Source organism: Providencia rettgeri, from assembly GCF_023205015.1.
GTDB classification, from domain to species: Bacteria; Pseudomonadota; Gammaproteobacteria; order Enterobacterales; family Enterobacteriaceae; genus Providencia; species Providencia rettgeri_E.
In genome coordinates, this window is sequence record NZ_CP096258.1 from 57,672 (window position 1) to 115,342 (window position 57,671).

47 protein-coding genes, 2 tRNA genes, 3 rRNA genes and 1 pseudogene (2 of these 53 cut by a window edge) are annotated in these 57,671 nt (G+C 42.1%); 19 read left to right on the plus strand and 34 right to left on the minus strand.

Annotation, left to right across the window (positions count from 1 at the left end; all coding sequences use genetic code 11):
- The 18 genes from M0M83_RS00220 to asnC form a co-directional block, all read right to left on the minus strand.
- A protein-coding gene (locus M0M83_RS00220) for an AAA family ATPase (RefSeq protein ID WP_248467317.1) crosses the window boundary here: on the minus strand, nt 1–767 show its beginning. The gene continues 898 nt to the left of window position 1, outside the view; only the first 767 of its 1,665 coding nucleotides appear in the window; the start codon lies at nt 765–767; its stop codon lies beyond the left edge, outside the window.
- Between the two features lie 2 nt (nt 768–769).
- Nucleotides 770–2,857 carry a DDE-type integrase/transposase/recombinase gene (locus M0M83_RS00225; RefSeq protein ID WP_248467318.1) on the minus strand — a complete coding sequence of 696 codons (2,088 nt, stop codon included), beginning with the start codon at nt 2,855–2,857 and terminating at the stop codon, nt 770–772.
- Nucleotides 2,841–3,668: a heteromeric transposase endonuclease subunit TnsA gene (locus tag M0M83_RS00230; RefSeq protein ID WP_000533779.1), complete on the minus strand. Its 828-nt coding sequence runs from the start codon at nt 3,666–3,668 to the stop codon at nt 2,841–2,843. The genes M0M83_RS00225 and M0M83_RS00230 overlap by 17 nt, the downstream gene beginning before the upstream one ends.
- A 158-nt stretch (nt 3,669–3,826) precedes the next feature.
- The gene (gene glmS / locus M0M83_RS00235) at nt 3,827–5,659 is read right to left on the minus strand and encodes a glutamine--fructose-6-phosphate transaminase (isomerizing) (RefSeq protein ID WP_213914571.1); all 1,833 of its coding nucleotides are present in this window, start codon (nt 5,657–5,659) and stop codon (nt 3,827–3,829) included.
- A 207-nt stretch (nt 5,660–5,866) separates the two neighbouring features.
- Complete coding sequence (gene glmU / locus M0M83_RS00240; RefSeq protein WP_248467319.1) at nt 5,867–7,237, minus strand: bifunctional UDP-N-acetylglucosamine diphosphorylase/glucosamine-1-phosphate N-acetyltransferase GlmU; 1,371 nt, start codon at nt 7,235–7,237, stop codon at nt 5,867–5,869.
- A gap of 126 nt (nt 7,238–7,363) precedes the next feature.
- Nucleotides 7,364–7,789: a F0F1 ATP synthase subunit epsilon gene (locus tag M0M83_RS00245; protein ID WP_004906291.1), complete on the minus strand. Its 426-nt coding sequence runs from the start codon at nt 7,787–7,789 to the stop codon at nt 7,364–7,366.
- Nucleotides 7,790–7,810: 21 nt separating this feature from the next.
- Nucleotides 7,811–9,193 (minus strand): F0F1 ATP synthase subunit beta, encoded by a 1,383-nt coding sequence (gene atpD, locus M0M83_RS00250; protein ID WP_004906293.1) that lies wholly within the window; start codon nt 9,191–9,193, stop codon nt 7,811–7,813.
- 34 nt (nt 9,194–9,227) lie between these two features.
- The gene (atpG, locus tag M0M83_RS00255; RefSeq protein ID WP_125893829.1) at nt 9,228–10,091 is read right to left on the minus strand and encodes a F0F1 ATP synthase subunit gamma; all 864 of its coding nucleotides are present in this window, start codon (nt 10,089–10,091) and stop codon (nt 9,228–9,230) included.
- 51 nt (nt 10,092–10,142) lie between these two features.
- The gene (gene atpA, locus M0M83_RS00260) at nt 10,143–11,684 is read right to left on the minus strand and encodes a F0F1 ATP synthase subunit alpha (protein WP_004906297.1); all 1,542 of its coding nucleotides are present in this window, start codon (nt 11,682–11,684) and stop codon (nt 10,143–10,145) included.
- A gap of 14 nt (nt 11,685–11,698) precedes the next feature.
- Nucleotides 11,699–12,232 carry a F0F1 ATP synthase subunit delta gene (gene atpH / locus M0M83_RS00265; RefSeq protein WP_125893831.1) on the minus strand — a complete coding sequence of 178 codons (534 nt, stop codon included), beginning with the start codon at nt 12,230–12,232 and terminating at the stop codon, nt 11,699–11,701.
- A gap of 12 nt (nt 12,233–12,244) precedes the next feature.
- On the minus strand, nt 12,245–12,715 hold the full coding sequence (gene atpF, locus M0M83_RS00270; RefSeq protein WP_042846802.1) for a F0F1 ATP synthase subunit B: 471 nt from the start codon (nt 12,713–12,715) through the stop codon (nt 12,245–12,247).
- A gap of 58 nt (nt 12,716–12,773) precedes the next feature.
- Nucleotides 12,774–13,013 carry a F0F1 ATP synthase subunit C gene (atpE, locus tag M0M83_RS00275; protein ID WP_004093904.1) on the minus strand — a complete coding sequence of 80 codons (240 nt, stop codon included), beginning with the start codon at nt 13,011–13,013 and terminating at the stop codon, nt 12,774–12,776.
- 48 nt (nt 13,014–13,061) lie between these two features.
- Nucleotides 13,062–13,880, minus strand: coding sequence for a F0F1 ATP synthase subunit A (gene atpB / locus M0M83_RS00280; protein WP_042846803.1), 819 nt, complete (start codon nt 13,878–13,880; stop codon nt 13,062–13,064).
- Nucleotides 13,881–13,913: 33 nt separating this feature from the next.
- The gene (gene atpI / locus M0M83_RS00285; RefSeq protein WP_125893832.1) at nt 13,914–14,291 is read right to left on the minus strand and encodes a F0F1 ATP synthase subunit I; all 378 of its coding nucleotides are present in this window, start codon (nt 14,289–14,291) and stop codon (nt 13,914–13,916) included.
- A 599-nt stretch (nt 14,292–14,890) separates the two neighbouring features.
- Nucleotides 14,891–15,511, minus strand: coding sequence for a 16S rRNA (guanine(527)-N(7))-methyltransferase RsmG (gene rsmG / locus M0M83_RS00290; RefSeq protein WP_213914572.1), 621 nt, complete (start codon nt 15,509–15,511; stop codon nt 14,891–14,893).
- 1 nt (nt 15,512) lies between these two features.
- Complete coding sequence (mnmG, locus tag M0M83_RS00295; RefSeq protein WP_213914573.1) at nt 15,513–17,402, minus strand: tRNA uridine-5-carboxymethylaminomethyl(34) synthesis enzyme MnmG; 1,890 nt, start codon at nt 17,400–17,402, stop codon at nt 15,513–15,515.
- A 377-nt stretch (nt 17,403–17,779) separates the two neighbouring features.
- On the minus strand, nt 17,780–18,220 hold the full coding sequence (gene mioC / locus M0M83_RS00300) for an FMN-binding protein MioC (RefSeq protein ID WP_213914574.1): 441 nt from the start codon (nt 18,218–18,220) through the stop codon (nt 17,780–17,782).
- A 91-nt stretch (nt 18,221–18,311) separates the two neighbouring features.
- Nucleotides 18,312–18,773 carry a transcriptional regulator AsnC gene (gene asnC / locus M0M83_RS00305; RefSeq protein WP_125893840.1) on the minus strand — a complete coding sequence of 154 codons (462 nt, stop codon included), beginning with the start codon at nt 18,771–18,773 and terminating at the stop codon, nt 18,312–18,314.
- 161 nt (nt 18,774–18,934) lie between these two features.
- Between asnC and asnA the strand changes: the two genes are divergently transcribed.
- Complete coding sequence (gene asnA, locus M0M83_RS00310) at nt 18,935–19,927, plus strand: aspartate--ammonia ligase (protein WP_213914575.1); 993 nt, start codon at nt 18,935–18,937, stop codon at nt 19,925–19,927.
- Here the strand turns inward: asnA and viaA are convergent, their stop codons facing one another.
- Both viaA and ravA read right to left on the minus strand, forming a co-directional pair.
- Nucleotides 19,928–21,385, minus strand: a complete 1,458-nt coding sequence (viaA, locus tag M0M83_RS00315; RefSeq protein ID WP_125893844.1) for an ATPase RavA stimulator ViaA — start codon at nt 21,383–21,385, stop codon at nt 19,928–19,930.
- Nucleotides 21,386–21,387: 2 nt separating this feature from the next.
- On the minus strand, nt 21,388–22,905 hold the full coding sequence (gene ravA / locus M0M83_RS00320) for an ATPase RavA (protein WP_213914576.1): 1,518 nt from the start codon (nt 22,903–22,905) through the stop codon (nt 21,388–21,390).
- Between the two features lie 281 nt (nt 22,906–23,186).
- Here ravA and rbsD point away from each other — a divergent pair, with 281 nt between their 5' ends.
- The 6 genes from rbsD to rbsR all read left to right on the plus strand — a co-directional run bounded on the left by rbsD (nt 23,187) and on the right by rbsR (nt 29,008).
- A complete protein-coding gene (gene rbsD / locus M0M83_RS00325; protein ID WP_213914577.1) occupies nt 23,187–23,606 on the plus strand; it encodes a D-ribose pyranase in 420 nt (139 codons plus the stop codon).
- A 7-nt stretch (nt 23,607–23,613) separates the two neighbouring features.
- Complete coding sequence (rbsA, locus tag M0M83_RS00330; RefSeq protein WP_213914578.1) at nt 23,614–25,128, plus strand: ribose ABC transporter ATP-binding protein RbsA; 1,515 nt, start codon at nt 23,614–23,616, stop codon at nt 25,126–25,128.
- On the plus strand, nt 25,125–26,087 hold the full coding sequence (gene rbsC, locus M0M83_RS00335) for a ribose ABC transporter permease (protein ID WP_125893853.1): 963 nt from the start codon (nt 25,125–25,127) through the stop codon (nt 26,085–26,087). The genes rbsA and rbsC overlap by 4 nt, the downstream gene beginning before the upstream one ends.
- 18 nt (nt 26,088–26,105) lie before the next feature.
- Complete coding sequence (gene rbsB, locus M0M83_RS00340; protein WP_102140435.1) at nt 26,106–26,996, plus strand: ribose ABC transporter substrate-binding protein RbsB; 891 nt, start codon at nt 26,106–26,108, stop codon at nt 26,994–26,996.
- 77 nt (nt 26,997–27,073) lie between these two features.
- Entirely contained in the window at nt 27,074–28,003 is a 930-nt protein-coding gene (gene rbsK / locus M0M83_RS00345) for a ribokinase (protein ID WP_125893857.1), read from the plus strand.
- Nucleotides 28,004–28,006: 3 nt separating this feature from the next.
- Nucleotides 28,007–29,008: a ribose operon transcriptional repressor RbsR gene (rbsR, locus tag M0M83_RS00350; RefSeq protein WP_369463360.1), complete on the plus strand. Its 1,002-nt coding sequence runs from the start codon at nt 28,007–28,009 to the stop codon at nt 29,006–29,008.
- Here rbsR and mdtD read toward each other — a convergent pair.
- Complete coding sequence (mdtD, locus tag M0M83_RS00355) at nt 29,005–30,408, minus strand: multidrug transporter subunit MdtD (protein WP_248467320.1); 1,404 nt, start codon at nt 30,406–30,408, stop codon at nt 29,005–29,007. The two genes, rbsR and mdtD, sit on opposite strands and share 4 nt — an antisense overlap.
- Nucleotides 30,409–30,456: 48 nt before the next feature.
- Complete coding sequence (locus tag M0M83_RS00360; RefSeq protein ID WP_213914579.1) at nt 30,457–31,155, minus strand: FadR/GntR family transcriptional regulator; 699 nt, start codon at nt 31,153–31,155, stop codon at nt 30,457–30,459.
- Between the two features lie 532 nt (nt 31,156–31,687).
- Between M0M83_RS00360 and M0M83_RS00365 the strand changes: the two genes are divergently transcribed.
- The 6 genes from M0M83_RS00365 (at nt 31,688) to M0M83_RS00390 (ending at nt 39,028) form a co-directional block, all read left to right on the plus strand.
- Nucleotides 31,688–33,227: ribosomal RNA gene (locus M0M83_RS00365) — 16S ribosomal RNA — on the plus strand.
- 65 nt (nt 33,228–33,292) lie between these two features.
- Nucleotides 33,293–33,369, plus strand: a tRNA-Ile gene (locus M0M83_RS00370).
- Between the two features lie 134 nt (nt 33,370–33,503).
- Nucleotides 33,504–33,579 (plus strand) — tRNA-Ala (locus M0M83_RS00375).
- 315 nt (nt 33,580–33,894) lie between these two features.
- Nucleotides 33,895–36,803: ribosomal RNA gene (locus M0M83_RS00380) — 23S ribosomal RNA — on the plus strand.
- 142 nt (nt 36,804–36,945) lie between these two features.
- Nucleotides 36,946–37,061, plus strand: a 5S ribosomal RNA gene (rrf, locus tag M0M83_RS00385).
- Together the 16S, 23S and 5S rRNA genes with 2 tRNA genes alongside form the textbook arrangement of a ribosomal RNA operon.
- A 1,538-nt stretch (nt 37,062–38,599) precedes the next feature.
- Nucleotides 38,600–39,028 carry a hypothetical protein gene (locus M0M83_RS00390; protein ID WP_213914395.1) on the plus strand — a complete coding sequence of 143 codons (429 nt, stop codon included), beginning with the start codon at nt 38,600–38,602 and terminating at the stop codon, nt 39,026–39,028.
- Between the two features lie 113 nt (nt 39,029–39,141).
- Here M0M83_RS00390 and M0M83_RS00395 read toward each other — a convergent pair.
- The 7 genes and pseudogenes from M0M83_RS00395 to acs form a co-directional block, all read right to left on the minus strand.
- Nucleotides 39,142–39,624, minus strand: a pseudogene (locus M0M83_RS00395) (3-deoxy-7-phosphoheptulonate synthase).
- Nucleotides 39,625–39,780: 156 nt separating this feature from the next.
- Complete coding sequence (locus tag M0M83_RS00400) at nt 39,781–40,176, minus strand: cupin domain-containing protein (protein ID WP_125894582.1); 396 nt, start codon at nt 40,174–40,176, stop codon at nt 39,781–39,783.
- A 33-nt stretch (nt 40,177–40,209) separates the two neighbouring features.
- Nucleotides 40,210–40,737: a prephenate dehydratase domain-containing protein gene (locus M0M83_RS21625; protein WP_125894584.1), complete on the minus strand. Its 528-nt coding sequence runs from the start codon at nt 40,735–40,737 to the stop codon at nt 40,210–40,212.
- 18 nt (nt 40,738–40,755) lie between these two features.
- The gene (locus M0M83_RS00410; RefSeq protein WP_213914391.1) at nt 40,756–41,454 is read right to left on the minus strand and encodes an RraA family protein; all 699 of its coding nucleotides are present in this window, start codon (nt 41,452–41,454) and stop codon (nt 40,756–40,758) included.
- A 219-nt stretch (nt 41,455–41,673) separates the two neighbouring features.
- Nucleotides 41,674–43,323, minus strand: a complete 1,650-nt coding sequence (gene actP / locus M0M83_RS00415) for a cation/acetate symporter ActP (protein WP_213914390.1) — start codon at nt 43,321–43,323, stop codon at nt 41,674–41,676.
- Nucleotides 43,320–43,631, minus strand: coding sequence for a DUF485 domain-containing protein (locus tag M0M83_RS00420; protein WP_125894590.1), 312 nt, complete (start codon nt 43,629–43,631; stop codon nt 43,320–43,322). The genes actP and M0M83_RS00420 overlap by 4 nt, the downstream gene beginning before the upstream one ends.
- Nucleotides 43,632–43,760: 129 nt before the next feature.
- On the minus strand, nt 43,761–45,716 hold the full coding sequence (acs, locus tag M0M83_RS00425; RefSeq protein WP_125894592.1) for an acetate--CoA ligase: 1,956 nt from the start codon (nt 45,714–45,716) through the stop codon (nt 43,761–43,763).
- 417 nt (nt 45,717–46,133) lie between these two features.
- Between acs and sodA the strand changes: the two genes are divergently transcribed.
- Both sodA and yiiM read left to right on the plus strand, forming a co-directional pair.
- Nucleotides 46,134–46,760, plus strand: coding sequence for a superoxide dismutase [Mn] (sodA, locus tag M0M83_RS00430; protein ID WP_125894685.1), 627 nt, complete (start codon nt 46,134–46,136; stop codon nt 46,758–46,760).
- Nucleotides 46,761–46,898: 138 nt separating this feature from the next.
- Nucleotides 46,899–47,576: a 6-hydroxyaminopurine reductase gene (yiiM, locus tag M0M83_RS00435; protein ID WP_125894594.1), complete on the plus strand. Its 678-nt coding sequence runs from the start codon at nt 46,899–46,901 to the stop codon at nt 47,574–47,576.
- Nucleotides 47,577–47,641: 65 nt separating this feature from the next.
- On the opposite strand, the gene M0M83_RS00440 is transcribed toward yiiM, so the two are convergent.
- Complete coding sequence (locus tag M0M83_RS00440) at nt 47,642–49,261, minus strand: ABC transporter ATP-binding protein (protein WP_248467321.1); 1,620 nt, start codon at nt 49,259–49,261, stop codon at nt 47,642–47,644.
- 7 nt (nt 49,262–49,268) lie between these two features.
- Nucleotides 49,269–50,954 carry an ABC transporter ATP-binding protein gene (locus M0M83_RS00445; protein WP_248467322.1) on the minus strand — a complete coding sequence of 562 codons (1,686 nt, stop codon included), beginning with the start codon at nt 50,952–50,954 and terminating at the stop codon, nt 49,269–49,271.
- A gap of 187 nt (nt 50,955–51,141) precedes the next feature.
- On the opposite strand from M0M83_RS00445, the gene M0M83_RS00450 reads away from it, so the two are divergent.
- A complete protein-coding gene (locus M0M83_RS00450) occupies nt 51,142–52,047 on the plus strand; it encodes a LysR substrate-binding domain-containing protein (protein WP_213914387.1) in 906 nt (301 codons plus the stop codon).
- Nucleotides 52,048–52,091: 44 nt separating this feature from the next.
- Here the strand turns inward: M0M83_RS00450 and M0M83_RS00455 are convergent, their stop codons facing one another.
- A complete protein-coding gene (locus M0M83_RS00455; protein WP_125894602.1) occupies nt 52,092–52,967 on the minus strand; it encodes a pirin family protein in 876 nt (291 codons plus the stop codon).
- 266 nt (nt 52,968–53,233) lie between these two features.
- Here M0M83_RS00455 and M0M83_RS00460 point away from each other — a divergent pair, with 266 nt between their 5' ends.
- From M0M83_RS00460 to M0M83_RS00470, 3 genes are all read left to right on the plus strand, one after another.
- Entirely contained in the window at nt 53,234–53,911 is a 678-nt protein-coding gene (locus M0M83_RS00460) for a hydrolase (RefSeq protein WP_102140131.1), read from the plus strand.
- 100 nt (nt 53,912–54,011) lie between these two features.
- Nucleotides 54,012–54,578 carry a YceI family protein gene (locus tag M0M83_RS00465; protein ID WP_125894606.1) on the plus strand — a complete coding sequence of 189 codons (567 nt, stop codon included), beginning with the start codon at nt 54,012–54,014 and terminating at the stop codon, nt 54,576–54,578.
- A gap of 36 nt (nt 54,579–54,614) precedes the next feature.
- Nucleotides 54,615–55,820, plus strand: coding sequence for a lactate oxidase (locus M0M83_RS00470; RefSeq protein ID WP_248467323.1), 1,206 nt, complete (start codon nt 54,615–54,617; stop codon nt 55,818–55,820).
- Between the two features lie 74 nt (nt 55,821–55,894).
- Here M0M83_RS00470 and M0M83_RS00475 read toward each other — a convergent pair whose 3' ends face one another.
- Both M0M83_RS00475 and trpS read right to left on the minus strand, forming a co-directional pair.
- A complete protein-coding gene (locus tag M0M83_RS00475) occupies nt 55,895–56,632 on the minus strand; it encodes a 3-oxoacyl-ACP reductase family protein (RefSeq protein WP_248467325.1) in 738 nt (245 codons plus the stop codon).
- Nucleotides 56,633–56,798: 166 nt separating this feature from the next.
- Nucleotides 56,799–57,671 carry the 3' portion of a tryptophan--tRNA ligase gene (gene trpS, locus M0M83_RS00480; protein ID WP_125894610.1) on the minus strand. The gene runs 171 nt beyond the window's last position, so only the last 873 of its 1,044 coding nucleotides appear in the window; its start codon lies off the right edge, out of view; it ends in the stop codon at nt 56,799–56,801.

Here is a 57,671-nt window from a genome sequence, read left to right on the forward strand (position 1 = left end):
ACCATGGTGACAAAGAAATTCAACATTTCTTGCGAGCCACCTGACTTTGACCGGCTAAGATGCTGAATTTCATCAATCACCAACAATCCCAGCGCATGCGTGTTGGCAATTTGGGCCATTAACGCCAACATAGTTTCGATACCATGTCGCTTAAGGCCATATCTTTTCTCGTAATTTGCCCCCAGCGCCTTATCGAGTGCCCGGAAAAAATTCAGGCAAATCTCTTTGAGTGAGCCATTATGTGAACAGTCAACTTTCAGGTAAACCACTTGCTCGAGGTTGAGCTGCGAGTGATAAATAACCTGAGGGTAGGTCTGTAAAATCCGTTCCAATGACGTAGTTTTACCACTGCCAGAGCAACCAATTAACAACATACTTTGTGCAGTAGATTTTGCCTCTTCAAATCTGAAGGTTGTCAAATCACCAGTCTGAACTCTTTCATACCCGTTTTGTAAATGTCGCTGCAAATCGCCAGTTTTTGGATTTCGGCCAACATAGCCGCCTCGGATCATCAATGAAACCCTTTCGCTTAACAGCATATGTCCGCCAAGTGGTTGAAAGAACTCATCGGAAATCCGACAAATATTGTGGGCGCGCGTAACTCTGGTTTTTTGTAAATCGTCTGACTGAAAGCGCATGCTTGAGCGCAGTGCCGCGGCACTATCGAACGATTCTTGTAGCGGTGGCAATGCTTCGATAAACGGATTGCCGGCATAAGCGGCAACACCAGTATCACGATATATTGCGGATATTTTTGAGGCAGTCATTCCTAGCTCTCTTCGTTATCTTCAAATAGCCCAGGTACAAAGGTTGGCAAGCTATAATCTTCTTCAACAGGTTTTAGTGCCACTACATCGGCAAGCGGTTTTTCTTTTTCAACAATTACAGGACGAACACGTTGCAGCCGCTCTGCATCCCTTGCCGCTTTTTTATTGGGTCTGATCTGTTGAATACGTGCACGATTACTCTCAGAAGTGACTGGTGATTGCTTGGTTGCTGTTGAAATTTTTTCCTGAATAAAAGCGTCTAATTCACGACGCTTCACATCTGCAACAAACTTTGCATTAGCTTTGTGGTGCTTTTCAGCCGCCTGTGTTTCCCAAACTTGCCAGAAACTCAGCCCACGAAATTGACGACTTTTATCCGTTAACAAACATTCCCAATAAACTCGGCTGCCGGATTGTGGAAAAAGATAAATCCTATCTGCGCAACCTGGTTCATAAGCCGCTTCCAGTGAGTCTGGCCGGTAAATTTCCGTGCTACGGTGTAACCAGCCTTCTTTGAGTAACTCAGAACTGGAATAAAACATTTCAAACAATCTCACACCAAACGGCGAAATCGTAACCTTTGCACGCGGTAATAAGGCGATTTGAAGAGGCTTAGCTTCAATCTGGCGCAAGCTGCCCATTCGATGTTGCATTCCCCATTTCCATAGCTCTATGGGTATTGACGGAATGTCAGCCGGTAGATCTTCATCACGGTCATATTTATCAAGAACATGGTAGTTGTTCCGAAATAGGATGGTCCGCAGGATAATTTGAGCAAAATCGGTAATCGACATCACTGCATCAAGGCGATAATCTCGTTCACCATGCTTTTTTATCCGATTGCCTTCGACGGCTCCAGGCGCATAAGGTTTAAATTCTGCTTGTAAAGTCCTGAAACAGCTTTCAACGATGCCTTTAGCATCGCCGCGGCGCGGTGGAGCACTTTCGATACGAACGTTAAATCCAGCAATCAGAGCATCAACCTGATGACTCATCATCTCCCCACGGTCTGCCAAGATGACATCTGGCAAACCGACGCATGGCCACTCTTCAAAGTTGATCTCAATACCAAGTTCACTACAGGCCTTAGTTTTGTCGATGCACGCATTCACAATCGCCTGCATGGCAACGACATAAGACGGATTGTCAAAACCAAGATAAAAGCCTGCAATCATTCGGCTAAATACATCGATCACAATATAAACCGTTGGACGTCCAATAATCTTGCTACGGTCTTTATCATCAACCAGATAGATATCTGCAATGGTGGCATCAATTTCATAACGACTGCCAGGACCAAGTGCATGTGCTGTTGCGGTGCTTGAAAGCGGGCGGATATCTTTTTTATAAATTCCTGGGTCTGTTCTGGCGATTAGGCGTTCAGACTGTTTATATTCCCGATTGTAAAAGTAGCGAAACTGTCTAATCGTTGGCCTATCCGAGACTGAAATATTGGGAAAGTACTGCTCAAACAAATCCGCAAAACGACGATAGGCAACGGTCGTTTTTTCTGCATTTTTATTCAGCAAATGTTTCTCAATGGCGATTCTGAATAAACGTTCAATATCGGGGGTTACTTTCATCCCCTCGCCGTCACCATATTGACGAACACGCCCAATTTTTTTCTGGCCACTCGCCGCTCTACTTTTTCCTGGCGCTCCACTTTTCTTGTAGTCTGGCAGCAATGAATTCGGATTCTGCCCGCGCTGCCAGTAGCGACGTAACAACTTATAAATTGTAGCGATTGAAGCGATCCCTGACTGACGAACTACCTCAACTCGCTGAGCACGAACTTTAGGGTCAAAGCATTTTGTATCCACAATAATCGGTGTAATCGCACTCAACCCCAGTTCCCGTTTTTTGTAAGCAACGGAGCCGAATGCAGGCTCATCCAAATAATTTGCTTCAAAGGGATCGTCATGCCGAAATAAACGCGAATCATCGATGAAACTGTTTAAAGTCAATTCATGAACGTATTCAGGCTGTGCAGTCTCTGATTCAAGACAGATCCAAACAACTTCACCAGGTAACACCAGTAAAATGCGGTAAAGTTTGCCGTCAAACTTCACGACCTCATTGGTTTGCCACATGCAGTAAATCCTCTATATCACTGAATGGACAAAAAACTAGATCTGAGGCTGTGAGCACTCTGTAAGCTTGATGCATGTTAAATTTTAAATAGCCGTTCGCGATTAACGTTCTTACATCTCGAAGTGTTTGTCCAAGTTCCAAATCATAAGCGGTATCCATTTGCTTACATACATCAATCATTTTTGACTGGGGCGATTTACTAAAGGCACTTTGAAGGATAGGCAACTGTTGAATCAGCTCCACATCAATAAAGCCATCTGATTTCGTCGGGTACAACCAACTGATATTTTGTTTGATGACTGGGTCAATTTCATGCTCCGTCACTAAAAACCATGGGATTTGCTTCGATAGCCAATAACGACGCTCGATTTCAAGTTTTTCAATAATATTCGTATCATTGAACGACTCAGATGATTTCACCTGTACAGCAAACTGCCGGTGAGGGCCAATACGAGAATCAACGAGGAAATCGGATGACATCACCTGATCTACAGCGCGTATGCTGGGATGCCTCAGACCATTGTCTTTAGCTATTGCTTGAGTTTCATCTCTTCGTAGCGGGAATTGCTCTCTAATATCAACGATATGAGATGCCCACTCAAACACTAAAAACGCTGCCAGTTCTAGATCTGACAATAAATGATGAATTCTGCCGGTTTTATGTGAATACACTCGGTGCGAGCGGCCTTCGGAGGGAACATCTTGTACATAAAGCCAAGGCGTGTACTTTTTACCAACTCCTTGGCCACGACCGTCTTTAATTCGACGCGCAATTTGAAGTTCAGAGAGAGATTGCTGAGATCTGCCCATAAAAAAATCCAGTATGCTTTTTAATCAGCATAACTGGACTTTTTCATTTTACAAATATTTTGTCTATTTTAGATCTATTTTGTCTTGCTTTAGATCTATTTTGTCCACTTTAGAACTATTTTGTCATCCCACATCATCAATATTAAATCAGTATGTGATTACTCAACTGTCACCGACTTCGCCAAGTTACGAGGCTGGTCAACGTCTGTACCTTTAATCAATGCAACGTGATAAGACAACAGTTGCAGAGGAACAGTGTAGAAAATTGGTGCGATCAGCTCTTCAACATGGGGCAGTGAAACAATTTTCATATTTTCACTGGCTTCAAAGCCTGCATCTTGGTCAGCGAATACATACAGCAAACCACCACGCGCACGGACTTCCTCAATGTTCGATTTGAGTTTTTCTAACAGCTCATTGTTAGGTGCAACGATGATAACAGGCATGTCAGCATCAATTAGCGCTAATGGGCCATGCTTTAATTCACCCGCGGCATACGCTTCTGCGTGAATGTAAGAAATCTCTTTTAATTTCAGAGCCCCTTCAACGGCAATAGGGAATTGATCACCGCGCCCTAAGAATAACGCGTGGTGTTTATCAGAGAAATCTTCTGCCAATGCCTCGATAACTTTATCTTGCGATAACATGCTTTCAATACGAGCCGGTAGCGCATGTAGAGCGTGAGAAATGTTTTCTTCGAGCTCAGGGTTAGCACCTTTCAAGCGGCCCATATACGCAACTAACATCAATAAGACGGTTAACTGCGTGGTAAATGCTTTAGTGGATGCCACACCAATTTCGGCTCCTGCCTTGGTCATCAGGGCAAATTCAGATTCACGTACCAGTGAAGAACCTGCCACGTTACATACCGCTAAAGATGTCAAATAGCCTAATTCTTTTGATAAACGAAGAGCGGCCAGTGTATCTGCGGTTTCACCTGATTGAGACAACGTAATCATCAGGCTGTTTTTACGGTGTGCGGGGTTACGGTAGCGATACTCAGAAGCAATTTCTACATCACAAGGAATACCGGCTAAAGATTCAAACCAATAACGTGCAACCATTCCCGCATTGTAGGATGTCCCGCATGCGACGATTTGGATATGTTCAACTTGAGATAAAATTTCACTCGCACGAGGGCCTAATTCGCTTAAATCGATACCATTGTCTTTGTCAAAACGCCCTTCAAGGGTGTTTTTAATTGCCATTGGTTGTTCGTAAATTTCTTTTTGCATGTAATGGCGATAGACGCCTTTATCACCTGCATCATATTGAACGTTTGACTCAATTTGCTCGCGATCGACCGCTTCACCATTTTTATCAAAAATGCGAACTGTGCGACGAGTAACTTCAGCAACATCCCCTTCTTCAAGGTAAATAAAGCGACGAGTCACAGGCAACAGCGCTAATTGGTCTGATGCTAAAAAGTTTTCACCCACACCTAAACCAATAACCAATGGGCTACCAGAACGTGCAGCAACTAATAAGTCAGGAATACGGCTATCCATGATCACGGTACCGTAAGCACCGCGCAATTGTGGGATAACACGTTGAACCACTTCCACCAGCGTGCCACCTTTTTGTTGTTCATGGTGAACAAGGTGAGCAATCACTTCGGTATCAGTTTCTGAACTAAAGATATAACCGAGTTTTTTCAGTTCATCTTTCAGTTCTAAATAGTTTTCAATAATGCCGTTATGAACAACCGCAATATAACCAGAGGTATGCGGATGAGCATTGCGTTCACTTGGAATACCATGAGTCGCCCAACGGGTATGTGCAATCCCCGTACCACCCGATACTGGGTTTTTCTCCGCTTCTTCCGCTAACATTTGCACTTTGCCCACTTCACGTAAGCGTTGTAAATGTCCTTCGTGATCAACGACAGCCATACCGGCTGAATCATAACCACGGTACTCAAGACGACGAAGACCTTCTAACAGAATTTCTGCGATATCACGTTGTGCAACAGCACCTACAATTCCACACATGTTTTTTAATTCCTAGACAAAAAGTTTCTTTCTTGAGAAACCTTTATTTGTCGCAACCTAATTGTTGTACAGTTTTCACTGTTCCCCAGCCTTGTAGAAAATGGGGATATTATTTTTATGTTGCTACCTTGGGTAGCTATTTTAATTTCGCTATTTAATTAGCGTTTTATCATAGAAGAGATATCGCTATCTCTCCTCAAAATTTACTTATTTTTTCTTAACTGGACGTTGCCAGTTTTTAATATGCATTTGCTTTACACGGCTAACGACAAGTTCGTCTTCATTCACATCACGCGTTACCGTAGTGCCAGCACCTATTGTTGCACCTTTGGCAACAGAAACTGGCGCAACTAACTGAGTATCAGACCCTACAAACACATCGTCACCAATAATGGTTTTGTGTTTATTGGCACCATCATAATTACAAGTGATGGTTCCTGCGCCAATATTGACGTTATCACCAATTTGCGCATCCCCGAGGTAACTTAAATGACCCGCTTTAGAACCTAAACCTAAAGAAGCATTTTTCATTTCGACAAAATTACCTACGTGCGCTTTGGCCGCTAATTTAGCACCTGGGCGTAAACGAGCAAAAGGGCCAACCGTACATTCAGCTGATAATTCAGAGTTTTCTATGACTGAATACGGGCTAATCACTGAGTTATCACCGATTACACAGTCTTTCAAAATACAGCCAGATTGAATATGTACGTTATTGCCCAATGTAACGTTACCTTCAATAATCACGTTAGTATCAATAATAATATCGCGACCATGAATTAGATTTCCGCGCAAGTCAAAACGCGCAGGGTCAATTAGCATCACACCCGCTAATAACAGTTTTTCAGCTTGTTCTTTCTGATAAACCCTTTCTAACGCAGCCAGTTGTAGGCGGTTATTTACCCCTTCCATCTCACTTAAATGTTTAGGGTGAACGGTTGCAATTTTATTACCTTCTTTATGTGCCAATGCAATAATATCAGTAATATAATATTCGCCTTGTGCGTTATCGTTGTTCAGCTGAGCCAACCAACGTTTAAAATCTTTGCCACTGGCAACCATAATTCCAGTGTTGATTTCTTGGATTTTACGTTGCTCTTCGCTGGCATCTTTTTGCTCGATAATACCGACGACTTCATTGTTTTCACGAATGATACGGCCATACCCTGTTGGGTTATCTAAAATAACCGTCAACAAGCCAATACCACCTTCTGGCTTCACTTCGATTAAACGATCTAAGGTATCTTTGGCTATCAACGGTACATCGCCATATAACATGACAATATTTTCATCGTCTTGGAAACACGGTGCAGCTTGTTGCATCGCATGGCCAGTGCCAAGCTGCTCAGCCTGCAATACCCAGTTGAGGTTTTGCTCACCCAGTTTTTCTTTCAGTAAATCACCGCCATGTCCGTATACCAGATGAATATCTGATGCACCAATGGATTTTGCTGTATCTATAACATGCTGAACCATCGGTTTGCCTGCAAGCAAATGCAAAACTTTAGGTAGCTCTGAATACATCCGTGTGCCTTTACCGGCAGCTAAAATCACGACACTTTTTCTTTGCACAGTCATTTTTCCTGAAACTCCAACTTAGGGATGAAAGTAAACCTATTTCCTTTATAAATTACTAGATATTTCGCTCAAATAAAAAAGCCAGTTAGACTTAACCAACTGGCTTTTTTTACTATACCGCTATCATTACATTAGCTTTTTAGTTAACTCGATGACTCGAAGTTTCGCTATTGCTTTTGCAAGTTCTGCTGATGCCTGAGCATAATCAACATCGCCGTGAGCTTTACGGACGTGTTCTTCCGCTTTGCGTTTAGATTCCACTGCACGAGCTTCGTCTAAATCTTTACCACGGATCGCTGTATCAGCGAGTACGATAACACCATTTGGTTGTACTTCTAAAATACCGCCGGAGAGGTAAATTAGCTCTTCTTCACCAAACTGTTTGGTAATACGTACCATGCCCGGTTTTATGGCAGTCAGCAGCGGGGTATGCTGCGGATAAATCCCCAGCTCACCTTCACTACCTGTCACCTGAATTTTCTGTACCATGCCTTCAAACATTTGTTTTTCAGCACTTACTACAGTCAGGTGGTATGTCATTGCAGCTACCATATCAACCTCCTGTCAGCTGGATTAAAGCTTTTTCGCTTTTTCCACAGCTTCTTCAATGGTACCAACCATATAGAACGCTTGTTCTGGCAGGTGGTCGTAATCACCGTTCAGGATCCCACTGAAGCCACGGATAGTGTCTTTCAGAGAAACGAACTTACCTGGTGAACCGGTAAATACTTCAGCAACGAAGAATGGTTGAGACAGGAAGCGCTGGATCTTACGAGCACGAGCAACAACCAGTTTGTCTTCTTCAGACAGTTCATCCATACCCAGGATTGCAATGATATCTTTCAGTTCTTGGTAACGTTGCAGAATAGACTGAACGCCACGAGCAACATCATAGTGCTCTTGACCAACAACCAGTGGGTCAAGCTGACGGCTAGTAGAATCCAGAGGGTCAACCGCAGGGTAGATACCCAGTGATGCGATTTGACGGCTCAGAACTACCGTTGCGTCTAAGTGAGCAAAGGTGGTTGCTGGTGATGGGTCAGTCAAGTCATCCGCAGGAACGTAAACCGCTTGAACGGAAGTGATAGAACCTGTTTGAGTTGAGGTAATACGTTCTTGCAGAACACCCATCTCTTCCGCCAGCGTTGGCTGATAACCTACCGCTGAAGGCATACGACCTAACAGTGCTGATACTTCAGTACCTGCCAGTGTATAACGATAGATGTTGTCAACGAACAGCAGTACGTCACGACCTTCGTCACGGAATTTTTCAGCCATAGTCAGACCAGTCAACGCAACGCGCAGACGGTTTCCTGGTGGCTCATTCATCTGGCCATAAACCAGTGATACTTTATCCAAAACGTTTGAGTCGGTCATTTCATGATAGAAGTCGTTCCCTTCACGAGTACGCTCACCAACACCTGCAAATACTGAGTAACCTGAGTGCTCAATCGCGATGTTACGGATCAGTTCCATCATGTTTACTGTTTTACCAACACCCGCACCACCGAACAGACCAACTTTACCACCTTTCGCGAATGGACAGATTAAGTCCATTACTTTGATACCGGTTTCCAGCAGTTCTGTTGAGTTAGCTAACTCTTCGTAGCTAGGTGCAGCACGGTGAATTGACCAGCGTTCTTCTTCGCCGATATCACCTTTCATATCAATAGGTTGACCCAGAACGTTCATGATACGTCCTAAAGTAGCTTTACCTACTGGTACTTCAATTGGGTGCTCTAAGTTTACAACTTCTAAACCACGGCTCAGACCATCTGATGTACCCATTGCGATACAACGGACAACACCACCGCCTAACTGTTGCTGAACTTCCAACACCAGTTTTTCTTTACCGTTAACAACCTCAAGAGCGTCGTACACTTTTGGTACGTCATCTTGAGGGAACTCGACGTCCACAACGGCGCCGATTACCTGGATAATCTTTCCAGTAGCCATCTTGAATCCTCTACGTAATTCGTAAACCTAGCTGTTAAACCGCGGAAGCACCCGAAACGATTTCGGTAAGCTCCTGAGTAATGCTGGCCTGACGAGCTTTGTTGTAAACCAACTGTAACTCTTTGATCAGGTTTCCACCATTATCAGTAGCGGCTTTCATCGCTACCATTCGTGCGGCCTGCTCACTAGCCAGGTTTTCAACGACGCCCTGATAAACCTGCGACTCGATATAACGACGTAGCAGGGTATCCAGCAACGCCTTAGGATCGGGTTCGTAAATGTAATCCCAAGACTTCTTCTTCAGTGTTTCATCATCACTTGCAGGCAATGGTAACAATTGAAGAATAGTTGGCTCCTGAGACATTGTATTGATGAACTTATTCGTCACCACATACAGTTTATCCAAACGCCCTTCATCATAGGCTTGTAGCATAGTGTTAACTGGACCAATCAAGTCCGAAAGCGTTGGGTTATCCCCCATTCCGGTAACTTGAGTCACGACATTGCCGCCCACAGACCCGAAGAATGATACCGCTTTAGAACCGATTAAAGCCAAATCAACCTGAACGTTTTTCTCAGACCATGACTTCATCTCTGCTAACAGTTTTTTGAACAGATTAATGTTCAAGCCACCACACAGACCGCGGTCTGTTGAAACAACCAGATACCCGACACGCTTAACTTCACGCTCTTCGAGATATGGGTGTTTATATTCCAGATTACCTAACGCTAGGTGACCAATCACACTGCGCATGGTTTCTGCATAAGGACGGCTGGCCGCCATGCGTTCCTGCGTTTTACGCATTTTGGACGCAGCGACCATTTCCATCGCTTTAGTGATCTTTTGTGTATTTTGTACACTTCCGATCTTGGAACGTATCTCTTTTGCGCCGGCCATTTCTGCTTCTCCTTATTAACCAGACGGCCCTAAGAACTGGGCCGAATAGTATTACCAGGACTGAGTTGCTTTAAATGATTCGAGCAGTTTTTTCAACTTGCCTTCGATATCATCGTTATAGCTACCAGCCGGGCCAATTTCGTTCATAAGGTCAGCATGCTCGCGCTGTGCAAAAGAAACTAAAGCAGCTTCAAACGCACCAATTTTCGCTAACTCAACATCATCCAAGAACCCACGTTCTGCCGCGAACAGAGACAGTGCCTGCTCTGCTACTGACATCGGTGCGTACTGTTTCTGTTTCAGCAGTTCAGTTACTTTCTGACCATGACTTAACTGTTTACGAGTCGCGTCATCGAGGTCGGAAGCAAACTGAGCAAACGCTGCCAGCTCACGATACTGAGCAAGTGCGGTACGGATACCACCAGACAGTTTCTTGATAATTTTAGTCTGAGCAGCACCACCAACACGAGATACTGAAATACCTGGGTTAACCGCTGGACGAATACCAGAGTTAAACAGGTTAGATTCCAGGAAGATCTGACCATCTGTAATCGAAATTACGTTTGTTGGTACGAATGCAGAAACGTCACCAGCTTGGGTTTCAATGATAGGCAGAGCTGTCAATGAACCTGTTTTGCCTTTAACTTCACCTTTAGTAAAGTTTTCTACGTATTCAGCGTTAACGCGAGCAGCACGCTCAAGTAAACGTGAGTGCAGATAGAAAACGTCACCTGGGTAAGCTTCACGCCCTGGTGGACGACGTAGCAACAGTGAAATTTGACGGTATGCCACAGCCTGTTTAGACAGGTCATCGTATACGATCAGTGCATCTTCACCGCGGTCACGGAAATATTCACCCATCGCGCAACCAGCATATGGTGCTAAGTATTGCAGAGCAGCTGATTCAGATGCTGTAGCAACAACAACGATAGTATTTTGCAGCGCGCCGTGCTCTTCCAGTTTACGAACTACGTTAGAAACGGTAGACGCTTTCTGGCCGATAGCCACGTACACACATTTGATGCCAGAGTCGCGTTGGTTGATGATTGCATCGATTGCCAAAGCAGTTTTACCTGTTTGACGGTCACCGATAACAAGCTCACGCTGACCACGACCGATTGGGATCATGGCATCGACTGATTTATAACCAGTTTGAACTGGTTGATCAACAGATTGACGGTCGATAACACCTGGAGCAATAACTTCTACAGGAGAGAAGCCATCGTTATCAACAGGACCTTTACCATCAATTGGTTGACCCAGTGTATTCACAACACGTCCTAGCAGGCCACGGCCTACTGGAACTTCAAGAATACGACCAGTACATTTAACTTTCATGCCTTCTGCCAAGTCGGCATAAGGACCCATAACGACCGCACCAACAGAGTCACGCTCTAAGTTCAGTGCGATAGCGTAACGGTTGCCAGGCAGCGCGATCATCTCACCCTGCATGACTTCGGCTAAACCGTGAATACGAATAATACCGTCATTAACGGATACAATCGTACCTTCATTGTGAGCTTCACTCACAACATCGAACTGAGCAATACGCTGTTTGATCAGTTCGCTGATTTCGGTGGAATTCAGTTGCATATGCTCCAGTCCCCTTAAGACTGCAAGACGTCAGTTAAACGCTCTAAGCGACCGCGGATACTCCCGTCAATAACGAGGTCTCCAGCACGAATGATCACTCCAGCAATAACAGACTTATCAATTTTGCAATTCAGCTTAACTTTGCGTGACAGACGTTTTTCCATCGCTGCAGAAATTTTAGCTGACTGCTGTTCACTCAGTTCGTTAGCGGATAAAACATCAACTTCAATGGTTGATTCCAGAGAATCGCGCAATTGGATAAACTGCGTTAAAACTTCTGGTAGCGTCGTTAAACGCCCGTTATCTGCCATAACACGAATCAGATTCTGAACATGCTCGTCAATTTCATCTCCACAAACAGAGATAAACGTTTTAGCTAATGTTTCTGGTGCAATAGAACCAGAAAGCAGCTCCCCAACCTGTTCATTGCGCGTCACCTCAGCGGTGAAGGCCAGCATTTCCTGCCATTTAGCAACAGCTTGGTTTTCCACAGCAAAGTCAAAAGCTGCTTTGGCGTAGGGGCGAGCTACAGTAGCGATTTCAGACATGCCCCTCCCTCCTTACAGTTCAGCGACTAGTTTATCAACGATGTCGCTGTTAGCAGCTTCATCCACGGAACGTTCGATGATCTTCTCGGCACCTGCGATAGCAAGCATCGCAACCTGTTTACGTAACTCTTCACGTGCACGTTTACGCTCAGCATCAATTTCAGCTTGCGCTTGTGCGACGATTTTTGCACGTTCTGCTTCTGCTTCTGCTTTTGCTTCATCAATCATTTGAGTGCGTTGTTTATTCGCTTGTTCAATGATGACTTGTGCTTCAGCTTTCGCTTTTTTCAGTCGGTCGGTTGCGTCGGTTTGCGCCAGTTCCAGGTTCTTTTTAGCACGTTCTGCGGAAGATAAACCGTCAGCAATTTCTTTTTGACGTTTTTCAATGGCCGCCATAATCGGTGGCCATACATACTTCATACAGAACCAAACAAACAGGACAAACGCGATAGCCTGGCCGAGGATTGTTGCATTTAGATTCACAGACAATACCTCATATTCATTAGTGAATTAATGTTCTTACAGTGTTCCGTAACGTTAATTAGGCAACAGCGAACATTACATACAAGCCCAGACCAACAGCAATCATCGGAATAGCATCGACCAGACCCATTACGATAAAGAACTGTGTACGCAGCAGAGGAATTAAATCTGGCTGACGAGCAGCACCTTCTAAAAATTTACCACCTAGGATGCCGATACCGATCGCAGCACCGATCGCCGCTAAGCCCATCATCACAGCGGCAGCCATGTACAGCAGATCCATACTCAGGTTTTCCATGACAGTCTCCAGTTTGTTTCAGTTAATACAATTATTGATAAAATTAAATTAGTGTTCTTCAGATGCCATCGACAGATAAACAACCGTCAGAACCATAAAAATAAAGGCTTGTAGCGTAATAATCAGTATGTGGAAGATAGCCCAAGGTAGGCTTAACAACCACTGTGACCACCACGGAAGCAGAGCCGCGATAAGAATAAAGATCAATTCACCTGCATACATGTTACCAAACAGTCGCAGACCGAGTGATACAGGTTTTGACAGCAGGCTTACCCCTTCAAGAATCAAGTTGACTGGAATGAAGACAGGATGATTAAAAGGCTGCATTGTGAGCTCTTTTGTAAATCCGCCAATTCCTTTCATTTTGATGCTGTAGAAGAGGATTAGGATAAACACACCAATAGCCATCGATAATGTGACACTAACATCTGCGGTTGGTACTGCACGTAATGCAGGTAACCCGAGATAATGTTCAGCAATATACGGAAGGAAATCAATTGGGAGTAAATCCATCAGGTTCATTAAGAATACCCAGACGAACACTGTTAATGCTAAAGGAGCAATAACTTTGCTCTTACCGTGATACATATCACGGACTGAGTTATCAACGAAACCAATGATCAGTTCTATTGCAGTCTGTAACTTACCGGGTACGCCACTAGTCGCATTGGCTGCAACTCTTCTAAATAGCCACAGGAACAGAGCCCCGAGAACTACTGAGAAAAAAAGCGAGTCAATGTTCAACGTCCAAAATGTTGGACTAGCGTGGGGATCGACCAACTTAAAGGTACTCAGGTCCAACTGAAGGTTTCTCAGATGGTGGCCTATGTAATCCTCTGTAGTCATCACTTCTCCTGATGCAGACATGATGCCTCTTACCCTTTTGTAGTTTAAAAATACTTACCGTTTAAAAACGGCTGGTGCAACAATCTGAACAATTAGCACCGCTAAATAGGTCAAACCCAGTGGTGTTAATGACGCTTTGAACACACCGAAAGCAACAACTAAAACAGCGATAGTTGTAACAACCTTTAGCCCTGCTCCTAATGCTAAGAACCAGGCAATGCGGACAGGTTCATCCTCTCCTTTTGCTTTCTGAAATTGTGATAGCAGCATAAATACGATATTTGGTAACCAGCATGCTAACCCACCAGCAAGAGCAGAGGCCCCCCATTCTATACTATTTGCACAGAAAGCCCCACTGAGGATCACTAAAGTTATCAACTGAACAGACAACTGCTTTACAGCATGCTTGTTGTCATAAAGAGATACAGACATAACTTTTGTTTACTCCCAGCTCTTCTCAGCCTCAGAAACGCTAAGTGTTGTATAAAACTGCCTTTGCGTAAATGTGTCAAGAGACAAAAACGTGCAAATTATACGGGCAGGCGAAATGAATTCAATCAGTAAGTAGCGAAAAGGTGAATAAATATTTAATTTTTTCGAGTTAGCGCAGAATTGTCGCTATAATATTTAATAAATAGTTAATGAATTGCTGCATATATTTATATAAATGTGATGCATATCACATTTAACTTTATTCACTTTATTTATTCCTTCAATTTTATTCATAATAAAAAATAGATTTAATCTGTAAATCAAATAATTAAAGAAAGCAATTCCTAAGCAAAATTTTGAAGGAATAAATCCAATATTTTTCGATTAACTATTTTTTTGCTAAATCGATTAAGTAAAAAGCATCAACTAGCCTGCATTTTTTCTTTCAACGCCTTATTTTTGCAACTTATTCGTTATTGCCGTGTAAATACTACGTAAAATATATATTTTTATTATCTGACGAAAAATAAAAATAGCTGGCCGTTTGTAAACGTCCAGCTATCGCTCTAAATGATAAAATTATTTGATAGAAAGCAACTTTATTTCATCGAAATTTTAACTAAATGACGCTGCTCATCAAGTTCGGGCACTTCAAGTTCAGTGATCGATTCAATCATAAACTCTTCTGGTAGTGCCATTTCATCATCACGAATGACGCCTTTCAGTGCATAAAAACGCCCTTCTTTTGAAGGTAAATGATGGCACCAACTCAACATATCGTTTAATGATGCAAATGCGCGGCTAATCACACCATCAAAACCATTTCCAGCCGGATATTCTTCAACACGAGATTGAACAGGTTCGATGTTAGTCAGCCCTAACTCATGTTGAACCTGTTTCAAAAAGCGTACACGCTTCCCTAGGCTGTCCAACAGAACAAAATGGGAATCTGGTCGAACAATCGCTAAAGGCACGCCTGGTAGACCAGGGCCTGTTCCAACATCAATAAAACGTTGCCCGATGAGTTGACCGTTCACCACTATGCTATCCATGATATGACGGATTAACATCTGTTGTGGGTCACGCACAGACGTCAAGTTATAGGCTTTGTTCCATTTAACTAATAACCCAACGTAATCAACTAACTGCTGTTTTTGCTTTTCCGTTAAATCGATATCGGTTTTGGCAAGTAATTGATTGAGTTTTGATAATAAATCCATGTTAAGCGCTCCGGCGCAGCATGCCTTGCTTTTTCAACCAAACAAGTAAAATAGAAATTGCCGCAGGGGTGATCCCTGATATACGTGAAGCTTGACCGATCGAGGTTGGTTTATGATCATTTAATTTTGCCATAACCTCGTTTGATAACCCTTTAACCTGTTTATAATCAAGGTCAACAGGCAACATAGTGCTTTCATTGCGTAACTGTCTTTCGATCTCTTCTTTCTGGCGCGCAATATAACCTTCGTATTTAACTTGGATTTCCACTTGATCCGCGGCTTGTGGATCAGTGATCGCAGGGGCAAATAAATTCAATGACGTCAGCATTTGATAAGTCATTTCAGGACGACGCAGTAAATCTTCACCGTTCGCTTCTTTTGATAACGGAACGGTTAAAATTTCATCTATTTCTGTATGGTTATCTGATTTAGGGTGAACCCAAATGTCTTTTAAGCGCTGACGCTCTTTTTCAATCAGTTCCACTTTGTTGTTAAAGTGAGCCCAACGAATATCATCGACTAAACCTAACTCACGCCCTTTTTCGGTTAAACGTAAATCCGCATTGTCTTCACGTAGCATCAAACGGTATTCCGCACGTGAGGTAAACATGCGGTAGGGTTCTTTTGTCCCTAAAGTACAAAGGTCGTCAACCAATACGCCAATGTAAGCTTGGTCACGACGAGGGAACCAACCTTCTAAACCAAAGGCGTGTTGTGCCGCATTAAGGCCTGCTAATAAGCCTTGAGCTCCTGCTTCTTCATAACCTGTCGTGCCGTTAATTTGGCCAGCAAAGAATAGTCCATCAATAAATTTACTTTCAAGCGTTTGCTTGAGATCTCTAGGGTCAAAGAAATCATATTCAATGGCATAGCCAGGACGAATGATCCTCGCATTTTCCATTCCTTTCATAGAATGAACAATTTGCATTTGGACATCAAATGGTAAGCTGGTGGATATCCCATTAGGATAAATTTCATTGCTAGTTAAGCCTTCAGGTTCTAGGAAGATCTGATGTGAATCTTTATCAGCAAAACGCATGACTTTATCTTCGATCGAAGGGCAGTAACGTGGGCCGATCCCTTCAATCACTCCTGCATACATAGGGCTGCGATCCAAATTGTTTCTGATCACTTCATGGGTTTTTTCATTGGTATAGGTGATATGGCAAGGCATCTGTTGTGGATGTTGATCTTGTGAACCTAAAAATGAAAAAACAGGCATTGGGTCGTCACCTAGCTGTTGAGCTAACTGACTGAAATCAATAGTTCTTGCATCAATGCGTGGTGGCGTTCCTGTCTTTAAACGATTAACACGTAAAGGTAATTCTCTCAAACGTTGAGAAAGTGAAATTGAAGGAGGATCTCCTGCTCGACCACCACTGTAATTTTCTAAACCAATATGAATTTTACCATCAAGGAAAGTACCAACAGTTAATACCACAGCTTTGGCTTTAAATTTTAAGCCCATGCGGGTAATAGCGCCTGTAACTCGATTGTTTTCAACAATTAAGTCTTCTACAGGTTGTTGGAAAATCATTAAGTTAGGCTGGTTTTCTAAAGCCATTCTGACAGCTTGGCGATAAAGAACACGGTCAGCTTGTGCTCGAGTTGCACGAACTGCAGGCCCTTTGCTGGCATTTAATGTTCTAAATTGAATACCTGCTTTGTCGGTTGCTGTAGCCATTAAGCCACCGAGGGCATCAATTTCTCTAACCAGATGCCCCTTACCGATCCCACCGATGGCTGGGTTGCAAGACATCTGGCCCAATGTATCAATATTGTGAGTCAGTAATAGGGTTTGACGCCCCATACGTGCAGCTGCCATTGCTGCTTCAGTACCGGCATGACCACCACCAATTACGATGACGTCAAATTGCTCTGGATAAAACATGTGTGAACCTTAAACGTTAGAAAATGCGGATTGTGCATTTGAGGAGAGAATTCTACTCAAGTTTGAGGAAGAGACCAAGCTTTAGGTTTCTCCCTTATATAATATTAAGATCTTTTTATTTAAAGATCTCTTTATTAGATCTTTTATTAGGATCACGGGTTTCTGTGGATAAGTGGATTTTCACTTTAAAGATCATAAAAGTGTAAAGGATCATATACTGTGAATGATCCGTGATCCGTTTGCGTATAAGCTGGGATCAAAAAGGGTACTTATGCACAGCCCTTGTCGGTCTTAAAACTTATACTCTGGATAACTACGGGTTAATACCGGGATCTTCCCTGAGTTATCCACAGTTGATTGCTGGTAATTTAATCAAACTAGAGTTCGTTTGCCCAAATTTTAACCCATTCACCTGCGGGATCTTCCGGTATTTCGTGTTGTTGGACATCAATTTCCAAACATTCACCGATCCTTTTAGCCCCTTGTTTGATTAATAAAGCATCTATTTTGTGGATCGCACCACAGAAAGTGTCATATTCCGAGCTGCCGATCCCTACAGAACCAAATTGAACTTGGCTGAGATCAGGAGCGCTTTCTTCTATTGAATCAAAAAGAGGTTGAATATTTTCAGGGAGATCACCTGCACCATGTGTTGAGCTTACCACCAGCCATATGCCTTCAAGTGTTAAGTCACCAAGCTTTGGACCATGTTGAATTTCAGTTTCATGACCGAGTTCTTCTAAAATCTCAGCCATGTGCTCGGCAACATACTCCGCACTGCCCATTGTACTGCCACTTATTAAGGTTACTTTTGTCATGGTGATTCTCTTTCACAATAATAGGGCGCTATTGTACGCTGTGAATGAGCTGGGATCTACCTGTGGATAATGTGGTTATATCATTTTTTTTCTACGGATTGATTGTTCGTAAGATCGGGTTTTGTAAGGAGATCAGTGTTTCAGTGGATTGTATCTCATCAATGGTCTGAATTTTGTTGATAAGTACGTCTTGTAAAGAATCGATAGAACGGCACATCACTTTAATAAAAATGCTGTATTGCCCTGTTGTGTAGTACACCTCGACAACCTCTTCTAAGGCATCCAATTTTTTTAGTGCGGTTGGGTAATCTTTTGCACTTTTTAAAATAATGCCAATAAAGCAACAAACATCGAAGCCTAATTGTTTTGGGTTGATATCAATACGTGTGCCTTTAATAATTCCTGCTTGCTTCATTTTTTCGACGCGGACATGAATTGTCCCAGGGCTAACAGCGAATTTTTTAGCTAATTCTGCATACGGTGTACGTGCATTTCCCATTAATTCGTGAAGTATGTCACGATCGAGATTATCGATTTGATAATTTTCCGGCATTATTTCACCTCTATTTTAACGATTATTCATTTTTATACCTGTTTTTTTATTCAAAATAAACAATAAAGGCTTTTTTTAATGATGGATATTGAATTTATACCTCATTTTGTTGCTTAATCTATACATCAGCTAACACAGCTAACAAATTATGGGAATAAATTATGGACAAGTCATTTATCGAACATCAGCAACAAATTAGTTTTGTGAAATCGTATTTCTCACGTTTACTTGAAAGAGAATTAGGGTTGATTGAAGTTCAAGGGCCAATCCTAAGCCGTTTAGGGGATGGTACTCAAGACAACTTATCTGGCAGCGAAAAGGCCGTTCAAGTAAAAGTGAAATCAATTCCAGGTGCAACCTTTGAAGTGGTTCATTCTTTGGCTAAATGGAAACGTAAAACATTAGGTCGTTTCGGTTTTAGTAAAGGCCAAGGTCTATACACGCATATGAAAGCGTTGCGCCCGGACGAGGATCGCTTAACCCCAATCCACTCCGTCTATGTTGATCAGTGGGATTGGGAAAAAGTGATGGCAGATGAGGAGCGTACTCTTCCTTATCTGAAGCAGACAGTGGGTAAAATCTATAAGGCAATAAAAGAAACAGAAGCTGCCGTCAGTAAAGAGTTTGGGTTGGCACCGTTCCTGCCAGACCAAATCCACTTTATTCACAGTGAAGAGTTGTTACAGCGCTACCCTGATTTAGATGCGAAAGGGCGTGAGCGCGCAATCGCAAAAGAATTAGGCGCGGTATTCTTAATTGGTATCGGTGGTAAGCTATCTAATGGTGAATCACATGATGTTCGTGCGCCTGACTACGATGACTGGACAACAAAAAATGAAGACGGTTTTTGTGGTTTGAACGGCGACATCATTGTGTGGAACCCTATTTTACAGGACGCATTTGAGCTCTCTTCAATGGGAATTCGTGTAAGCCCTGAATGTTTGACTCGCCAATTAAGTTTAACTGGCGATGAAAAACGTATGGAGTTAGAGTGGCACCAAGCATTAGTAAAAGGCGAAATGCCACAAACTATCGGTGGTGGTATTGGCCAGTCACGCTTAGTCATGCTACTTCTCCAACGCCAACACATTGGGCAAGTGCAATGTGGTGTATGGGGTACTGAAATGCAAGAGTCCGTTGAAGGTATGCTGTAATTAGCGGCTAAAGCGGCGTAACAGCCTGCTTTTTAACCCAGTATCAAAACGCCAAATATGGTCAAAGATCTTCATGATACTGGGTTTCCCATAATTTGACACAGATACCGCATGGAAGCGGTATTTACCTTTCTTCTGCATAGCTTTTATTTTCTGAATTAACTCATCTGGTAAACGCTGAGCAACAAAATCAGAAATCACCACGGCATCCGCATCTATCCACTGCTTTGATTCCAATTTTAGTGCAGTTTCTTGCAAACAAGCTGCTAAGTCAGTCCCACCTTTAAATGTTTGATGTAAAAAACGAATACATTGCTCTAGGCCATCAATAGAAAGTAAATCGTAATGTACTATTTCGGTAGAAAATAACATCACATGGCATGCTCGGTTATCCGCCAGCGCAATTTTCATTAACGCAAGGCAAAAGGCTTTGGCGCAGCGTTCATTTAAACCACCCATCGAACCCGATGTATCAATACATACAACAAATGGCCCTCTTGGCTGCTCTTCATCATGGTGATGGGTAATAGGGCGCAGAACTTTTCTTTCTTGCCAGCTATCCCCTTGTAATCGGTAGGTTAGAAGCTGTTTTTCGAGTAATTTTCGATAGAATTCAAATTCAATATCTTCAAGGCCTAACATGGCGAGTTCTGCGGGTAATAGCCGTAAAATATCGTCACTTTGATTTAAACCGTTGACTTGCTCAGGTACCGTTTCGGGGACTTTCTCCATAATAGTCATTGGTTCTAGCACCACGCTATCATCAGGGATCGCTTGCGCGGTTTGGCTACGGCCTAATAATTGCGCTATTTTTTCGAGTTCCGGCTGCTGACGTAAAAAATCACTGTATCGGCTTAATAATTGGTCATTATAAGCTGAAGTCATATTTACACCTTTGGTTAAATCCCACAGCCGCCCTGCTGCTCGTTCATTTTCGCCAAGAATATCCTCTAAATTACCACTAAGCGCCAGTCGGCGCTGTAGTTCCGCCAGCAATTGTTCTTTTTCCTGTTCTAATAACTCTTTATGCAGCGTTGTAACTTGTAAAATTAAGCTAATACGCCATCTTTGAACAAATAATGATTGCCTTGCACTGCGGTTTTCTATTTTTCCACTTTGTAGCTGGTGCGCCTCACGATAAAACGGGGAATCCAGCTGCTGAAGTTTTGCTATAACACTTGGTAATTGGTTAAAAAAGGCATCTGTCGAAATTCCAAGGGATTGACGATAAAGTTCAAATTCTTCTGAAAGTTGTGCGGGAACAAGCGCATCTTGCATACGCTGTTTGAGATCTTTTTTCCAACCCGATAAATCTTTGAGTAAAGCTTTTTTTAATCGAGGGTGTTTTTCAAAAAACACCGCTAATTGAGGAGTTGCTAGCAAAGATATAATGATCTCTTCGATTAATTGGCCTTCATTAACCGAAAGCAACATTTCTAATGTGGCTAAACTCATCATCGTTATTCGGCCACTTTACCCGTGATTTGGTTACGTAACTGGTTTAGTTTTTCAGTGAGTTTCATGAAGCTTTGTTCAATATCCGCAAGCCAGTGAGATTCAATAAATAAATTGGGCTGCTGCTTTTCAAACTGATAGCGCGCGGTTTGAATCTCTTCTTGGATTTTATCCAGCTTATTTAGCCACTCTTGGTTATTTGTATTGGGCACAAGTGATGAAGTTTTATCTTGAATGTATAAAGTGGATGATTGATGGCTTACATCTAATAACTGTATCTGATTTAAATTATTTACCTCAGCAGTAATTTCTTGCGCAAAACCAATCCCATTTAGGTGAGCGGCTAGTGTTGTTCCTTTATTTAAGAAGGTTATCAGGGCTTTTTTATCGGTTGTTACAAAAGTAACTTTCATATTATGCAGTTGCAGCGGGCGATGTAAAAACAGGGTAACTCGACCGTCACTGATATTTTCAGGCAATACATAAGATACCTTACGAGCAAACATCGCATTGTTTTTATTGACTTTAAATGCATCTTGGTTGTTTTGGTCTTGGGTCGATGACATCCATTGCTGATAAATTTGCTCTATTTCACGGGTTAACTTTCGCTGTTGCCAGCCATCTTCTTGCAATAATGATTGCAATAGTTGCGGTAAAGTCTTCATCGATTGCATGTCGTGCCAGAGACAATCTTTCAATAACACGAGGTCAAGGGGCGAAACACTGCTACGGCCATTAAAAAATGCACTTGCTTGCAGTAAATAAACCGCTTTTTTCCAGCGCCTATCGGAAACATAAAGTTGTTTATCTGTAGCATCTAATTGTTGGCGTAATTGGTAAATAAGTTCAAAACAGTGATCGGGCAGCGTAATTTTTGGAATTTCTTGCTGCCACTGTTGGTACTCTTCATCGCTGATTTTTAAATGTTCAGGGACTTGGGGTTCATCCAAAGAGGATTTTCCAGTTAAAAGCGCACGAAAATTTTGTTTTTCTTGCACTTTATCCAGCCAAATACGGACTAACATTCGGTCAAATAGGGCTTCAAGACTATTATCTGCATCGGGCAATTCATTTGATGCGGTGACTAATAGACGCATAGGAATTGGTTTTTCTTCATCTCCATTACGAAACTTGCGCTCATTTACCGCTGTTAATAAAGTATTTAAAATAGCGGGACCCGCTTTCCATATCTCATCAAGAAATACCACTTCAGCGTCAGGTAAATAACCTTTGGTTAAACGTTCATATCGCCCTTCATCTTTTAGTGCCTGTATTGAAAGCGGGCCAAAGATCTCTTCAGGTGTTGAAAATCGCGTCATTAAGTACTCAAAAGCATTCGCATGACGAAAAGCATACTTCATTCTTCGGGCGATTAAACTTTTGGCAATACCCGGAGGGCCTAGCAGGAATACGCTTTCACCACTTAATGTGGCTAATAGGCACAAACGAATAGCTTGCTGGCGTTCATACAAACCGCTTTCAAGGTAATTGCTTAATTGGGCTATTCGTTCAGCAAGCTGCATATTTATTCCTTTTATTAATAGAGGCGTTGATATCAAAACTATCAATTTCTTTTATTACATACTGCGACCTATTTTTCCATTTTTCTTTGATATGCCCCAAGAAATCAGAAAAAACGATTCAGCTATAAGTGATTCAATAAGTTATTGTTTTTTAGCTTTTCTAATACGAACGAAACGTTTCGATACCGATCACAAATATTGACCATCAATATTGAGTTGTGACTTATCTTTACTATTATTACATGAGCGAAACGTTTCGCTTATCAGAATGGCGGTGAAAAATGAAAAAGGGTGTTTTACTAAATGCCAATGTTACTTCTGTAATTGCAAAGTTAGGTCATACAGACCAAATAACGCTTGCGGATGCAGGCCTACCGATCCCACAAGGAACGGAACGTATTGATTTAGCCATTACGCAAGGTTTACCCGATTTCATGTCAGTTTTAAGTGTGATCACCCAAGAGATGCAAGTCGAAAAAGTCATTCTAGCTGAGGAAATCCGTACCATTAACCCACAAATGGAAATCGCTATTTTGGATCACTTACAACAGTTGGAAGTCATTCAAAAAAATACGATTGAAATTATTTATTGTAGTCATGAACGCTTTAAACAATTGACTCATGACAGTAAAGCGGTGATCCGCACCGGAGAATGCTCACCGTTCGCTAACATTATTCTTTGCTCTGGTGTGACTTTCTGAGGTGATTATGCAACCTTTATTAGAACTTATCGGGATCGATAAATCATTTCCTGGGGTAAAAGCGCTCAGTGGGGCTACATTAAATGTCTACCCAGGAAAAGTCATGGCGCTGGTGGGGGAAAATGGGGCTGGCAAGTCAACCATGATGAAAGTGTTAACGGGTATTTATAAAAAAGATGCCGGTCAAATCCGCTATTTAGGTAAAGAAGTCGCATTCAACGGCCCTAAAAGCTCCCAAGAAGCAGGAATAGGGATTATCCACCAAGAACTCAATTTAATACCTGAATTAACTATCGCAGAGAATATATTTCTTGGTCGAGAATATGTGAATGCATTTGGCAAAATTGACTGGAAAAAAATGTTCAGTGAGTCGGACAAACTGCTTAAACGACTTAATCTTGATTATGATAGCCATCAAACTATTGCAGAGCTTTCTATTGGCGAACAACAAATGGTCGAAATTGCCAAAGTTCTGAGCTTCCAATCACAAGTGATCATTATGGATGAACCCACTGATGCACTTACAGACACGGAAACAGAGTCCCTATTTAGAGTTATCGAAGACTTAAAAGCTCAAGGCTGTGGCATTGTTTATATTTCCCATCGTTTAAAAGAAATTTTTGAAATTTGCGATGATGTGACCGTGTTCCGCGATGGCCAGTTTATTGGTGAGAAACCCGTTAGTGAACTAGAAGAAGAAAAACTGATTGAAATGATGGTTGGTCGCAAACTGGAAGACCAATATCCAAGGGTTGATGTGCCAGAAGGAAGTATCCGTCTGCAATTGCAAAATGTATCTGGTCCCGGTGTTACCGATGCGAGTTTTACTTTGAAAGCAGGGGAGATCTTAGGAGTTTCTGGCTTAATGGGCGCGGGGCGTACAGAGTTGATGAAAATCATTTACGGCGCAGCGACAAAAAAATCAGGCACGATAAAACTGGAAGGCAAAGCCATAACACTGAAAACACCACAAGATGGCTTAAACAGTGGCATTGTTTATATTTCAGAAGACCGCAAACGTGATGGATTAGTATTAGGTATGTCAGTGAAAGAAAATATGTCATTGACGGCATTACGTTATTTCAGTCGTCCGGGAGGACGTCTCAAGCATGGTGAAGAGCAGCAAACCGTTAGCGATTTCATTCGGTTATTCAATATTAAAACCCCGTCTATGGACCAAATAATTGGTCATCTTTCTGGTGGAAATCAGCAAAAAGTGGCCATTGCACGCGGTTTGATGACAAGGCCAAAAGTACTGATCCTCGATGAGCCAACGCGCGGTGTAGACGTTGGTGCTAAAAAAGAAATCTATCAACTAATTAACCAGTTTAAAAAAGAAGGGCTGAGTATCATTTTAGTTTCTTCAGAAATGCCTGAAGTAATAGGAATGAGTGACCGCATTTTGGTGATGCACGAAGGTCATATCAGCGGCGAATTTTCAGCCAAAGACGCGACACAGGAAGCCTTAATGGCAGCCGCAGTGGGTAAAAATTATGGCTCAGTTCAGGAGTTATCAGTATGAGTTCAACTACAGCATCATCAAAGCGCTGGTTTAGCAAAGCATGGCTAATGGAGCAAAAATCATTAATTGCACTATTAGTTTTGATTGCCATCGTATCAACATTAAGCCCGAATTTTTTTACGGTTAATAACCTATTCAATATCTTACAACAAACCTCCGTCAACGCTATTATGGCCGTTGGGATGACGCTAGTTATCTTGACCTCGGGTATTGACCTCTCTGTTGGCTCTTTATTAGCCTTAACGGGCGCTGTTGCAGCTTCAATGGTTAGCGCCGACGTTAATGCCTTAGTGGCGGTTGCGGGGGCATTGGCACTGGGTGCTGCAATTGGGGCATGTACGGGGGTGATTGTCGCAAAAGGAAAAGTTCAAGCTTTTATTGCGACACTCGTCATGATGTTATTACTGCGGGGTGTGACACGGGTTTACACCGACGGTAGTCCTATCAATACAGGGTTTAGTGATAACGCAGACTTATTTGGCTGGTTTGGTATTGGCCGCCCATTTGGTATACCTACCCCTGTCTGGTTAATGATCATCGTTTTTGCGGCTGCGTGGTATATGTTGCACCATACTCGCCTTGGTCGTTATATCTATGCATTAGGTGGAAATGAAGCGGCTACCCGTCTTTCTGGTATTAATGTCGACCGCATTAAAATCGTGGTTTATGCCTTATGTGGACTGCTAGCAGCATTGGCGAGTGTCATTGAAGTTGCACGTTTATCATCGGCTCAGCCAATGGCAGGTAATGGGTATGAACTTGACGCTATCGCTGCGGTTGTACTTGGTGGTACCAGTCTTGCTGGTGGCAAGGGGCGTATCGTCGGAACATTGATTGGTGCACTTATCCTTGGTTTTTTAAACAATGGATTAAACTTATTAGGTATTTCGTCAAACTACCAGATGATTGTTAAAGCGGTCGTCATCTTACTTGCTGTACTTGTTGATAATAAAAAGTAACCCTACAGGAAAATTATTATGAAACTGAACAAACTAGCAACGTTATTATCGGCAGTTGCACTGAGTGCAACTGTTAGTGTCAATGCGATGGCGAAAGATAGCATTGCACTTGTCATTTCTACATTGAATAACCCATTCTTTGTGACGATGAAAGACAGCGCACAAAAAGAAGCGGATAAATTAGGTTATGAACTGATTGTTTTAGATTCCCAAGACAACCCTGCTAAAGAGTTAGCAAACGTACAAGATTTAACCGTTCGTGGGACAAAATTAATGTTAATTAACCCAACGGATTCAGATGCGGTAGGCAACTCAATATTAATGGCGAATAAAGCCAATATACCTGTCATCACTTTAGATAGAGCGGCTAACAAAGGTGAAGTTGTCAGCCATGTGGCATCCGATAACCGGATGGGCGGGAAAATGGCTGCCGACTATATTGCGCAAAAAACAGGTAATGAAGCTAAAGTTATTCAATTAGAAGGTATTTCAGGTACATCAGCAGCGCGTGAGCGCGGCGAAGGTTTTAATACTGGAGCAAAAGAGCACAAATTCAATTTACTGGCGAGCCAACCCGCGGATTTCGATAGAACAAAAGGCTTGAACGTAATGCAAAATTTGTTAACGGCACACCCTGCTGTTCAAGCGGTATTTGCGCAAAATGATGAAATGGCATTAGGTGCGTTAAGAGCTTTACAAACCGCAGGCCGTACTGATGTTCTGGTTGTTGGTTTTGATGGTACAAATGATGGTATTAAAGCCGTTGAAGGCGGAAAATTAGGTGCAACTATTGCACAGCGCCCAGACCAAATTGGGATTGTTGGTGTACAGATTGCAGATAAAGTCTTAAAAGGCGAAAAAGTGGATCCAACGGTTCCAGTTGAATTGGAATTAGTGGTTAAACAATAAGATAAAACCGCCATGGGGAACTGTGGCGGTTTATTTAATTTGCGATCCATTGGGTCATAGAAAAGGAAATAAACGTTATGGGTACAGCAAAGTTGGTGGTTCTCGGTAGTATTAATGCGGATCATATATTAAATGTTAAGCATTTCCCTCAGCCGGGTGAAACTGTTAGAGGCGATCATTACCAAGTTGCATTTGGTGGGAAAGGTGCCAACCAAGCGGTTGCAGCAGGTCGCAGTGGTGCTGACATAACGTTTATCGCTTGTATTGGTGATGATGATATTGGTGCGAGTATAAAAAAACAATTATTTCTCGATAATATTAAAACTGAATGTATTGACGTCGTTGAAGGTGAAACGACAGGTGTTGCCCTTATTTATGTAAACCAACAAGGGGAAAACATAATTGGTATCAATGCAGGTGCAAATGCACGACTGACCAAAGAACGATTGGCTCAATATCAGCAAAAAATAGTGGAAGCGGATGCCGTACTGATGCAATTGGAATCCCCTATTGAAACAGTGCAAATGGCCGCTGAAATCGCGAAGAAAAACAATACAAAAGTCATTTTGAACCCGGCTCCCGCTCAATCATTACCAGATTCATTATTATCACTAGTTGATATCATCACGCCAAATGAAACAGAAGCTGAACATTTAACGGGTATTACGGTTAATGATAATCAAGGTGCTCAAGATGCGGCTGAAGTCTTACATCAAAAAGGTATTAGTAAAGTGATGATAACACTCGGCTCTCGAGGTGTTTGGTATAGTGAAAAAGGGCGTGAAGGTAAAATAATTTCTGCATTTCGCGTAAAAGCAGTGGATACTATTGCCGCAGGTGATACATTCAATGGGGCTTATGTTACAGCACTACTTGAAGGTAAGGCTGACGACGAAGCGATTATTTTTGCCCATGCAGCGGCAGCGATAGCGGTGACTCGCCCAGGAGCTCAACCCTCAGTTCCATGGCGTAAAGAAATTGACCAGTTTTTGACTCAACAGGATTAACTTGTGGCAACAATGAAAGATGTGGCACGCCTTGCAGGGGTGTCGACGTCCACCGTCTCTCACGTTATTAACCAAAATCGCTATGTCAGCGAAAGCATTACCATACGCGTTAAAAATGCGATTGAAGAGTTAAATTATGCACCTTCTGCTTTAGCGCGTAGTTTGAAGATGAATCGTACGAATACAATTGGGATGTTACTGACAACAAGTAATAACCCATTTTACGCAGAGGTAGTACGGGGTGTAGAACGTAGTTGCTACGAACGTGGTTATAGTTTGATTTTGTGCAACACTGAAGGTGACCTTCAGCGAATGAATCATAGTTTAGAAACTTTGCTACAAAAGCGTGTTGATGGGTTATTGATTATGTGCACAGAAGTACAGGGGCCATCAAAAAATGTTTTGGCTCGTTACCCTGCTGTGCCAACAGTTATGATGGATTGGTCCCCCTTTGAGTCGGAAGGCGATATCATTCAAGATAACTCTTTTCTTGGTGGGGAAATAGCCACTCGTTACCTTATCGAAGCTGGTTTCTCTCGTATTGCCTGTATTGCAGGGCCACAAGATAAATCACCAGCAAGAGCGCGTCATCAAGGTTTTATTCAAGCCATGACAGATGGCGGTATTAATATTTATGATGATTATATCATTTTCAGTGATTTTGAATTTGCTGGTGGGTTTGAGTCAATGAATAAATTGCTCAATTTACCTATCCCTCCTGAGGCTATTTTTGCAGGTAATGATGCGATGGCGGTAGGCGCTTATCAAGCGATATACCAAAAGGGTTTGAAAGTGCCGGATGATATTTCAATTATTGGTTATGATGATATCGATCTTTCGCCTTATATGATCCCACCACTCACAACAATTCATCAGCCAAAAGATAAGTTAGGCCAACAGGCTGTTGACCAACTTATTTACCGAATGGATAACCCAGAGGCAAATGCGAGTGCTTTGGTTCTTACCCCTGAGCTAATTGAACGCCAATCGGTTAAAAAATATTAATTCTTCGCTTTTTTGGTTTTATTTTTTATTAAATTATCACCGTCTGTCTTACTTAATAATAAGAAGACAAAAGCCGAGATAAGAGTAATGACGCCAACGGTAATAAAGGTGTAGTGGAAATTATCGACCGTATTGCTATTAGGTTGTCCACCATAGAAGTTTAAGATTGCAGCACTGACTGCGATACCGAAGCTTATCGATAGCTGCTGAGTCACAGCTAACATACTATTTCCCGCACTTGCATTATTGTCTGTTAAATCAGCCAAGCAAATAGTATTCATTGCAGTAAACTGTACAGACATCACCATTCCTAAAATAAATAAAGGTACAACTAACAGATAAATTGACATACTTGGTGATTGTAAGGAAAACTGTGCAATCATTAATCCGATAATAATGGTGATAACAAATAATGTATTACGGTAGCCATACTTAGTTAAGACTCGAGTAACTCCCGATTTAGCAGTGATTGACCCTATTGCTAGTGGTGCCATCATCATTCCTGCCACAACGGCTTCGTAACCAAAACCCACCTGCAACATTAATGGCATTAAAAATGGAATACTGCCTGTCCCTAAGCGTGTTGCAATATTACCGCTTATCCCAATAGAAAAAGTGCGAGTTTTAAATAAATTCAAGGGAATTATTGCATGCTTAGTACGTCTTGCATGGAAAATATAAACAAATAAGAAGAGAAAGCCGACTAAGACAATAGTGGCTGGAATTGATGTTGAAAGGGACTTATCACTGAATAAGTCTAGGCTGACAGATAGCATGACTAAGCCAGAACCAAACAATAAGAACCCTAAAGTATCAAATTTACGTTTTGGCATTTTAAAGTCAGGCATATGTTTTAATGCATAAAAGATACCTAAAACACCAATAGGAATATTAATAATAAATATCCAATGCCAAGTTGCATAGGTGACTAATATACCACCTAACAGAGGCCCCAAAATTGGACCAACTAAACCAGGAATAGTGACAAAATTTAATATTGGCAGTAATTCACTTCGAGGGTAAGCCCTTATTAAGGCTAAACGGGCAACTGGCATCATCATTGCCCCACCAATACCCTGAATAACCCTTGAGGTTACTAAAAAATTTAAGGAAGGCGAAAGGGCACAAAGTAATGAACCAAAAGAAAACAAAGAAACCGCTAAAATGAATATACGCCTTGTGCCAAATCTATCAGCAAACCAGCCGCTGACAGGGATTAATAGAGCAACAGTAAGCGTATAGCTGACCACAGCTGACTGCATTGCAAGCGGTGAGTGATCAAGGCTCCTTGCAATATCGGGTAAAGCCGTATTCAAAATGGTGGCATCGAGCGCTTGCATGAAGAAGGCCATTGCCGCAATCCATGGAAGGCCTGACATATTTTTAGCTGTTTTGAACATCAGTTACCTATACAAGTAAATTAAAGCTTCAATTGGAATATTGTTTCGTTAGTCTTGCTTTTGGGTAATTGTTAATAAGTTATAGCAAAGGTCGAGTGCTATTGTACTTTTACCATGAATAATTGCATTGGCAAGTTGTTGATGAATTTCGACCTCTATAACCTCATTATCAGTGATGACATCAAAATAACGCTGATAAATAGAACGGAATAAATTAGCAAAAGAAATTAGGAAGGGGTTGGCACAAGCTTTGTAAATAGTTAAATGAAAATGATAATCAACTCTCACCCAATGCGCCCTATCAAATTCTTTGGCGAGTAACTGCATTTCACTTGCTAATAATTGTAATGATTGTTTTTGTTCTTTTGTTGCATGTATAGCCGCAAGATAACAAGCTTGAGGTTCTATTGCGAGTCGAACCATTTTAAAGTGTTCCATCACGACAGATTGCTCTTCGCTATTGGACCACCACGTTAAGAGATCTTGGTCTAAAAAATTCCAATTTGAGGGCGGCATAACCCGGGTACCTATTTTGGGGCGAGCTAACACCATACCTTTTGCAGCTAATATTTTTATTGCTTCTCTTATTGCTGTTCGACTTGCTTGGAATTGTTCTGATAATTCTAATTCGCTAGGTAAAGTGGAATCAGGTAAATAGGTGCTGGTTAAAATCAACTGGCCAAGATTTTCTGCAATAATATAAGAACGATTTTTTTGTGAGGCTGTTTGTTGCTTACTTAATTCCATAATTCATCTCAAAGCATAATTCTTAGATACATATATTACGTGAGTAGGTGCGCAATTGCTGCTGAAATAGTCAATATATAGACCGAATTTAACTTATAAATACCTTTTTGGCTAAAAAAAACACGAACAAAATAAAAATTCAAAAAAACACTTGCGAGAATTTTTCGACTCCCTATAATGCGCATCCGTTGTCACGACAAACTGGTTAGAAGAAAACTTCAAAACCCAGTGATAACAGAGGTGAGAAAGAAAAAGTTTGAAAATAAACACTTGACTTTCTAAATAAAAAACGTAATATACGACACCTCGCGACAACGACCTAGAAGTCGAAAATCGAAAGATTCAGTCGCAACGCTCTTTAACAATTTATCAGACAATCTGTGTGGGCACTCACAGGACACTATCAAAAAAATATTTGATTTTAAGTCTTGAAGAGTGACTAACACGTTAATTCATATATATGAACTAATAGGTAATTTGGTTTCTTCGGAAATCAAACGACAGTAACATTCTTTGAGCATCAGACTACTTTTAATTGAAGAGTTTGATCATGGCTCAGATTGAACGCTGGCGGCAGGCCTAACACATGCAAGTCGAGCGGTAACAGGGGAAGCTTGCTTCTCGCTGACGAGCGGCGGACGGGTGAGTAATGTATGGGGATCTGCCCGATAGAGGGGGATAACCACTGGAAACGGTGGCTAATACCGCATAATCTCTTAGGAGCAAAGCAGGGGAACTTCGGTCCTTGCGCTATCGGATGAACCCATATGGGATTAGCTAGTAGGTGGGGTAATGGCTCACCTAGGCGACGATCCCTAGCTGGTCTGAGAGGATGATCAGCCACACTGGGACTGAGACACGGCCCAGACTCCTACGGGAGGCAGCAGTGGGGAATATTGCACAATGGGCGCAAGCCTGATGCAGCCATGCCGCGTGTATGAAGAAGGCCCTAGGGTTGTAAAGTACTTTCAGTCGGGAGGAAGGCGTTGTTGCTAATATCAACAACGATTGACGTTACCGACAGAAGAAGCACCGGCTAACTCCGTGCCAGCAGCCGCGGTAATACGGAGGGTGCAAGCGTTAATCGGAATTACTGGGCGTAAAGCGCACGCAGGCGGTTGATTAAGTTAGATGTGAAATCCCCGGGCTTAACCTGGGAATGGCATCTAAGACTGGTCAGCTAGAGTCTTGTAGAGGGGGGTAGAATTCCATGTGTAGCGGTGAAATGCGTAGAGATGTGGAGGAATACCGGTGGCGAAGGCGGCCCCCTGGACAAAGACTGACGCTCAGGTGCGAAAGCGTGGGGAGCAAACAGGATTAGATACCCTGGTAGTCCACGCTGTAAACGATGTCGATTTGAAGGTTGTTCCCTTGAGGAGTGGCTTTCGGAGCTAACGCGTTAAATCGACCGCCTGGGGAGTACGGCCGCAAGGTTAAAACTCAAATGAATTGACGGGGGCCCGCACAAGCGGTGGAGCATGTGGTTTAATTCGATGCAACGCGAAGAACCTTACCTACTCTTGACATCCAGAGAACTTAGCAGAGATGCTTTGGTGCCTTCGGGAACTCTGAGACAGGTGCTGCATGGCTGTCGTCAGCTCGTGTTGTGAAATGTTGGGTTAAGTCCCGCAACGAGCGCAACCCTTATCCTTTGTTGCCAGCGATTCGGTCGGGAACTCAAAGGAGACTGCCGGTGATAAACCGGAGGAAGGTGGGGATGACGTCAAGTCATCATGGCCCTTACGAGTAGGGCTACACACGTGCTACAATGGCGTATACAAAGAGAAGCGACCTCGCGAGAGCAAGCGGAACTCATAAAGTACGTCGTAGTCCGGATTGGAGTCTGCAACTCGACTCCATGAAGTCGGAATCGCTAGTAATCGTAGATCAGAATGCTACGGTGAATACGTTCCCGGGCCTTGTACACACCGCCCGTCACACCATGGGAGTGGGTTGCAAAAGAAGTAGGTAGCTTAACCTTCGGGAGGGCGCTTACCACTTTGTGATTCATGACTGGGGTGAAGTCGTAACAAGGTAACCGTAGGGGAACCTGCGGTTGGATCACCTCCTTACCATTGAAGTGTTTTTGTGAAGTGCTCACACAGATTGTCTGATGAAATAGAGTAGCGGTATCGATAGGCTTGTAGCTCAGGTGGTTAGAGCGCACCCCTGATAAGGGTGAGGTCGGTGGTTCAAGTCCACTCAGGCCTACCAAAATTGAATTGATGCTTTGTTATAGATTAGCTCGCTTACCCACGTAAGCTTCGCCAATCTATGCCTTGCCTGAATTCAATTTATAACTGATTTCTTTCATAAAAAGAAAGAGACGATACCGAAAATACCTTTATGGGGCTATAGCTCAGCTGGGAGAGCGCCTGCCTTGCACGCAGGAGGTCAGCGGTTCGATCCCGCTTAGCTCCACCATAAATTTTTCTGATTATTCAGAATAGATTAGTCAACTAGTCTATTGCGAATAATTATGCTCTTTAACAATCTGGAACAAGCTGAAAATTGAAAACAACGCACATTGTTTATCGCTTAAACAATGTGAGAGTCTCTCAAAAATCTCAACTTGAATAGTGTACTTTGAACTATCGAGTCGACGAGCGAAATGAGTTCAAGGCAGCCCGCGCACAGCAAGCGCAGCGTACTTTAAGTACGTGAGCATTGCGCGCACGGACTAACGCCGAAATCATGAAGCACAGTCACTCGTTGTAAGAAGACGCCTTCGGGTTGTGAGGTTAAGCGACTAAGCGTACACGGTGGATGCCTAGGCAATCAGAGGCGATGAAGGACGTGCTAATCTGCGATAAGCGTCGGTAAGGTGATATGAACCGTTACAACCGACGATTTCCGAATGGGGAAACCCAGTGCAATTCGTTGCACTATCGTTTGATGAATACATAGTCAAACGAAGCGAACCGGGGGAACTGAAACATCTCAGTACCCCGAGGAAAAGAAATCAACCGAGATTCCCCTAGTAGCGGCGAGCGAACGGGGAGCAGCCCAGAGTCTTAATCAGCATTAGCATCAGGAGAACGGTCTGGAAAGTCCGGCAGTAAAGGGTGATAGCCCCGTATCCGAAGGTGTTAGTGTTGTGAACTCGACGAGTAGGGCGGGACACGTGTTATCCTGTCTGAATATGGGGGGACCATCCTCCAAGGCTAAATACTCCTGATTGACCGATAGTGAACCAGTACCGTGAGGGAAAGGCGAAAAGAACCCCGGCGAGGGGAGTGAAATAGAACCTGAAACCGTGTACGTACAAGCAGTGGGAGCCTTGATTTATCAGGGTGACTGCGTACCTTTTGTATAATGGGTCAGCGACTTATATTCTGTAGCAAGGTTAACCGTATAGGGGAGCCGTAGGGAAACCGAGTCTTAACTGGGCGAATGAGTTGCAGGGTATAGACCCGAAACCCGGTGATCTAGCCATGGGCAGGTTGAAGGTTGGGTAACACTAACTGGAGGACCGAACCGACTAATGTTGAAAAATTAGCGGATGACTTGTGGCTGGGGGTGAAAGGCCAATCAAACCGGGAGATAGCTGGTTCTCCCCGAAAGCTATTTAGGTAGCGCCTCGTGAACTCATCTTCGGGGGTAGAGCACTGTTTCGACTAGGGGGTCATCCCGACTTACCAACTCGATGCAAACTACGAATACCGAAGAATGTTATCACGGGAGACACACGGCGGGTGCTAACGTTCGTCGTGAAGAGGGAAACAACCCAGACCGCCAGCTAAGGTCCCAAAGTCATAGTTAAGTGGGAAACGAAGTGGGAAGGCTCAGACAGCCAGGATGTTGGCTTAGAAGCAGCCATCATTTAAAGAAAGCGTAATAGCTCACTGGTCGAGTCGGCCTGCGCGGAAGATGTAACGGGGCTAAACTATGCACCGAAGCTGCGGCAGCGATATGTAAATATTGTTGGGTAGGGGAGCGTTCTGTAAGCCTGTGAAGGTGTACTGTGAGGTATGCTGGAGGTATCAGAAGTGCGAATGCTGACATAAGTAACGATAATGCGGGTGAAAAACCCGCACGCCGGAAGACCAAGGGTTCCTGTCCAACGTTAATCGGGGCAGGGTGAGTCGACCCCTAAGGCGAGGCAGAAATGCGTAGTCGATGGGAAACGGGTTAATATTCCCGTACTGGTGATAATTGCGATGGGGGGACGGAGAAGGCTAGGCTATCCGGGCGACGGTTGTCCCGGTTTAAGAATGTAGGCAGGTGAATTAGGCAAATCCGGTTCACTACATGCTGAGGTTCGATGACGAGTCACTACGGTGATGAAGTAGCTCATGCCCCGCTTCCAGGAAAAGCCTCTAAGCTCTAGATTATCATTAATCGTACCCCAAACCGACACAGGTGGTCAGGTAGAGAATACTCAGGCGCTTGAGAGAACTCGGGTGAAGGAACTAGGCAAAATGGTGCCGTAACTTCGGGAGAAGGCACGCTGGCGCTAGGTGAAGTCCCTCGCGGATGGAGCTGAAGCCAGTCGCAGATACCAGCTGGCTGCAACTGTTTATTAAAAACACAGCACTGTGCAAACACGAAAGTGGACGTATACGGTGTGACGCCTGCCCGGTGCTGGAAGGTTAATTGATGGGGTTATCCGTAAGGAGAAGCTCTTGATCGAAGCCCCAGTAAACGGCGGCCGTAACTATAACGGTCCTAAGGTAGCGAAATTCCTTGTCGGGTAAGTTCCGACCTGCACGAATGGCGTAATGATGGCCAGGCTGTCTCCACCCGAGACTCAGTGAAATTGAACTCGCTGTGAAGATGCAGTGTACCCGCGGCAAGACGGAAAGACCCCGTGAACCTTTACTATAGCTTGACACTGAACATTGAGCCTTGATGTGTAGGATAGGTGGGAGGCTTCGAAGCGTGGACGCCAGTCTGCGTGGAGCCAACCTTGAAATACCACCCTTTAATGTTTGATGTTCTAACGTTGCCCCGTTATCCGGGGTGCGGACAGTGTCTGGTGGGTAGTTTGACTGGGGCGGTCTCCTCCCAAAGAGTAACGGAGGAGCACGAAGGTTGGCTAAGCATGGTCGGACATCATGCGGTTAGTGCAAAGGCATAAGCCAGCTTGACTGCGAGAGTGACGGCTCGAGCAGGTACGAAAGTAGGTCTTAGTGATCCGGTGGTTCTGAATGGAAGGGCCATCGCTCAACGGATAAAAGGTACTCCGGGGATAACAGGCTGATACCGCCCAAGAGTTCATATCGACGGCGGTGTTTGGCACCTCGATGTCGGCTCATCACATCCTGGGGCTGAAGTAGGTCCCAAGGGTACGGCTGTTCGCCGTTTAAAGTGGTACGCGAGCTGGGTTTAGAACGTCGTGAGACAGTTCGGTCCCTATCTGCCGTGGGCGTTGGAAGATTGAAAGGGGCTGCTCCTAGTACGAGAGGACCGGAGTGGACGCACCACTGGTGTTCGGGTTGTCATGCCAATGGCATTGCCCGGTAGCTAAGTGCGGAAGAGATAACCGCTGAAAGCATCTAAGCGGGAAACTTGCCTTGAGATGAGTCTTCCCTGACCCTTTAAGGGTCCTAAAGGAACGTTTAAGACTAAGACGTTGATAGGTTGGGTGTGTAAGCGTAGCGATACGTTGAGCTAACCAATACTAATGAACCGTGAGGCTTAACCTGACAACACCGAAGGTGTTTTAGAGAGATTGAGTTGTTTTTGATAGAGTGAGAAGCCGAAAGGTGAAGGACACACAGCTTGTTTGAGATTGACGTTCTGGTTTAGTGTATAAAAGTGACATTAAACGGGAACACACAGAATTTGTCTGGCGGCAATAGCGCGGTGGTCCCACCTGACCCCATGCCGAACTCAGTAGTGAAACGCCGTAGCGCCGATGGTAGTGTGGGGTCTCCCCATGTGAGAGTAGGGAACTGCCAGACATTAAATTAGTGAAGAAGCCACCCATTGGGTGGCTTTTTTGCGTTTGGGGGGGAGCGAACTAATTGTTGATGCTAGAAGTGAAGTTCCTTAATATTCCAACTCCCGACTCCCAACTCCAACTTAACGACTCACTTAATTTAATCCTTTTACGCAGGGCGATTAGTCATGAATATAACCGTCGCAAATGGAAGTTCATGATACAAAGTAGTGAGTAACAGCTCACTTGTTCCTTAATTAGTGTGCATAATTGCAATAAAATTAACTGGATATGGTGTGGTAGTGATTATCTACTAGCGCCATGATGAAAGGTCTAGATATAAACTAGTAAGTAACAGCTCACATGTTGAAAAGTGCGCGGAGACAAGTGCTGAGTGTGGGCTGAGGCAGCATGAGTTAAGAGAGTTAAGTCAAGCAATCGGTAGATGACACTCGGTGGTATTGTGATCATGAATGGAAGCTCTGGAACCAAAGTAGTGAGTAACAGCTCACTTGTTGAAAAGTGCGCGGAGACAAGTGCTGAGTGTGGGGTTAGGCAGCATGAGTTAAGAGAATTAAGTCAAGCAATCGGTAGATGACACTCGGTGGTATTGTGATCATGAATGGAAGGTTTGGAACTAAAGTAGTGAGTAACAGCTCACTTGTTCCTTAGTTAGTGTGCGTAATTGCAATAAAATTAACGGGATATGGTGTGGTGGTTATCTATTACTGCTGTGAATGGAAGGTCTGGAACTAAAGTAGTGAGTAACAACTCACTTGTTCCTTAATTAGTGTGCATAATTGCAATAAAATTAACGGGATATGGTGTGGTGGTTATCTATTATTGCTGTGAATGGAAGCTCTGGAACCAAAGTAGTGAGTAACAGCTCACAAGTTGTTGGTGGATAGTGGAGTTTTAATAAAATCCAATGAATATAATATAGTGGATTGGTGGTGTACATATCACCGAGCTGAATAGAATTGTTTGGGAAATAGGTAACAGTTCACTTAAAAACAAAGTGGAGCAGTGAAAGTAAGCTTGAACCATCATCTCTTAAATAGGTATGAAATGCATTCATTTATATACCCTACCGATAGATAAATTATAATCTATTAAAATAAATAATGAATTAGTAAGATTAGTTCATCAATTTACTCTATTTTGCTTGTTTGTGTTTTTTTTGTTTTATGGTTTTTATGGTGTTAATTAGTCTGTAAAAACGGTATGTGTTTATTATTTAAATATGAATAATATCAATAGATAAAATATTATAAGCCATTTTTTTTGATAAAAAAGCCGTTCATCATCATTTTAAATCTTCGTCTAAAATTCATTCAAATGGTTATTTTTATATATAAAAATTGTTAAATTGATGTTTTATTTTATTGTGCTTATAATGAGTAAATTGACTTAAGGTATTACATTAGATATTAAATTTGTTTATAAATAGAATTTTCAATGGAAAAAAATCAGCCCAAGGTGTTGTCAATAACACAAGCTGTAATCATTAACTGACTGTATTTCATATAAATATTGTTTTATGTGCCAAAGGTGGATCACATGAAAAAGGCAAAAAGCGCTAATCATAAGATTTTTGATCAAATTCTTTCTGTCAATAAGCAGAAAGAAAACGAATTTAACAATGGGCAAGATGGTGCAATTATTCTTTCTATACTTGTGATGTTTTTTGTACCATTTTTACTATTAAATGCAGCAAGAATTTTTTTTGGAATAGATTACAGTTTTGTCGCTGTGATCTCCATGTTGGCGGTTAGTGCCATCATCACATACACATTGTATAAGCGTCTAAAAATTGATTCTGAATTTGCTGAGAAGCATATAGTGTTAGACCAATTATTGATGCGTTATACGCCAAAAAATACAACAGAGTTTAAGAGCCTTCAAGAAGAGAGAAAGGCAAACCCATCAAGTACTTATTCACTTGTTGAAGATTGGGCTAATAGAGAAAGACTGCACTATGCAAATTAGCACACACTAATAATTTAATAAATGTTTGCATATCCCTCGGCTATTTTTAGTCGGGGGATTTTTATTTATTGTAAAGGCTAGCCCTACCTTGAGGGCTAGGTTAATAAAAAGAACTAATTCCAGTTTTTACCTAGAAGATATGTAATTTCGAGAGATTGCATTCTGTTAAGTCTAGGGTCACATAATGACTGATATTTATAACTAATATCTTCTTCGCTGATTTCAGGAATACCTCCTGTGCACTCAGTAACATCTAGTCCTGTCATTTCTAAGTGGACACCTCCTGGATGTACTCCTGCTTCCTTTAATATATGAATGAACTGAATCATTTAATCAGTAATATCCGTAAAATAGCGTGTTTTATATCCTTCTTTGGCATTTTTGGTATTACTATGCATTGGGTTAATCATGCAAATGACAGGTTCGCCACAGGATTGAATTGATTTTATGAGAGCTGGGAGTTTTTGCTTGATAATATTAGCCCCCATTCTAATGATAAGGACGATTTTCCCTTTCTCTCTACTTGGGTTTAATTTACTTATTAAGCTAACTAATGTATCTGAAGAGATATTTGGCCCACACTTTTTTCGAAACAAATACTAAGGGAGGGGGGTTATATATGTTAGTTTGGAAATACTCTAATGCACATTTATCTGGATAATGCGGATTTTGTTCTATAGGGAAATCCTTCCATGAAGAAGGGCTCCACAATGTTGACTGGTTATAAGCTCCCTTTTTATGATGAGAAAAGATTATTTTGACTGAGATATATTTAAGTATGTTGTGAGTGCGCCATTTTGTCTTGCAAGGTAATCTTCACGCACAGGTGTATACACATCAATGACTTCTGAAGATTCGAGAGCCTCTGCATCATGAACGGCCCACGAAGGGATGATAAAAGAGTCGCCTGCATGCAAGAAAACAGTTCGGCCATCAACAGTTAGTCTTAAGGAACCTTTCAATATCGTTGTTGCAGTTTCATGTTCATGAGTATGTTCTGGGATAATCGCTTTTGGCTTGAATGTCCAAAACGCGATGGTAAAACCCGTACCATGAATGAACTTGGCTTGTATTTTGCTTTCCTCTCCTTCATTACGGTTTAGGTCCATATCATAGGAGATCATTTCTTTAGACAAAAAAAGGCTCATATTGTTACCTTATATAAAAATAGGGATAAATGACTAATTAATTTTTGAGTGAATTGAGAAACCCATAGGAACGGAGCCAAAGTCATGTAATATATTGAGGTTATGGCTTTTGGCTGTTTTTAGAGTAGTAATACATGCATCAACAGTTCCATTAGCACATTGTAAAGCTGCTTCACTATTTGAATTAAACAATAGAGGCTCAATTGGTTTATTTAAACCATTAACCTCTGAAAATAAATCTTTGGGTGCAGCATGTGAACCGATTTTTTTAATTTTACTCAGGTCAGTATAGCGGCTTGCAAATAACATATTATGAGTATCCAATACAAAGCAATCGGTGATCTTTAAAAAAGTTAAATTTTGAAATACGATGTTGTGTAAATAAGGATAAACAATACAACCGAGTAATATACAGTTATTATCCTTTTTTATTTCTTCTACAGCGACTTCAAGTGTTTCATGTAATATAACATTGCCATCTAAGTTATTTTTTTCTAAATAGTAATGTGCAGCTTTCTCACAATTTGTTCCTTTAGGGCCTAAAGTATGGATAGTAAGCATGGTATTACCTCATATAAATCATATTCTTCCTGTTTCGTTTATTAAATCGGGGAGTCTTTTTCCTGATCTTATTTGAGCCAGCATAGTATTTTCAGCGTTATTAATTTTTACAGCTTCTTCAAAGACTTTATCAATCAGATCTAATGGAACAACGACACTCCCGTTTGTGTCTGAAATGATGAGATCTCCAGTCTGGATGATATTGTCTTCAATTCTGCATGAAGTGCCTGTTTCACTGACACAGTAGGCACCTTGAGTATCTGAGGGTATTATATTACTCGCGATGACAGGGATATTCAGATCTCGTAATTCTTGAATGTCCCTAACGGCGCCACCTAAAATAATACCGTTGAAGCCGAGTTGCTGAAAATAGGTGCAACTCATTCCTCCGGCTAGAGCGGCATGTTTCATTAAATCGCCATAGCCAGCGACATAAATAAGCCCACTTGCGTTATCTAATTCAGGTACGAGAAATTGTTGGACTTGTTCCCATGTTGATGATTGTTTCTCTATGATACATTTTCCTTTTTTAACTAATTTCCATTGAACGGTATATGCATGTCCGACAATATAAAAATCGTTAATATTAAGAGAGTGTAGTTCATGAGATAAAACACTACCTGATTTTAATCCATCTAAAATATCAATAATTGTAGATGTGCTTATTTTTAAACTTTTTATCTTTTCGAGTTTTTTTATATCGGGATTGTAAAACATAAATTTTCCTTGTTTAGCTAGAGGAAGGCTTATTAGCTTTTTAATTAATAGATATAAACCTTAGTAAGGTCAAGGATAAATAATAGATGGGCCTATCAATTATTAATGTTTGATAATATTAATGATTGTATATTGTTATTTAATGTTCACGCTATAAATCCAGAAATAAACGGCCCAAATGGCCGTTTTTTTATTCTATTTGATTATTACAGTTGAGTGTTAATGTGATTTACCCTGCTCAATACCGAGGCCGATTTGTGAACGAATAAATTGTTCTTTAAAACGTTCTCTTTCCATTTTCCCTTGTTCTGAATTATCTGTTACAGAGAATAACCATGAAGCAATAAATGCCACCGCCATGGAAAAGAGTGCTGGATATTCATAAGGATAGATTGGTTTTTCATGATGAAGAATACTAACCCAGATAGTTGGCCCTAAAATCATTAAGACAACGGCGGTAATTAAACCGAACCAACCACCTGCCAATGCTCCACGAGTGGTCAGTTTGCGCCAGTACATTGAGAGTAGAATGATTGGAAAATTACAACTTGCTGCAATTGAGAAAGCTAAACCAACCATGAAGGCAATATTTTGTTTTTCAAACAGAATGCCTAACCCGATAGCAACAAAACCTAAGATAACAACGGTAATTTTAGAGACGCGTAATTCATCTTTTTCATCCGCTTTACCATTTTTCATTGCCATTGCATATAGGTCATGGGAAACCGCAGAGGCGCCTGCTAAGGTTAAACCGGCAACAACAGCAAGAATGGTGGCGAATGCAACTGCAGAAATAAACCCTAAGAAGAAGTTACCACCAACGGCATCTGCAAGGTGAACAGCCGCCATATTTGTTCCGCCAATAAGTGCTCCGGCTGCATCTTTAAAGGCAGGATTGGAACTGACTAGAACGATGGCACCAAAGCCAATAATAAAGGTTAATATGTAAAAATAACCAATAAAGCCAGTTGCATAGAACACGCTTTTACGCGCTTCTTTTGCATCGCTTACGGTAAAGAATCGCATAATAATATGAGGAAGGCCTGCAGTACCAAACATCAATGCAAGACCCAGTGATAGGGCGGATATTGGGTCGGAAACCAGTCCTCCCGGACTCATGATGGCAATACCATTTTTATGAACTTCAACGGCTTCTTTAAATAAGGTATTAAAGTTAAAGCCTACGTGTTTCATAACCATAACAGCCATGAATGTTGCACCAGCTAATAACAAGATGGCTTTAATAATTTGCACCCAAGTTGTGGCTAACATGCCACCAAATAGGACATATAGCACCATCAAGATACCCACGATAACAACCGCGACGTGGTAATTGAGACCAAATAACAATTCAATCAATTTACCCGCGCCAACCATTTGAGCGATAAGGTACAGTGCAACAACAACCAGAGAGCCAACCGCAGATAGAATACGAATGGGTCTTTGTTTTAATCGATAAGAAGCGACATCAGCGAAGGTATAACGACCTAAATTACGTAAGCGCTCGGCAATTAAGAATAGAATGATCGGCCAGCCAATTAAGAAGCCAATTGAATAAATCAGGCCATCATAGCCAGAAGTATAAACCAGAGCAGAGATCCCTAAGAAGGAAGCCGCAGACATAAAGTCGCCCGCAATAGCCATCCCGTTTTGGAAACCGGTAATTTTCCCGCCCGCAGTGTAGTAATCAGAGCGAGAACGCGTTCTTTTTGACGCCCAGTAGGTAATATACAAAGTGAAGCCGACAAACAGTAAGAACATCACAATCGCCTGAATATTCACAGGCTGGCGTTCAACATCCCCTGTCAATGCATCAGAAAACGCCATTGATGAGGTAAAAAAGAGAATGAGTGAGAGCAATATTTTCATTTTTCTACCTCTTTTAAAATTTCTGCTGTTAAACGGTCGTATTCACCGTTGGCTCGGATAACGTAAAGCCCAGTGAGTACAAATGAAATGACAATTAGGCCGATACCAACAGGGATCCCTCTTGTGATGTATGAACCTTCGGATATCGGTGTTCCTAGCCAGCTTGGGTCAAAAGCGATAAGAAAAATAAATCCAACATATAGCACGAGCGTTATTATTGATAATAACCATGAAAAGCGACTACGTTTCCTAACCAGTTCTTTAAAGCGAGTGTTATCCTCTACCTTTTCGTAAGCAGTAGCATTCATCAGAGTTCTCCTCTGTTATACTCGTCATACTTCAAGCTGCAGCATTGTTGACTGCACCTCGAATTATTTAGAGTAAACTATCTTGTTGGGATGTATGTAAGGCCGCCTCTATGAGTTGGCCTTTTAGCGTTATGACATACTCATAGACTGTTTTTCTTCGAGTAGTTTTTCGACAACACCTGGATCGGCCAGAGTGGAGGTATCTCCAAAGTTACTGGTGTCTCCTGATGCAATTTTACGTAGGATACGACGCATGATTTTACCGGAACGGGTTTTTGGTAAAGAGTCCGTCCAGTGAAGAACATCTGGTGTGGCAATTGGGCCAATTTCTTTACGCACCCAGTTGCGAACTTCAGTATATAGCTCAGGTGAAGGCTCAACCCCTGATATTAGCGTGACATAGGCGTAAATAGCTTGCCCTTTAATATTGTGAGGTATACCGACCACGGCAGCTTCAGCCACTTTCGGATGTGCAACGAGCGCTGATTCTATTTCTGCGGTACCTAAACGGTGGCCCGAAATATTCAGTACATCGTCAACACGGCCAGTGATCCAGTAATAACCATCCTCATCACGACGAGCACCATCACCGCTAAAGTACATGCCTTTAAAGGTTGAGAAATAGGTTTGCTCGAAGCGTTCGTGATCGCCAAATAAGGTTCGGGCTTGGCCCGGCCATGAATCGACAATAACTAAATTGCCTTCTGTGGCGCCTTCGATAGGTTCACCAAGGTTATCAACTAACGCAGGGCGAACGCCGAAGAATGGTAATGTTGCAGACCCCGGTTTTAACATGGTTGCCCCCGGAAGTGGTGTGATCATGAAACCACCTGTTTCGGTTTGCCACCATGTATCAACCACTGGGCAGCGGCTATTACCAATTTTTTTGTAGAACCATTCCCAAGCTTCAGGGTTAATGGGTTCCCCCACGGAGCCGAGAATTCGTAATGAGCTGCGGTCAGTACCTTCAATAGCTTTATCGCCTTCAGCCATTAATGCGCGGATGGCGGTTGGTGCAGTATAAAGGATATTGACTTGGTGTTTATCAACCACCTGGCTCATTCGGTTAACTGATGGGTAATTAGGTACCCCTTCGAACATCAATGTTTTAGCGCCATTGGATAATGGCCCATATAGCAAATAGCTATGACCTGTTACCCAGCCGACATCAGCAGTACACCAATAGACTTCACCTGGATGGTAGTCGAAGGTGTACTTGAATGTCAGTGTGGCATAAACCAAATAACCACCAGTGGTATGCAAAACACCTTTAGGTTTGCCTGTAGAACCCGAGGTGTACAGGATAAAGAGCGGGTCTTCTGCGTTGATTTCTTCTGGAGGGCAGTCTGCACTGACCCCTTTGATGACGTCGTGCCACCAGAGGTCACGGCCTTCGACCCAGCTCGGTGCGTTGCCTGTGCGTTGGTAAACAATGACATGAGAAACCGTAGTAACTTGCGGACTAGCGAGTGCGTCATCCACATTTTTCTTTAATGGAATTGCACGGCCAGCTCGTAAGCCTTCATCTGCGGTGATGATGAGCTTCGCTTTACAGTCAATAACGCGACCAGAGACGGCTTCAGGGGAGAAACCAGCAAAAATGACCGTATGTATCGCGCCAATACGGGCACAGGCTAGCATCGCGACTGCAGCTTCAACAACCATAGGCATGTAAATGGCGACAACATCGCCTTTACGAATACCTTGTTGTTTCAGGACATTAGCAAACTGACAAACATCATGGTGCAGTTCGCGGTAAGTGACATTTTTTGACGATAAAGGGTCATCGCCTTCCCAAATAATCGCTGTTTGGTCACCTTTTTCAGCCAGATGGCGATCTAAACAGTTAGCACTTAAATTTAATGTACCGTCTTCGAACCAGCGGATATCAATATGTCCGGGGTCAAAAGAGGTGTTTTTGACACGAGTGTAAGGTTTAATCCAATCAACGATTTTTCCTTTTTCGCCCCAAAATCCTTCAGGGTCTTGAATCGAGCGTTGGTACTCATCGTTATACTGTTGTTCGTTTATCAGGGCATTTTTTGCAATTTCAGCAGGAACGGGATGTTTAGTTATTTGAGTCATATTATTATCTCCTTGCAGATGTTAATACTATGTCAAAAAATGGTTAACTAAAGCACGAATTTTAAATTTGTTTTTCTTTTGCGCGGAAGATCACGTATTAATTGTAATGAGATTTGCAGGATTATCATTTGATGCTAAATGTCAAATTAAAATATAAAACTAAAAATATAATAAAAGATAGATTTAAAGAAAAATAAATGGCGGGGTTGTTGGTATTAGTTACTGAATAAACAAGTTCTCATAGCGAATATAAATATCCATACATTTATCATGGGTTTGATAATGATTTTCATTAACAGTAAAATAACTATAATAGATCGTTATTCACAAGGTGCGAAGTTACGCAAGTGTTTACCCTATGAGCCTTGTGGTAAAAATGAGAAACATAGCGGTATTTACGTCACTGGAGACAATAATATGAGTTATACATTACCTGCTTTACCTTATGCTTATGATGCATTGGAACCACATTTTGACAAGCAAACCATGGAAATCCACCATACCAAGCATCATCAAACCTATGTGACTAACACCAATACAGCGTTAGAAAAACTGCCTGAATTAGCGGGTTTAGATATCGATGTTCTGATCCAAAAATTAGACCAAATCCCGGCTGATCAACGCACGTTTGTCCGTAATAACGCAGGTGGACATTCAAATCACAGCATGTTCTGGAAAGGTTTGAAATTAAATACTGAATTAAAAGGCGAACTGAAAGCTGCGATTGAACGTGATTTCGGTAGCGTTGATGCATTTAAAGAACTGTTTGAAAAAGCCGCTGCAACCCGTTTCGGTTCTGGCTGGGCGTGGCTGGTTCTGAAAGATGACGGTAAATTAGCTGTCGTTTCAACAGCGAACCAAGACAACCCATTAATGGGTGAGGCTATTTCAGGCACATCTGGTTACCCAATCATCGGTTTAGACGTATGGGAACACGCTTATTATCTGAAATTCCAAAACCGCCGCCCTGATTATATTAAAGCATTCTGGTCAGTTGTGAACTGGGATGAAGCAGCGGCACGTTTTGCAGCAAAAGCTAAATAATTTTATAAGATAATTTATTCGTAAAGCGCAGCAGTGTTAATGCTGCGCTTTTTTATTTATACCTCACCCGATTGTTATCTCTGTTGGCATTCTTTATGATGAAGTCTCTGTTACTTTGCTAAGTGGAGAGCACTGTTCATGTCATATATTCCCCAAGTCTTTATCGGTAAAATCCAAGCAACCCAGTCTTGTGGGCACAGTGCTATTCATAAGCAGGCGGCCGATGGGCTATTGATGTTAGGGCAATTGGGGCTTGAGGGGGATGAACAAGCTGAAAAACGCTTTCATGGCGGTCCTGATAGAGCTCTTTGCCATTATCCACGTGACCATTATGATTTTTGGATTAATGCGTATCCGGGTTTAGCGGATCTATTTGTTGCCTCCGCATTTGGAGAAAATATATCAACGCTGGGTATGACAGAAGAAAACGTATTTATTGGGGATATTTTTGCTTGGGGTGATGCGCGCATTCAGGTCACGCAACCTCGTTCCCCTTGTTATAAGCTCAATGGTTTAACAGGAATTGAAAATTTTGCACAAATGATGCAAGACAATGGGCGATGTGGTTGGCTGTATCGTGTGATAAAAGCCGGTAATGTTAGTCAAAATGCGCCATTAACGTTATTGAGCCGCAATAGTGATATCTCCGTACAAGAAGCCATTATGATTGCATTTCACGCCCCTTATGATGAAGAGTTATATCAGCGCCTTTTAAGTTCAGCAGGGTTATCTGCAAGTTGGAGCTTAACCATGCAAAACCGTTTAGATAACCACCGCATTGAAGAATTTAAGCACCGGTTGTTTGGTAAGCGTTAATATAAAGCGATGTGCTTCTGGCAAAGAGAGTATTTGGCCATAAGCACTTGCTAGCAATATGACGCCTAAGTCTTAGGTATTTGTTGTACAAACTGTTGGTACCACGGGATATTCGCCATTAATTCGGGGTGTGTCCCCTGAGCGATCACGTTCCCGTTCTCCATATACACAATAGAGTCTGCTTGGCGTGCAAGATTGGGCTGGTGGGTGACGATGACCCGTGTTTGCTGTTTGGCTTGAGTTATAAGGTCTATCACTGAAGCGGTATTGACGTTATCAAGGCTTGCCGTTGGTTCATCCATTAAAATGATGTCAGGATGCTGTAACATTAGCCTCGCAATACACAGTCGTTGCCTTTGACCGCCAGAAAGTTGCATACCACCGGCACCGACCTCTTTTTCCAAGAACTCATGATTGGCGGTGAAATTAAGTTGTGTTAGTAACGTGCTGATTGCCTTGTCATCAATATTATTATCATCAAGTATCAAATTTTGGCGTATGCTACCGTAAAATAAACGACTGTCTTGTAATAAGACTCCCCGGCTAGCGCACAACACTGCTTGTGATAGGGTTTTAATATTTTGATTACCATAATTCACACAGCCTTGTGTTGGGTCTTGTAAGCGAGCAAGTAAGCCTAATAATGTACTTTTCCCTGCGCCTGATGGGCCCACAATGACAGTAAGTGCATGTTTTTTAAAAGTCAGATTTATATTTTTTAAAATGCATTTTTTATTATCACTGTAAAATGATAGCTGTTCACAGCTAACGCTATCGATTTTGGGGGGGGATGTACGATAAGGAAACACCAGCACTGGAGTCTGTAAGGCTTTCTCAATTTGTTGAACTGCTTTTTTCATCTGCCTAATAGATTGGTCTAAATGAGAAAGCAACCATATAGGTTCAATTAAGCGAGCTAATAAAACTAACCCTGCTAGGCACAGGTTTAATGGCATTTCTGCATGTTCAACTAAATAAATACCGTACCCAAAGAGCGTAATAAATACGGTTTGCACCATCAATGAAAATAATAAGTGAAATGGCAAACTTCTTCGTTGTCGCTGTCTTTGAGTTTGATATTGGGACATTAAGGCAAGTTTAGGATGCAGCTGCTCATGGTGAGCACTTGAGCGACGAATTAATGGCTGGTGGAGGGCATATTGATTGAGCGCACTTACTGCTTGTTGTTCTGATTCATGAACGGCTTGCTCAAAAGAGGCCACTTTTGTGGCAGAAAAACGTAAGGATATTAATAATATACTAATTATAAATAGTAAAATGACTCCAAAAATACTTTGATAGATTAAAGCACCAATCACGATAGTGCAGGGTGTGACTAACCCACTGATAATTGGGTGTAATAAATGTGCGGGCACAGACATAACCTGTGAAACAGGCCCTGAAATTAGCTGATTACTGTTTGCTATAGGGTGTAATGAAAGCGGCAGATGGCGAATAAGTGCTGTAGCAAGATAACGCATCACCAACCCCCCAGCAAAATAGCCTTTCTGAGTGGCTATAAATGTGACGGTTAATGCAGTTAAACTCGAAAGAGCGAAAAACGTTAATGGCATTGTGGTATCAAGGTGCCAATCTAAAATTACAACAAATAAAAATAACCCGCTAACTCCCTCTAAAACAGCACTTAACGTCATCCAAAATATGGCACTACGTACGGTGTACAATAAGCTCCTAAGCACAATCATCCTCCAGGGCGCGTAAAAGTTGCTGATAGGGTTCTGACTGTATTGAAAGTTGTTGATGGGAGCCTTGTGCAATTAATTTCCCGTTGTCTAACAGCAGTACGCGATCTGCTAGGCCCAAGCCGTTTAAGTCATGGGTAATTAATACACAGGTTCGCGGCTCGGAGTGCAATAAATTCAGCACCTGTTGTGCATTTTGTGGGTCAAGCGCGGATGTTGGCTCATCAAGCAGTAATAAAGGTGCTGGTGATAGTAGTGCGCGTGCAATGGCAAGGCGTTGAGCCTCCCCTCCGGACAGCTGCATATCTTGTCCTATTACGGCATCCAGTCCTTTAGGTTGTTGTTTTACAAGCGGTAATAAGTTGAGTGCATCAAGATAACGATACATTTCATATTCAGTGGCATTTGGGGCAAACAACTGTAGATTTTCACGTACAGAACAAGGTAAGGGCGGGGTGTTTTGCATGACGATGGAAACTGTACGGTTCAAACTGGTAAATGATAGCTGTGGTAATGGAACCGAGTTAAAGAGCACATTTCCTGCTGTTGGGTCTAAAAAGCGTGCCATAAGCTGTAATAAAGTACTCTTCCCCGCACCTGATGCCCCGACAATAGCTATAAATTCGTTGGGAGCCACGGTGATATTAATATTCGATAGTATTGGGCTATGACCTATTTTCACATCAACTTGAACAAGTTTGAGCTCACCTAAAGATGGGCTGACATCTTTTTCTCCGTAATGCATATCCGGTTCAGCGAGAAGTTGGCGAATACGTTCTGATGCACTGACAGCAAGGTTTAAGGCGTCCGTGCCATGCCCCATTGCTGCAACAGGTGCAGCGATACTGCTAATTAATAAAATGAATAAAATCACTTGAGCAAGAGGTAAGGGCTCAGGGAGTAATGAAACCCCAACAATAACCCACAATGAAAGCAATGTGCTGCTGATACCGACTTGGGTCAATGAGCTCAAAGCACCTATTTTTCTTATCCATCGATGAAAGGCTATTTCAAATTGAGATAAAGCGTGTGATGTTTTTTTTTGAATTGATTGGTTGGGGTATTGCCTAGCTTGTAGTGGGTTATCTGCGAGTTCCGCGTATTGTTCATATAGAAAGCCCATTGCCTGGTTACGTGAGGTGTAGAGCGCCTGATAGCGTACAGAGCGCATTTGTCTAAATAAAAAAATAGAGGCAATTAATGGCATTAAGCAAAAAAGGGTGAGCAGTACATTTTGCCATAATAGAATGAGAGTTGCTGCTGTGGGGACGATAATCAGTTTTGTGATATCTGCGGGGGCATGAGCGGTTAATTGATGCAGCCCACGAACATCACGATCCACAATTTGCAAAAAACCGTCTCTACCGTGTTGGGCAAAGTGATTTAGTGGGAGTTTTTCTATTTTATCAAGAAGTTGTAGTCTAACGTGGTAGCAGAGATGGTTATCCGTTTGATGCGTTAAATACATAGCAAGAGTTTGGCAAATTAGCCAACTTATACCACCGATGGACGCAATAACGACCCATTCATAATATTGATGAACGGGAGTGGCAGCAACTTGGCTAATAGCTATCAATGGAATGAGTGAACAGAGGCCTGCTATAGCTTGTAAAATAAGTGCAAATAATAATGTGAAGCGATAGGGACAAAGTCGTTCCCAAAGTGCGCGGTACATGCGAGCCCTCCATTGTTAATTCGTCACTTTAATTTATTTCGCTTTGTTATCGTGAATTAGTTGTTTTGCTTGCCAGACTATTTGTTTTGTTTGCAGGCTTTAATTGGCCGTATTCATTTTTAAAGCGCTTTTTTGGGGTTTTTAGTAAGATGGTGATATTGCGATTGGGAATGTTAAGGGGCGTGAGATGCAATATGATTTAAACGATCTCTACTATTTTGTGAAAGTTGTCGAATATGGTGGTTTTTCACAAGCGGGTCTGGCGCTAGGGATCCCTAAGTCTAAATTAAGTCGTCGCATCGCAGAATTAGAACAAAAGTTAAATGTTTCATTGATTTATCGTTCTACTCGCCAGTTTCATGTCACAGAAGTAGGGCAAGTATTTTATCAGCAGTGTAAAAATGTGGTTGATGAAGCTGAAATTGCTCATGAATTGATATGTTCTGTTCAATCTCACCCTAAAGGGATAATTAAATTATCGTGCCCAGTTGCGCTATTGCAAGTTTATCTCAATGAATTACTTGTTGATTTTATGGTGCAATATCCCGATATCGACATCCAAATTTTAGCGGTTAACCGACCTGTTGATGTGATCAGTGAAGGGCTGGATTTAGCTATTCGCGTGCGCTCATTGCCATTGGATGATTCAGGCTTAATGATGAAGGTACTTGGATATTCGCGACGTATATTAGTGGCTAGCCCACAATTATTCACAGAACAGGGTGAGCTTACTGAACCTGAGAAGCTGGTGGATTACCCAATGTTAGCGAATACGGAGCACTCACAAAATTACACGTTAACCCTTAAAAATAGTGATGATCTTAGTTTTACGCAGCATTTTACCCCCAAGTTAGCGACAACAGATATCTTAACGTTATACCATGCGGCACTGAAAGGGGTCGGGATCGCAAGGCTGCCTTATGGTGTGGTAGAAAAAGACATTGAATCAGGGAAATTGGTGGAGGTATTACCGAAATGGCAGTTTCCTGAAGATATCATTCATGCCGTATATCCATCACGCAAAGGGTTGTTGCCATCAATTCAATTACTGTTAAATTATTTGGCGGATAATATTTCACCGTCAGTGAAATAAATTTCCCCGATAGCACATTAGGCTATCAGGGAAATATTCGTCATTTATTGTGTTTCAGGAATACGGCCAAACTTTCCATTATTGAAATCATGAATAGCTTGGTTAATTTCTTCCATGCTGTTCATAACAAAAGGGCCGTAGCCAACAACGGGCTCGTCAATGGGATCACCACTGAGCAGCAGCACTAAAGCATCTTCTGTGGCTTCCAACAGAATATTGCTGTCTGTATCGTCGAGGATCATCAACTCGCCTTCGTTTAAAGCGGAACGACCATCAACAAACATTGAGCCGCGTAACATGACTAAACCAACATGGCGCCCCGCTTTGGTTGGGATACCTACCGTTTTACCTTTGTTCAGTTGTAAATCCCATACATCCAATGGGCTAAAGGTTTTTGCTGCACCGTTATTGCCCAAATAGTCACCCGCGATCACTCGCAATGTACCTGCATCATTGGGTAATGCAACTTTTGGCATGCTTTGGCTTTCTAACAGCTGGTAGCCAGGGGTCGCTGATTTGTCTTTTGCAGGTAAATTAACCCACAGTTGCACCATATCAAGGGTACCACCATTTTTCATGAAGGCGTCAGATTGATATTCTTGATGCAAAATACCGGATGCCGCAGTCATCCACTGAACATCGCCTGGGCCTATCACACCGCCTTCACCCGTAGAGTCATGGTGAGCCACTTCGCCATCATACACAATCGTGACTGTTTCAAACCCACGGTGTGGGTGCTCACCAACGCCTCTGTTTGCTGAATTTGAGCTTGGGAAATCAAAAGGCCCCGCTCTGTCGAGTAAAAGAAACGGATTAAGGTATTTCCCATGATCGTTATAGCTAAACATTGAACGGACAGGAAAGCCGTCTCCTACCCAATGGCTGCGAGGAGATTGATAGATACCAATAATTTTTTTCATGGTTTTGCTCCTAAAATTGTTTTGATGACTGAATAATAAAGGAGCAAATCATTTGGCAGTAGTAGCAAAAATAGGTTTCATTGTTGCAGTGATAGAACAATAGAATAAAGTCTAATTATTCTATTTATAGAACAGTGTTTATCAAAAACTGGACTACTCAGCCTTAAATCGATGAATTAATCTAAATAACACGAAAACGGAGCGGCTATCGTTCTATTTTTAAATCAAAAACAGATTTCATATTTTATCGATTGAGAGGTTTCATCATGAGTAGCCCAGCTAATTTTAATGGTCAACGTCCTGCTATTAACCCAGAAGATGCGGTGATGTTATTAATCGATCACCAAAGTGGTTTATTTCAAACCGTAGGTGATATGCCAATGACGGAACTGCGTGCTCGCGCCGCTGTTCTGGCTAAAATGGCATCTCTTGCAAAAATCCCCGTAATAACAACGGCTTCTGTACCTCAAGGCCCAAATGGTCCGTTGATCCCAGAAATTCATCAAAATGCACCACATGCACAATATATTGCACGACGTGGTGAAATTAACGCGTGGGATAACCCAGAGTTTGTGGCTGCCGTGAAAGCAACAGGTAAAAAGCAATTAATTATCGCTGGAACCATTACCAGTGTTTGTATGGCTTTCCCTGCGATTAGTGCCGTAATGGATGGTTATCAAGTATTTGTGGTGATTGATGCATCAGGGACTTACAGCAAAATGGCGCAAGAAATTACCTTGGCTCGAGTTGTTCAAGCGGGTGTAGTACCAATGGATACTGCTGCGGTTGCTTCAGAATTACAAGGGACTTGGAACCGCGAAGATGCCGCTGAGTGGGCAATGGCTTACACGCAAATTTTCCCTGCTTATCAATTATTAATTGAAAGCTACAGCAAAGCACAAGAAGTTCTGAAAAATAATGAACAATTAGATTCAGAGCGCTAATTAAAGAAATACTCACGATATTTAACTCACGAAATGAAATAAGGCTGCCTTTATCACGAATAAGGGCAGTTTATTTGTACTTAAAGTTTAAGGAACGTATATGAAAAAGTTAGCTTTACCTTTATTGGCCTCTTTATTTGTTTTTGGAACCGCTCAGGCGGCTGACTATAAATTAGACCCAACGCATACGAAAGCGGTGTTTTATATTGACCACTTTAATACTTCAACCAATAGCGGTGGATTTCATAATATTACTGGCGATATGACGTATTCTGCGGAAAAACAAGCGGGTAGCGTGAACGTTATCATCCCTGCGGAGACATTAAATACCGGTTTACCTGCATTCGACAACCATATCAAAAGTGCAGATATGTTAGATGTTGCCAAGTACCCAACGATTGAATTTAAGTCGTCTAAATGGAATTTTGTTAATAACAAGCCGGTTTCTATTGACGGCGTACTGACAATGAAAGGCGAATCACACCCTATTCAATTAAAAACAACGAAGTTCGGTTGTTACTTTAGCCCAATTTTTAAAGCGGATGTTTGTGGTGGTGATTTTGAAGCAACGATTGACCGTACACAGTGGGGGGTCGATTTCTTAGTGAAAGAGGGTATGACTCAAAATGTCACTATCAAGATCCAAGCAGAAGCCATTAAACAGTAATTTATGGTAATAAGTACAAGTAAGAAAGGATTAATCATGTTGAATTTCAAAAAAAATACCGTTGTGACATCAACACTACTAGCTGTTGCTTTAACATTAGGGTCGGCTCAAGCTGCGGAATATAAAGCGAGCGATAAAGAAGGCCCGATTAAAATCGTCAACTTGGATGAGCTAGAAAGCCAAGTGGCGAAAAATATGGAAAAAGGCGCTTTTGGCTACATCCGTGGTGGTGCGGAAGATGAGCTGAATTTAAATAAAAATACGCAGCATTTTGATAAAAAATACATTATGCCACGTGTGATGCAAGGTATTGAAATTTCAGACATTGATTTATCAACTGATTTTTTAGGTATTAAACTTAAAACACCGATTATTCAGGCACCGATGGCGGCTCAAGGTCTCGCCCATAAAGAGGGGGAAATAGCGACTGCAAAAGGTATGGCCAAAGCAGGTTCTATTTTTTCGCTCAGTACTTATGGCAATAAAACCATTGAAGAAGTTGCGGAAGTTTCGGGAAATAACCCATTCTTTTTTCAACTGTACATGAGTAAAAACGAGGCTTTCAATGAATTTACGTTGAAACGAGCTAAAGAAAGTGGTGCTAAAGCGATTATTTTGACGGTGGACTCACCTGTTGGTGGATATCGTGAAGATGACATTCGTAATAACTTTCAGTTTCCGTTAGGTTTTGCCAATTTAGAACTATTTGCTCAGCAAAATAGTGATGGTTCGAAAACAGGTAAAGGTGCTGGGATCAGTGAAATTTATGCGCAAGCGAAGCAAGCATTTACACCAGCAGATATTCAATATGTGAAAAAATTGTCAGGCTTACCGGTTATCGTCAAAGGTATTCAATCACCTGAAGATGCGGATGTTGTGATAAAAGCTGGTGCGGATGCTATTTGGGTGTCTAACCATGGTGGTCGCCAGTTAGACAGTGGTCCTGCATCTTTTGATGTGTTGCCATCAATTGCAAAAGTGGTGAATAAACGTGTGCCTATTGTCTTTGACAGTGGTGTACGTCGTGGTTCACATGTATTTAAAGCTTTAGCAAGTGGTGCTGATGTTGTGGCTGTAGGGCGTCCTATTCTTTATGGATTAAATTTAGGTGGTGCAGAAGGGGTTAATTCTGTCATCCAGCAATTAAATAAAGAGCTATCTATCAATATGATGTTAGGTGGCGCGAAAAATATTGAAAGTGTAAAAGCAACTCAGTTATATACCGACAAAGATTTTCAATAATGAAAGTTATACTCATTGGTTAATGAAAAACGGGAAAAATTTCCCGTTTTTTTTGTTATAAGTAAAAACCAAGATTAAGCGGTGAATCCACCATCAATATTTAAACTTGCTCCCGTGATATAAGCAGCAGCAGGGCTAGCTAAGTACAAGACAAAATCAGCAATTTCATCAGCACTAGCATAGCGTTTTAAGGCCATTATTTGTTTCAGACTCTCTGCAAACTCGCCTTGTTCTGGATTCATGTCTGTATTTACGGGGCCTGGCTGAACGTTATTGACCGTTATCCCTCTTGAAGCGACATCTCTAGCCATGCCTTTTGTTAAGCCAATGATGGCTGATTTACTCATCGCATAGGCGGCTCCGCCTTCAAATGGCACTCGCTCTGAGTTGACACTGCCAATGTGAATTATTCGCCCATAATCATTCATAACCGCTAATGCGGATTGGCTGGCAATAAATAAGCTGCGTACATTTAGGGAATAGGAACGATCAAATGACTCTAGAGAGAGGGTTTCTACTGAACCAAATTCAAGAATACCAATACTGTTAATTAAAATATCAATAGAGCCAAACTTATCAAATGATTGTTTGATTGCCGCTGTAATTTCATGTTCATTAGCACTGTTGGCTTTGATAGCCATGACTTTCCCGGAAAATTGGGCGGTTTCAGTGATCAATGATTTTGCATTTTCATCTGATGAGGCATAGGTGAAAGTAACATTCGCACCGTCTTTGGCGAGTTTTTTTACAATAGCCGCACCAATACCACGTGAGCCACCTTGAACAATAGCATGTTTGTTTTTGAATAACATGGAATGACCTTATTGTTAATTAAATAATTTAAAATCAACGGATAAGGTATTTAATAGATAAAGGTATCTGGACTCCAGATAGAAAACCAGAAGGAGTTTGTGAAAAAAATTGACTATGTATTAATGGAAGCGCTCACCCATTGATGAGTAAGCGCTTTTTATTTGGTTAGCGCTGAGGGCGCTTAACAAAACCAATAGCTTCGTAAACTTTATCTAGGGTTTCTTGTGCACGTGCAGCTGCTTTCGTTGCGCCTTCATCCATAATTTGGTTGAGCAACGCTTCATCATTACGGAATTCATGGTAGCGAGTTTGCAGTGTAGTTAACATGCCAGAAACGGCTTCAGCCACAGCACCTTTAAGATGACCGTACATTTGTCCTTCAAATTCAGCTTCAAGTTCTGCGATTTTCTTACCCGTCACGCCCGACATAATATCTAATAAATTAGAAACACCCGGCTTATTTTCTAAATCATAACGAATACGCGGTGGCTCTTCGGAGTCAGTCATTGCGCGTTTGATTTTTTTCACGACAGATTTCGGGTCTTCTAATAAGGCGATAACGTTGTTACGGTTATCATCGGACTTAGACATTTTCTTGGTCGGATCTTGTAATGCCATAACACGAGCACCACCACCAGTCGGAATGAATGGATCGGGGACAGTGAAAATATCACCGTAAATGGCATTGAAGCGTTGAGCAATATCACGGCTCAATTCAAGATGCTGTTTCTGGTCAATACCTACAGGTACTTGATTTGTTTGATAAATTAAAATATCCGCAGCCATTAATACTGGGTAATCAAAGAGTCCCGCATTGATATTTTCTGCATGGCGCGCTGATTTATCTTTAAATTGAGTCATACGGCTCAATTCACCGAAATAGGTGTAGCAGTTAAGCGCCCAGCTCAATTGGGCATGTTGTGGCACATGTGACTGTACAAAAATGGTACTTTTTTTCGGGTCAATGCCACAGGCTAAATAGAGCGCGAGTGTATCGAGGGTTCTTTTTCGCAATTCAACAGGGTCTTGGCGAACGGT

Coding starts and splice junctions, on each gene's coding strand:
- sodA (WP_125894685.1), top strand. CDS start 46,134: ATGAGTTATACATTACCTGCTTTACCTTATGCTTATGATGCATTGGAA.
- M0M83_RS00450 (WP_213914387.1), top strand. CDS start 51,142: ATGCAATATGATTTAAACGATCTCTACTATTTTGTGAAAGTTGTCGAA.
- M0M83_RS00465 (WP_125894606.1), top strand. CDS start 54,012: ATGAAAAAGTTAGCTTTACCTTTATTGGCCTCTTTATTTGTTTTTGGA.
- glmU (WP_248467319.1), bottom strand. CDS start 7,237: ATGACTGTGCAAAGAAAAAGTGTCGTGATTTTAGCTGCCGGTAAAGGC.
- M0M83_RS00230 (WP_000533779.1), bottom strand. CDS start 3,668: ATGGGCAGATCTCAGCAATCTCTCTCTGAACTTCAAATTGCGCGTCGA.
- rbsK (WP_125893857.1), top strand. CDS start 27,074: ATGGGTACAGCAAAGTTGGTGGTTCTCGGTAGTATTAATGCGGATCAT.
- M0M83_RS00245 (WP_004906291.1), bottom strand. CDS start 7,789: ATGGTAGCTGCAATGACATACCACCTGACTGTAGTAAGTGCTGAAAAA.
- ravA (WP_213914576.1), bottom strand. CDS start 22,905: ATGCAGCTTGCTGAACGAATAGCCCAATTAAGCAATTACCTTGAAAGC.
- atpI (WP_125893832.1), bottom strand. CDS start 14,291: ATGTCTGTATCTCTTTATGACAACAAGCATGCTGTAAAGCAGTTGTCT.
- M0M83_RS00420 (WP_125894590.1), bottom strand. CDS start 43,631: ATGAATGCTACTGCTTACGAAAAGGTAGAGGATAACACTCGCTTTAAA.
- rsmG (WP_213914572.1), bottom strand. CDS start 15,511: ATGGATTTATTATCAAAACTCAATCAATTACTTGCCAAAACCGATATC.
- glmS (WP_213914571.1), bottom strand. CDS start 5,659: ATGTGTGGAATTGTAGGTGCTGTTGCACAACGTGATATCGCAGAAATT.
- M0M83_RS00470 (WP_248467323.1), top strand. CDS start 54,615: ATGTTGAATTTCAAAAAAAATACCGTTGTGACATCAACACTACTAGCT.
- atpE (WP_004093904.1), bottom strand. CDS start 13,013: ATGGAAAACCTGAGTATGGATCTGCTGTACATGGCTGCCGCTGTGATG.
- atpG (WP_125893829.1), bottom strand. CDS start 10,091: ATGGCCGGCGCAAAAGAGATACGTTCCAAGATCGGAAGTGTACAAAAT.
- M0M83_RS00475 (WP_248467325.1), bottom strand. CDS start 56,632: ATGTTATTCAAAAACAAACATGCTATTGTTCAAGGTGGCTCACGTGGT.
- yiiM (WP_125894594.1), top strand. CDS start 46,899: ATGTCATATATTCCCCAAGTCTTTATCGGTAAAATCCAAGCAACCCAG.
- M0M83_RS00460 (WP_102140131.1), top strand. CDS start 53,234: ATGAGTAGCCCAGCTAATTTTAATGGTCAACGTCCTGCTATTAACCCA.
- rbsB (WP_102140435.1), top strand. CDS start 26,106: ATGAAACTGAACAAACTAGCAACGTTATTATCGGCAGTTGCACTGAGT.
- M0M83_RS00400 (WP_125894582.1), bottom strand. CDS start 40,176: ATGAGCCTTTTTTTGTCTAAAGAAATGATCTCCTATGATATGGACCTA.
- atpH (WP_125893831.1), bottom strand. CDS start 12,232: ATGTCTGAAATCGCTACTGTAGCTCGCCCCTACGCCAAAGCAGCTTTT.
- mnmG (WP_213914573.1), bottom strand. CDS start 17,402: ATGTTTTATCCAGAGCAATTTGACGTCATCGTAATTGGTGGTGGTCAT.
- rbsD (WP_213914577.1), top strand. CDS start 23,187: ATGAAAAAGGGTGTTTTACTAAATGCCAATGTTACTTCTGTAATTGCA.
- M0M83_RS21625 (WP_125894584.1), bottom strand. CDS start 40,737: ATGCTTACTATCCATACTTTAGGCCCTAAAGGAACAAATTGTGAGAAA.
- actP (WP_213914390.1), bottom strand. CDS start 43,323: ATGAAAATATTGCTCTCACTCATTCTCTTTTTTACCTCATCAATGGCG.
- asnC (WP_125893840.1), bottom strand. CDS start 18,773: ATGCCGGAAAATTATCAAATCGATAATCTCGATCGTGACATACTTCAC.
- rbsA (WP_213914578.1), top strand. CDS start 23,614: ATGCAACCTTTATTAGAACTTATCGGGATCGATAAATCATTTCCTGGG.
- M0M83_RS00455 (WP_125894602.1), bottom strand. CDS start 52,967: ATGAAAAAAATTATTGGTATCTATCAATCTCCTCGCAGCCATTGGGTA.
- atpA (WP_004906297.1), bottom strand. CDS start 11,684: ATGCAACTGAATTCCACCGAAATCAGCGAACTGATCAAACAGCGTATT.
- mioC (WP_213914574.1), bottom strand. CDS start 18,220: ATGACAAAAGTAACCTTAATAAGTGGCAGTACAATGGGCAGTGCGGAG.
- acs (WP_125894592.1), bottom strand. CDS start 45,716: ATGACTCAAATAACTAAACATCCCGTTCCTGCTGAAATTGCAAAAAAT.
- M0M83_RS00445 (WP_248467322.1), bottom strand. CDS start 50,954: ATGTACCGCGCACTTTGGGAACGACTTTGTCCCTATCGCTTCACATTA.
- M0M83_RS00225 (WP_248467318.1), bottom strand. CDS start 2,857: ATGTGGCAAACCAATGAGGTCGTGAAGTTTGACGGCAAACTTTACCGC.
- rbsC (WP_125893853.1), top strand. CDS start 25,125: ATGAGTTCAACTACAGCATCATCAAAGCGCTGGTTTAGCAAAGCATGG.
- viaA (WP_125893844.1), bottom strand. CDS start 21,385: ATGATGAGTTTAGCCACATTAGAAATGTTGCTTTCGGTTAATGAAGGC.
- atpB (WP_042846803.1), bottom strand. CDS start 13,880: ATGTCTGCATCAGGAGAAGTGATGACTACAGAGGATTACATAGGCCAC.
- asnA (WP_213914575.1), top strand. CDS start 18,935: ATGGACAAGTCATTTATCGAACATCAGCAACAAATTAGTTTTGTGAAA.
- M0M83_RS00390 (WP_213914395.1), top strand. CDS start 38,600: ATGAAAAAGGCAAAAAGCGCTAATCATAAGATTTTTGATCAAATTCTT.
- M0M83_RS00360 (WP_213914579.1), bottom strand. CDS start 31,155: ATGGAATTAAGTAAGCAACAAACAGCCTCACAAAAAAATCGTTCTTAT.
- M0M83_RS00410 (WP_213914391.1), bottom strand. CDS start 41,454: ATGTTTTACAATCCCGATATAAAAAAACTCGAAAAGATAAAAAGTTTA.
- atpD (WP_004906293.1), bottom strand. CDS start 9,193: ATGGCTACTGGAAAGATTATCCAGGTAATCGGCGCCGTTGTGGACGTC.
- mdtD (WP_248467320.1), bottom strand. CDS start 30,408: ATGTTCAAAACAGCTAAAAATATGTCAGGCCTTCCATGGATTGCGGCA.